This window comes from Rhizobium sp. BR 315 (genome assembly GCF_050577975.1).
In the GTDB taxonomy this organism is placed as follows: domain Bacteria; phylum Pseudomonadota; class Alphaproteobacteria; order Rhizobiales; family Rhizobiaceae; genus Rhizobium; species Rhizobium miluonense.
The window spans coordinates 57,672-114,886 of sequence record NZ_JARWKZ010000004.1; the positions used below are offsets into that span (position 1 = coordinate 57,672).

General features: G+C 59.3%; 56 protein-coding genes, 1 tRNA gene and 1 pseudogene (2 of these 58 cut by a window edge). 12 read left to right on the forward strand and 46 right to left on the reverse strand.

Annotation, left to right across the window (positions count from 1 at the left end):
- From glmU to pcsA, 12 genes are all read right to left on the reverse strand, one after another.
- A protein-coding gene (glmU, locus tag QD409_RS06320; RefSeq protein ID WP_430762116.1) for a bifunctional UDP-N-acetylglucosamine diphosphorylase/glucosamine-1-phosphate N-acetyltransferase GlmU crosses the window boundary here: on the reverse strand, positions 1-679 show its beginning. The gene continues 689 nt to the left of window position 1, outside the view; only the first 679 of its 1,368 coding nucleotides appear in the window; its start codon is at positions 677-679; the stop codon falls past the left edge of the window.
- 100 nt (positions 680-779) lie between these two features.
- Positions 780-1,526: a FadR/GntR family transcriptional regulator gene (locus tag QD409_RS06325; RefSeq protein WP_430762117.1), complete on the reverse strand. Its 747-nt coding sequence runs from the start codon at positions 1,524-1,526 to the stop codon at positions 780-782.
- A 16-nt stretch (positions 1,527-1,542) separates the two neighbouring features.
- Positions 1,543-2,511 (reverse strand): galactofuranose ABC transporter, permease protein YjfF, encoded by a 969-nt coding sequence (yjfF, locus tag QD409_RS06330; RefSeq protein ID WP_430762118.1) that lies wholly within the window; start codon positions 2,509-2,511, stop codon positions 1,543-1,545.
- Positions 2,508-3,536, reverse strand: a complete 1,029-nt coding sequence (locus QD409_RS06335; RefSeq protein WP_430762119.1) for an ABC transporter permease — start codon at positions 3,534-3,536, stop codon at positions 2,508-2,510. Before QD409_RS06335 ends, yjfF begins: the two co-directional genes overlap by 4 nt.
- A complete protein-coding gene (gene ytfR / locus QD409_RS06340; RefSeq protein ID WP_430762120.1) occupies positions 3,533-5,056 on the reverse strand; it encodes a galactofuranose ABC transporter, ATP-binding protein YtfR in 1,524 nt (507 codons plus the stop codon). The genes QD409_RS06335 and ytfR overlap by 4 nt, the downstream gene beginning before the upstream one ends.
- Before the next feature lie 129 nt (positions 5,057-5,185).
- Entirely contained in the window at positions 5,186-6,148 is a 963-nt protein-coding gene (gene ytfQ / locus QD409_RS06345; RefSeq protein ID WP_092855762.1) for a galactofuranose ABC transporter, galactofuranose-binding protein YtfQ, read from the reverse strand.
- 143 nt (positions 6,149-6,291) lie between these two features.
- Entirely contained in the window at positions 6,292-7,368 is a 1,077-nt protein-coding gene (locus tag QD409_RS06350; RefSeq protein WP_092855786.1) for a BMP family ABC transporter substrate-binding protein, read from the reverse strand.
- A 53-nt stretch (positions 7,369-7,421) separates the two neighbouring features.
- Positions 7,422-8,342: an ABC transporter permease gene (locus QD409_RS06355; protein ID WP_092855763.1), complete on the reverse strand. Its 921-nt coding sequence runs from the start codon at positions 8,340-8,342 to the stop codon at positions 7,422-7,424.
- Complete coding sequence (locus QD409_RS06360; RefSeq protein ID WP_092855764.1) at positions 8,339-9,439, reverse strand: ABC transporter permease; 1,101 nt, start codon at positions 9,437-9,439, stop codon at positions 8,339-8,341. The genes QD409_RS06355 and QD409_RS06360 overlap by 4 nt, the downstream gene beginning before the upstream one ends.
- Positions 9,429-11,003, reverse strand: a complete 1,575-nt coding sequence (locus QD409_RS06365) for an ABC transporter ATP-binding protein (protein WP_092855765.1) — start codon at positions 11,001-11,003, stop codon at positions 9,429-9,431. The genes QD409_RS06360 and QD409_RS06365 overlap by 11 nt, the downstream gene beginning before the upstream one ends.
- Positions 11,004-11,044: 41 nt before the next feature.
- A complete protein-coding gene (locus QD409_RS06370) occupies positions 11,045-12,028 on the reverse strand; it encodes a quinone oxidoreductase family protein (protein ID WP_092855766.1) in 984 nt (327 codons plus the stop codon).
- Positions 12,029-12,039: 11 nt separating this feature from the next.
- Positions 12,040-12,765, reverse strand: a complete 726-nt coding sequence (gene pcsA, locus QD409_RS06375; protein WP_092855767.1) for a phosphatidylcholine synthase — start codon at positions 12,763-12,765, stop codon at positions 12,040-12,042.
- Between the two features lie 213 nt (positions 12,766-12,978).
- On the opposite strand from pcsA, the gene QD409_RS06380 reads away from it, so the two are divergent.
- The gene (locus QD409_RS06380) at positions 12,979-14,181 is read left to right on the forward strand and encodes a UbiH/UbiF family hydroxylase (RefSeq protein WP_430762121.1); all 1,203 of its coding nucleotides are present in this window, start codon (positions 12,979-12,981) and stop codon (positions 14,179-14,181) included.
- Here the strand turns inward: QD409_RS06380 and QD409_RS06385 are convergent.
- Positions 14,146-14,364, reverse strand: a pseudogene (locus QD409_RS06385) (AEC family transporter); the annotation flags it as partial. The gene QD409_RS06380 and the pseudogene QD409_RS06385 sit on opposite strands and share 36 nt — an antisense overlap.
- Positions 14,365-14,411: 47 nt before the next feature.
- A complete protein-coding gene (locus tag QD409_RS06390; RefSeq protein ID WP_430762122.1) occupies positions 14,412-15,164 on the reverse strand; it encodes a cytochrome c biogenesis CcdA family protein in 753 nt (250 codons plus the stop codon).
- 271 nt (positions 15,165-15,435) lie between these two features.
- Here QD409_RS06390 and QD409_RS06395 point away from each other — a divergent pair, with 271 nt between their 5' ends.
- Together QD409_RS06395 and QD409_RS06400 are read left to right on the forward strand one after the other, a co-directional pair.
- Positions 15,436-15,729, forward strand: coding sequence for a PsiF family protein (locus tag QD409_RS06395; protein ID WP_430762123.1), 294 nt, complete (start codon positions 15,436-15,438; stop codon positions 15,727-15,729).
- A gap of 378 nt (positions 15,730-16,107) precedes the next feature.
- Positions 16,108-16,323: a hypothetical protein gene (locus tag QD409_RS06400; RefSeq protein WP_430762124.1), complete on the forward strand. Its 216-nt coding sequence runs from the start codon at positions 16,108-16,110 to the stop codon at positions 16,321-16,323.
- Positions 16,324-16,421: 98 nt separating this feature from the next.
- Here the strand turns inward: QD409_RS06400 and QD409_RS06405 are convergent, their stop codons facing one another.
- From QD409_RS06405 to QD409_RS06415, 3 genes are all read right to left on the reverse strand, one after another.
- Positions 16,422-16,661, reverse strand: a complete 240-nt coding sequence (locus QD409_RS06405) for a hypothetical protein (protein ID WP_430762125.1) — start codon at positions 16,659-16,661, stop codon at positions 16,422-16,424.
- Between the two features lie 601 nt (positions 16,662-17,262).
- The gene (locus tag QD409_RS06410; RefSeq protein ID WP_430762126.1) at positions 17,263-17,739 is read right to left on the reverse strand and encodes a hypothetical protein; all 477 of its coding nucleotides are present in this window, start codon (positions 17,737-17,739) and stop codon (positions 17,263-17,265) included.
- A gap of 430 nt (positions 17,740-18,169) precedes the next feature.
- A tRNA-Lys gene (locus tag QD409_RS06415) sits at positions 18,170-18,245 on the reverse strand.
- A gap of 371 nt (positions 18,246-18,616) precedes the next feature.
- Here QD409_RS06415 and QD409_RS06420 point away from each other — a divergent pair.
- From QD409_RS06420 to QD409_RS06430, 3 genes are all read left to right on the forward strand, one after another.
- Positions 18,617-18,868 carry a GlsB/YeaQ/YmgE family stress response membrane protein gene (locus QD409_RS06420; RefSeq protein WP_004118854.1) on the forward strand — a complete coding sequence of 84 codons (252 nt, stop codon included), beginning with the start codon at positions 18,617-18,619 and terminating at the stop codon, positions 18,866-18,868.
- A 165-nt stretch (positions 18,869-19,033) separates the two neighbouring features.
- Positions 19,034-19,240 carry a hypothetical protein gene (locus tag QD409_RS06425; protein WP_092845247.1) on the forward strand — a complete coding sequence of 69 codons (207 nt, stop codon included), beginning with the start codon at positions 19,034-19,036 and terminating at the stop codon, positions 19,238-19,240.
- 186 nt (positions 19,241-19,426) lie between these two features.
- On the forward strand, positions 19,427-20,041 hold the full coding sequence (locus QD409_RS06430; protein ID WP_430762127.1) for a GntR family transcriptional regulator: 615 nt from the start codon (positions 19,427-19,429) through the stop codon (positions 20,039-20,041).
- Between the two features lie 54 nt (positions 20,042-20,095).
- Here the strand turns inward: QD409_RS06430 and QD409_RS06435 are convergent, their stop codons facing one another.
- From QD409_RS06435 to cysG, 5 genes are all read right to left on the reverse strand, one after another.
- Complete coding sequence (locus QD409_RS06435; protein ID WP_430762128.1) at positions 20,096-20,908, reverse strand: ferredoxin--NADP reductase; 813 nt, start codon at positions 20,906-20,908, stop codon at positions 20,096-20,098.
- A gap of 231 nt (positions 20,909-21,139) precedes the next feature.
- Positions 21,140-21,652 carry a DUF934 domain-containing protein gene (locus QD409_RS06440; RefSeq protein WP_430762129.1) on the reverse strand — a complete coding sequence of 171 codons (513 nt, stop codon included), beginning with the start codon at positions 21,650-21,652 and terminating at the stop codon, positions 21,140-21,142.
- An 11-nt stretch (positions 21,653-21,663) separates the two neighbouring features.
- The gene (locus QD409_RS06445; RefSeq protein WP_430762130.1) at positions 21,664-23,343 is read right to left on the reverse strand and encodes a nitrite/sulfite reductase; all 1,680 of its coding nucleotides are present in this window, start codon (positions 23,341-23,343) and stop codon (positions 21,664-21,666) included.
- 17 nt (positions 23,344-23,360) lie between these two features.
- On the reverse strand, positions 23,361-23,675 hold the full coding sequence (locus QD409_RS06450; RefSeq protein ID WP_092845237.1) for a DUF2849 domain-containing protein: 315 nt from the start codon (positions 23,673-23,675) through the stop codon (positions 23,361-23,363).
- A 3-nt stretch (positions 23,676-23,678) separates the two neighbouring features.
- Positions 23,679-25,121, reverse strand: a complete 1,443-nt coding sequence (cysG, locus tag QD409_RS06455) for a siroheme synthase CysG (RefSeq protein WP_430762131.1) — start codon at positions 25,119-25,121, stop codon at positions 23,679-23,681.
- Between the two features lie 287 nt (positions 25,122-25,408).
- Between cysG and QD409_RS06460 the strand changes: the two genes are divergently transcribed.
- On the forward strand, positions 25,409-25,996 hold the full coding sequence (locus tag QD409_RS06460) for a deaminase (protein WP_430762132.1): 588 nt from the start codon (positions 25,409-25,411) through the stop codon (positions 25,994-25,996).
- Between the two features lie 23 nt (positions 25,997-26,019).
- Positions 26,020-26,868: a nucleoside triphosphate pyrophosphohydrolase gene (gene mazG / locus QD409_RS06465; RefSeq protein ID WP_430762133.1), complete on the forward strand. Its 849-nt coding sequence runs from the start codon at positions 26,020-26,022 to the stop codon at positions 26,866-26,868.
- 203 nt (positions 26,869-27,071) lie between these two features.
- Here the strand turns inward: mazG and hflX are convergent, their stop codons facing one another.
- The 8 genes from hflX to dusB form a co-directional block, all read right to left on the reverse strand.
- Entirely contained in the window at positions 27,072-28,406 is a 1,335-nt protein-coding gene (gene hflX / locus QD409_RS06470) for a GTPase HflX (RefSeq protein WP_430762134.1), read from the reverse strand.
- A gap of 78 nt (positions 28,407-28,484) precedes the next feature.
- Positions 28,485-28,727, reverse strand: a complete 243-nt coding sequence (gene hfq / locus QD409_RS06475; protein WP_003539403.1) for an RNA chaperone Hfq — start codon at positions 28,725-28,727, stop codon at positions 28,485-28,487.
- 109 nt (positions 28,728-28,836) lie between these two features.
- Positions 28,837-29,700: a D-amino-acid transaminase gene (locus tag QD409_RS06480; protein ID WP_430762135.1), complete on the reverse strand. Its 864-nt coding sequence runs from the start codon at positions 29,698-29,700 to the stop codon at positions 28,837-28,839.
- Between the two features lie 47 nt (positions 29,701-29,747).
- Positions 29,748-31,112 carry a sigma-54-dependent transcriptional regulator gene (locus QD409_RS06485; protein WP_430762136.1) on the reverse strand — a complete coding sequence of 455 codons (1,365 nt, stop codon included), beginning with the start codon at positions 31,110-31,112 and terminating at the stop codon, positions 29,748-29,750.
- A complete protein-coding gene (locus tag QD409_RS06490) occupies positions 31,102-33,375 on the reverse strand; it encodes a sensor histidine kinase NtrY-like (RefSeq protein WP_092845225.1) in 2,274 nt (757 codons plus the stop codon). The genes QD409_RS06485 and QD409_RS06490 overlap by 11 nt, the downstream gene beginning before the upstream one ends.
- Positions 33,376-33,659: 284 nt before the next feature.
- The gene (gene ntrC, locus QD409_RS06495) at positions 33,660-35,111 is read right to left on the reverse strand and encodes a nitrogen regulation protein NR(I) (protein ID WP_092845223.1); all 1,452 of its coding nucleotides are present in this window, start codon (positions 35,109-35,111) and stop codon (positions 33,660-33,662) included.
- Positions 35,108-36,265: a two-component system sensor histidine kinase NtrB gene (locus QD409_RS06500; RefSeq protein WP_092845221.1), complete on the reverse strand. Its 1,158-nt coding sequence runs from the start codon at positions 36,263-36,265 to the stop codon at positions 35,108-35,110. Before QD409_RS06500 ends, ntrC begins: the two co-directional genes overlap by 4 nt.
- A complete protein-coding gene (gene dusB, locus QD409_RS06505; RefSeq protein ID WP_430762137.1) occupies positions 36,262-37,290 on the reverse strand; it encodes a tRNA dihydrouridine synthase DusB in 1,029 nt (342 codons plus the stop codon). The genes QD409_RS06500 and dusB overlap by 4 nt, the downstream gene beginning before the upstream one ends.
- A 222-nt stretch (positions 37,291-37,512) precedes the next feature.
- On the opposite strand from dusB, the gene QD409_RS06510 reads away from it, so the two are divergent.
- Positions 37,513-38,733 (forward strand): bifunctional 2-C-methyl-D-erythritol 4-phosphate cytidylyltransferase/2-C-methyl-D-erythritol 2,4-cyclodiphosphate synthase, encoded by a 1,221-nt coding sequence (locus tag QD409_RS06510; protein ID WP_430762138.1) that lies wholly within the window; start codon positions 37,513-37,515, stop codon positions 38,731-38,733.
- Entirely contained in the window at positions 38,733-39,227 is a 495-nt protein-coding gene (locus QD409_RS06515; protein WP_430762139.1) for a CinA family protein, read from the forward strand. Before QD409_RS06510 ends, QD409_RS06515 begins: the two co-directional genes overlap by 1 nt.
- A gap of 12 nt (positions 39,228-39,239) precedes the next feature.
- Here the strand turns inward: QD409_RS06515 and QD409_RS06520 are convergent, their stop codons facing one another.
- The 15 genes from QD409_RS06520 to QD409_RS06590 all read right to left on the reverse strand — a co-directional run bounded on the left by QD409_RS06520 (position 39,240) and on the right by QD409_RS06590 (position 52,520).
- Positions 39,240-39,686 carry a type II toxin-antitoxin system RatA family toxin gene (locus QD409_RS06520; protein ID WP_092845217.1) on the reverse strand — a complete coding sequence of 149 codons (447 nt, stop codon included), beginning with the start codon at positions 39,684-39,686 and terminating at the stop codon, positions 39,240-39,242.
- Between the two features lie 9 nt (positions 39,687-39,695).
- Positions 39,696-40,274 carry an AAA family ATPase gene (locus QD409_RS06525; protein WP_430762316.1) on the reverse strand — a complete coding sequence of 193 codons (579 nt, stop codon included), beginning with the start codon at positions 40,272-40,274 and terminating at the stop codon, positions 39,696-39,698.
- A 24-nt stretch (positions 40,275-40,298) separates the two neighbouring features.
- Entirely contained in the window at positions 40,299-40,892 is a 594-nt protein-coding gene (locus QD409_RS06530) for an AAA family ATPase (protein ID WP_430762140.1), read from the reverse strand.
- Between the two features lie 158 nt (positions 40,893-41,050).
- Positions 41,051-42,022 (reverse strand): lipoyl synthase, encoded by a 972-nt coding sequence (gene lipA / locus QD409_RS06535; RefSeq protein WP_430762141.1) that lies wholly within the window; start codon positions 42,020-42,022, stop codon positions 41,051-41,053.
- A 35-nt stretch (positions 42,023-42,057) separates the two neighbouring features.
- Complete coding sequence (locus tag QD409_RS06540; RefSeq protein WP_430762142.1) at positions 42,058-42,306, reverse strand: GlsB/YeaQ/YmgE family stress response membrane protein; 249 nt, start codon at positions 42,304-42,306, stop codon at positions 42,058-42,060.
- A 69-nt stretch (positions 42,307-42,375) separates the two neighbouring features.
- Positions 42,376-42,630, reverse strand: coding sequence for a GlsB/YeaQ/YmgE family stress response membrane protein (locus QD409_RS06545; protein WP_430762143.1), 255 nt, complete (start codon positions 42,628-42,630; stop codon positions 42,376-42,378).
- Positions 42,631-42,685: 55 nt separating this feature from the next.
- Entirely contained in the window at positions 42,686-44,131 is a 1,446-nt protein-coding gene (lpdA, locus tag QD409_RS06550; RefSeq protein ID WP_430762144.1) for a dihydrolipoyl dehydrogenase, read from the reverse strand.
- A gap of 52 nt (positions 44,132-44,183) precedes the next feature.
- A complete protein-coding gene (locus tag QD409_RS06555; protein ID WP_092845205.1) occupies positions 44,184-44,825 on the reverse strand; it encodes an SGNH/GDSL hydrolase family protein in 642 nt (213 codons plus the stop codon).
- Positions 44,826-44,850: 25 nt separating this feature from the next.
- Entirely contained in the window at positions 44,851-46,215 is a 1,365-nt protein-coding gene (locus QD409_RS06560; RefSeq protein ID WP_430762145.1) for a pyruvate dehydrogenase complex dihydrolipoamide acetyltransferase, read from the reverse strand.
- Positions 46,216-46,230: 15 nt separating this feature from the next.
- Entirely contained in the window at positions 46,231-47,613 is a 1,383-nt protein-coding gene (locus QD409_RS06565; protein WP_430762146.1) for a pyruvate dehydrogenase complex E1 component subunit beta, read from the reverse strand.
- 16 nt (positions 47,614-47,629) lie between these two features.
- Positions 47,630-48,673: a pyruvate dehydrogenase (acetyl-transferring) E1 component subunit alpha gene (gene pdhA, locus QD409_RS06570; RefSeq protein WP_092845199.1), complete on the reverse strand. Its 1,044-nt coding sequence runs from the start codon at positions 48,671-48,673 to the stop codon at positions 47,630-47,632.
- Positions 48,674-48,828: 155 nt separating this feature from the next.
- Complete coding sequence (locus tag QD409_RS06575) at positions 48,829-49,140, reverse strand: FtsB family cell division protein (protein WP_092845197.1); 312 nt, start codon at positions 49,138-49,140, stop codon at positions 48,829-48,831.
- A gap of 232 nt (positions 49,141-49,372) precedes the next feature.
- A complete protein-coding gene (eno, locus tag QD409_RS06580; protein ID WP_430762147.1) occupies positions 49,373-50,647 on the reverse strand; it encodes a phosphopyruvate hydratase in 1,275 nt (424 codons plus the stop codon).
- A gap of 149 nt (positions 50,648-50,796) precedes the next feature.
- A complete protein-coding gene (gene kdsA, locus QD409_RS06585; protein WP_430762148.1) occupies positions 50,797-51,636 on the reverse strand; it encodes a 3-deoxy-8-phosphooctulonate synthase in 840 nt (279 codons plus the stop codon).
- Positions 51,633-52,520, reverse strand: coding sequence for a VOC family protein (locus tag QD409_RS06590; RefSeq protein ID WP_430762149.1), 888 nt, complete (start codon positions 52,518-52,520; stop codon positions 51,633-51,635). Before QD409_RS06590 ends, kdsA begins: the two co-directional genes overlap by 4 nt.
- Before the next feature lie 418 nt (positions 52,521-52,938).
- Here QD409_RS06590 and lexA point away from each other — a divergent pair, with 418 nt between their 5' ends.
- A complete protein-coding gene (gene lexA / locus QD409_RS06595) occupies positions 52,939-53,661 on the forward strand; it encodes a transcriptional repressor LexA (protein WP_092845306.1) in 723 nt (240 codons plus the stop codon).
- Here lexA and QD409_RS06600 read toward each other — a convergent pair.
- Entirely contained in the window at positions 53,642-56,104 is a 2,463-nt protein-coding gene (locus tag QD409_RS06600; protein WP_430762150.1) for a ComEC/Rec2 family competence protein, read from the reverse strand. The genes lexA and QD409_RS06600 overlap by 20 nt on opposite strands.
- A 281-nt stretch (positions 56,105-56,385) precedes the next feature.
- On the opposite strand from QD409_RS06600, the gene gltA reads away from it, so the two are divergent.
- A protein-coding gene (gltA, locus tag QD409_RS06605; RefSeq protein WP_092845187.1) for a citrate synthase crosses the window boundary here: on the forward strand, positions 56,386-57,215 show its 5' portion. It continues 460 nt past the right edge of the window; the window shows 830 of its 1,290 coding nt (coding positions 1-830); it begins with the start codon at positions 56,386-56,388; the stop codon falls past the right edge of the window.

A 57,215-nucleotide genomic window follows, 5' to 3' on the forward strand; every position in this document is an offset into this window, starting at 1 on the left:
CGGTCATTTCGACTTCCGGCGCGTCGACAGCCACGGCGCGGCCGCCTAGCGAACGGGCGATCTCGACCAGATCGGTGAGGTAATATTCGCCCTTGGCATTGGCGTTGCCGATACGGTCGAGCAGATCCAGCGCCTTGCGGCCGTTGATCGCCATCAGGCCGCTGTTGCACCAGGTTACCGCCAGTTCAGCATCCGTCGCATCCTTCGCTTCGCGGATGGCAATCAGTTCGCCGTCTTTGACCAGCAGTCGGCCATAGGCGTTCGGATTGTCAGTGTGAAAGCCGATGACCACGATGTCGTTGCCGTCGGCCAGCCCTTGCCGGGCAGCACGGAGCGGTGCGTCGGTGAGCAAGGGCACGTCGCCATAGGCAACGAGAATATCGTCATATCCCCGTGCAATCGCCTCGCGCGCCGCAAGGACGGCATGACCGGTGCCGAGACGCTCATTCTGCAGATAGGATTCCACCGCTATGCCGCCGATCGACGCTGCCGCACTAACCTCATCGGCATTGCGTCCCACCACCAGCGCAGCCACCGAAATATCGGTCTTGGCGATCGCCTCCATGACGTGAGCAATCATCGGCCGGCTCGCAATCGGATGCAGTACCTTCGACATCGACGATTTCATGCGGGTACTGTCGCCGGCGGCGAGGATGATGGCGAGGCAGCTACGTTCCATTTCAAGCTCCGAGATAAACGGTCAGGCGCCGCCCATGACTGGGCGCAATCCTCTCATAGCAACTACTCGAGCGGCGAACCAAGGCAAAATTGGGGGGATCTCAGGTATCGGCAAGAGCGGCAAAGGCTTCAAGCACATGCTCCCGCCCATCGACGATCACAAATTCCATGGCTTTGCGCGCAGCCAGACTATCGTGCGCTGCGATGGCGTCGACGATAGCCATATGCGTATCGGCGATATTGCTGAAGCCGTTGGTGGAAGGGGGCGCACTCATGCGGAACATGCCGACCAATGCTGCCTCGATAAGTCCGCCGAGCGACCGCATGAACGGATTCTGGGAGGCTTCCGTAATTGCCAGATGGAAATGCAGATCGGCGATGGCAAGACTGTCCGACGTGTGATTCGGGTCCGCCATGGCACTTGCAAGCCCGCGCAACAGATCGATGTCTTCACGGCTCGCCCGGTCCGCCACTAGGCCGGCGGCGAATGGCTCGAAGGCAATGCGTATATCGTAGAGATGGAGAAGGAACTCCTTGTCGATTCCGCTTTCGAAATGCCAGTTCAGCACTTCGTTATCGAACATGTTCCAATAAATCTTCTCGGTGACGCGCGTGCCGACGCGCGCACGCGGCACGACCATGCCCTTGGCCGCCAGGGTTTTCATGCTCTCGCGCAGAATCGTGCGGGATACTTTGAACCGCTGCAGAAGCTCGCTATCGCCTGGAAGAATGCTGCCGATCGGAAAAGCACCCGATACGATTGCCTTGCCGAGGTCGTCGACCACCTGCGCATGGCTCGTGCGCGACTTTCCCTCGGCCTTTCTCGTTTCAAGCAATCGGCTACGCAAGCACCCTGTCCTTCCCTCAGACGTATCGTCGATTGAAGCGGGAAAACAGCAGAAGACCCTTCTGCATCAGAATAAATGCAAACAGCAACAAGCCGATCAATATCTTCGTCCACCAGCTGGAAAGCGTTCCATCGAAGGTGATGTAGGTCTGAATCAAGCCCTGTATGAGAATTCCGATGAGTGTTCCTCCGACGAACCCCGCTCCTCCCGTCAGCAGTGTTCCGCCTATAACCACGGCAGCGATAGCGTCTAGCTCGACGCCGACCGTGGCAAGCGAATATCCCGCTGATGTATAAATGGAAAAAACGATTCCGGATAGACCGGCAAGAAAGCCGGATAGGGCGTAGATCTGGATCGTCGTGCGGCCGACGGGCACGCCCATGAGTTCGGCGGTCTGCACGCCGCCACCCAAGGCGTAGACATTGGCGCCGAAGCGGGTGCGGTGCGCCAGCACGATGCCACCGGCAAAGACGAGCAGCATGATGCCGCCGATCAATGTCAGCCGCCCGCCACCGGGCATCAGCCAATAGAGATCGTTGAGCTGCGAATAGAAATCATGCTCGATCGGGATGCTGTCGATCGACAGCACGAAGGCTACGCCGCGTGCCAGAAACATGCCAGCCAGCGTCACGATGAAGGGCGGCATGCTGAGATAGTGGATGATGGCACCCATGCCGGCACCGAAAATAGTCGTGAGAACAAGGACTAAGACGAAAGCGATCAACGGATGGATCGTCGTGTCCCGGAGGACGATCGCCAGGAATACGCCGGTAAAGGCAATGACGGAGCCGATGGACAGATCGATGCCACCCGAGATGATCACGAATGTCATGCCGACAGCTGCAATTCCCAGAAAGGCATTGTCGGTCAACAGATTGCCGACCACCCGCGTCGACAGCATGTTCGGATACTGCGTCACACAGCCGGCATAGGCCAGGATGAAGATGACGATCGTCGCAAGCAGCGGAAGATATTTCGAATTCACTTTGCCTGCTCCTTTTGCACCATCCGCCCCTCGCCTCGGCGGCGCCGGAAGAACGCACTCGCGGACTGCATGGCCGGCGACTGGATGACTAGAATGACGATGACGATGATTGCCTTGATCACCAGATTGAACTCCGGCGGAAAGCCGGAAAGCAGGATGCCGGTATTGACCGATTGAATAATCGTCGCGCCGATCAGCGCACCAACGATGCTGAACCGGCCACCGAGCAGCGAATTGCCACCGACCACGACAGCAAGGATCGCGTCCAGTTCGAGCCACAGGCCGGCATTGTTGGCATCCGCCCCCTTGATATCGGCCGAAACGATGATGCCGGCGAAGGAGGCGCAAAGCCCGCTTAATGCGTAAACCGCCACGAGCAGAACCGGGGTCCGGATGCCGGACAGCGTGCTTGCCCGCCGGTTGATGCCGATGGCTTCGACGAGCATTCCAAGCGCCGTGCGCCGGACGAGAAGGATCACAGCGAGCGCAACGATGAGCCAGATCACCACAGGCATGGGCAATGCCGCGAAGGAGCCGCTGCCAAGAAAGATAAGTCCGTCATTGTTGAAAGTGAGGATCGTTCCCTCGGTGATCAATTGCGCGATACCACGACCGGCAACCATCAGCACCAGCGTCGCGATGATCGGCTGGATGTCGAGCACGGCGACGAGAAAGCCATTCCACAGGCCGCAGGCCAGACCGACGCCGATCGTCAGAAACAGCGTATAGGCAAGCGAATAGCCGGCAACGATGGAGGATGCGGCTATGGCGCCGCAGATCGCGATGACCGCGCCAACTGAAAGATCGATGCCCTTGGTGGCGATGACCAGCGTCATGCCTATGGAAAGCAGCGCTACCGGCGCACCGCGGTTCAGCACGTCAATCAAGCTCCCATAGAGCCTTCCATTCTGAATTTCCAGATGAAAGAAATGCGGGAACATAATGAAATTCAACAGAAGAATAGCCGCGAGCGCAATCAGCTGCGGCATCAGGCGAAGCAAGGATGCCTTGATTTGCGAGCTCATGCGTCCTCCCGCGTCTTTTGAGTCGTGGCAATGGTCTCGACGATATTTCCGGCCGTTATCTCGCTGCCGGTCAACTCGCCAATGTGCTCTCGATCCCTAAGGACGATGACGCGTGAGCTGTAGGCAACAAGCTCCTCGAGTTCGGATGAAATTACCACGAGAGACATTCCCTGCCGGCAAAGGTCTTCGATCAATCGGATGATTTCCGCATGGGCGCCGACATCGATGCCGCGCGTCGGCTCGTCCAGGATCAGGAAGCTTGGATTGGTCGCCAGCCATCGCGCGAGGATCGCCTTCTGCTGGTTGCCGCCCGAAAGAAGCCTGATGGGCTTTTCCCGATCGGTCGTGCGGATGTCCAGCGCCTTGATGTAGCGATCGGCGATGGCGTTCTGCTCGCTGCGGGCCAAGGGCCTCGCCCAGCCCCGCCGCGCCTGGAGTGCCATGATGATGTTTTCCCGAATGGAAAGATCGCCGATGATGCCGTCGGTCTTGCGGTCTTCCGGGCAGAAGCCGAAACCACTCTTGATCGCAGCGCGCGGACTGGAAAGCGCAATCGTATTGCCGTCGATCTTTGCTTCGCCGCTGTCGGCACGCTCGACGCCGAAAAGCACCTCGGCCGTTTCCGTGCGTCCGGACCCGAGCAGACCGGCGATGCCGACCACCTCGCCGACATGTACCTCCATATCGAAAGGCTTGATCTTGCCGCGCTTGCCGAAATTGGTGAAGCGATATCGTACCGGGCCGCGCTCAGTCTCGGTCTGCTTCGCCGAGCTTTCGGTCTGCGCGAGTTCGCGGCCGAGCATCATGGCGATCAGGGTCTGCCGCGGAAGACCATCCGCATCGCGCGTGCCGACCAGGCGACCATTGCGCAGAACGGTGATGCGATCGCAGATTTCGTAAACCTGCTCGAGAAAATGCGTGATGAAGATGATTCCAAGGCCGCGCTGCTTCAATCGCCTGACGATGCCGAACAGCATTTCGACTTCATGCGTATCGAGGCTGGCAGTCGGTTCATCGAGAATCAGGACCTTGCCGGAAAGATCGACGGCGCGGGCAATCGCAATCACCTGTTGTATGGCAACGGAGAAGCGGTCGAGCTGGCGGCTGACATCAATATCCACTCCATACTGCGACAGCAGATCTCTCGCCATATTGTTCATCAACCGGCCGCTAACCATGCCGAACCACCGCGGTTGGCGGCCGAGAAAGAGGTTTTCCGCGACGCTCAGATTGGGCAGCAGGTTCACTTCCTGATAAACGGTGCCGATGCCGAGCTTCTGCGCCGCCAGCGTGTCATGCGGATCGATCTCGGCGCCATCGAGAACCAGGCTGCCAGCATCTCGACGGTAGGCGCCGGTCATGCATTTGATCAAGGTTGACTTTCCCGCCCCGTTTTCACCGAGCAGCGCGTGAACCTCGCCGCGCATCAATGTGAAATCGACTTGATCGAGAGCGGTCGACCCGGGAAAATATTTACAAAAGCCTGCTGCTGTCAGAAGTCGCTCGACGTCGTGAGCCATGAAGCGCTGATGTCCCTGCATTGAGCCAATGGGCGAAAACGATAGCCGGCGCATTCCATTGATGCGCCGGCATCTTGCACGAGAGATCGCACCGGCGGCGTTGCCGTTCCGGTGCGATCGGCTTTCGTCTCAGTAGCCGAGGTCCTTCTTCTGCTCGTAGACCTTCTGCGGATCGTCAGCCTGAGTATAGAGCTTCGATTCCGTCTGGATCCACTTCTGCGGCTCCTTCTTGGTCTTCAGATAGGCGTCGAGCGCGTCGAAGGCGGGGCCGGCCATGTTCGGGGTCAGTTCCACGGTTGCGTTCGCTTCGCCGGCAGCCATGGCCTTGAAGAGATCCGGAACCGAATCGATTGACACGGTCAGGATGTCCTTGCCCGGCTTCAGGCCGGCTTCCTTGATCGCCTGGATAGCACCGACGGCCATATCGTCGTTATGGGCATAGAGCGCACAGATATTCTTGCCGCCATTCTCAGCCTTCAGGAAGCTTTCCATGACTTCCTTGCCCTTGGCGCGCGTAAAATCGCCCGTCTGGCTGCGGACGATCTTCAGGTTGTCATGGCCCTTGACGGCCTCTTCGAAGCCCTTCTTGCGGGCGATGGCCGGCGAGGAACCGGTCGTTCCCTGCAGCTCGACGATATTGCACTTCTTGTCGCCGACCGTCTTGACGAGCCAGTCGCCGGCAACCTTACCCTCATGAACCAGGTCGGACGTGACGGCCGTCAGATAAAGATCCTTCGGCCCATTGACCGTGCGGTCGAGCAGGATGACAGGGATCTTGGCTTCCTTGGCTTCCTTCAGCACGGCGTCCCAGCCGGTTTCGACAACAGGCGCGAGCAGGATCGCATCGACACCCTGGGCAATGAACGAGCGAATCGCCTTGATCTGGTTTTCCTGCTTCTGCTGCGCATCTGCGAATTTAAGATCGATGCCGCGCTTTTTAGCTTCCTGCTTCGTCAGCGTCGTCTCGGCGGCGCGCCAGCCAGACTCCGAACCGATCTGCGAGAAGCCGACAACAAGTTGCTTTGCCGACGCGGACGTAAACATGCAGGCAGCAAGAATCGTGGCACTGATAAGTGCGGTCTTCAACTTCATGATTATCTCCCAAAGGCCATCTCCTCAGGCCCGCGGTTAAAAAATCATATAGTAATACTTTTGTAAATCGGCATTCGTTGATGCAGTGCAACAAAAAAGGGCGCCGAAGGCGCCCTTTCTCAACTTTGGCTATTTGGCTGCGATTACTTCGAAGCCGGCAGCTTGTCGTCGACGCCTTCGATGTAGAAGTTCATGCCGAGAAGCGTGCCGTCGTCGGCCTTTTGGCCTGCCTTCAGCCAGGGCGTGCCGTCCTGCTTGTTGATCGGGCCGGTGAAGGGCGCGATCTCGCCGGACTTGATCTTGGCTTCGGTTTCCTGAGCCATCTTCTTCACGTCGTCAGGCATGTTGGTATAGTCCGACATCTTCAGGATGCCGTCCTTCAGGCCGTCCCAGCTCTGCTCGGACTTCCACTTGCCGTCGAGCAGCGCGTGAACGCGCTTGGAGTAATAGTTGCCCCAGGTATCGACGATGGCGGTCAGCTGTGCCTTCGGGCCGGCGGCGATCATGTCGGACGCCTGACCGAAAGCATGGATCCCACGCTCCTGGGCAACCTGCATCGGCGCAGTCGTGTCGGTGTGCTGCGTCAGGATATCGACGCCCTGGTCGACCATGGCCTTGGCGGCGTCGGCTTCCTTGCCGGGATCGAACCAGGTATTGACCCAGACGACCTTGAGCTTGAAGCTCGGATCGACGGAGCGGGCGCCCTGCTCGAAGGAGTTGATGCCCATAACGACTTCCGGAATCGGGAAGGACGCGATGTAGGCAGCGCCATGGTTCTTCGACATCTTGGCGGCGATCTGACCCAGGATGTAACGGCCTTCATAGAAGCGCGAGTTGTAGGTCGCGAGGTTGGGGCCGCTCTTGAAGCCGGTCGCATGCTCGAACTTCACCTTCGGGAACTTGGCGGCAACCTTGACGGTCGCATCCATGAAGCCGAACGAGGTGGAGAAGATCAGCGAGCAGCCGGAACGGGCGAGACGCTCGATGGCACGCTCCGCATCCGGGCCTTCCGGTACGTTTTCGAGATAAGGCGTGTCGATCTTGTCGCCGAATTCCTTCTGGACTTGCTGGCGGCCAAGATCGTGCGCCTGCGAATAACCGCCGTCCGTATGAGAACCGACATAGACGAAGCAGACCTTGGTCGGCGCCGCTTCGGCGGCAGCAGCGAAACCAACGATGGCAGCAGCTGTCGTGGCGAGTGCAAGTGCTAGTTTCTTCATGGTTACCTCTGTTGGTTTGGCATGTTTTGCTGAAATCCGTCCGGTCGTTGCCATTAGCGCTCCGGAACGAAGGCCTTGCCGAGCGAAGCTGGCGTGTTGATCAGTGTCGCGCGGCGATTTTGAGAGATGATGACGAGAACCACAATAGTCGATGCGTAGGGCAGCATCGACAAAAACTGCGAGGGAATGCCGACGCCGAAGCCCTGTGCATGAAACTGCAGGATCGTCACCGCACCGAAGAGATAGCCGCCTGCCAGGACGCGCAGCGGCCGCCAGGACGCGAAGACGACCAATGCCAGCGTCACCCAGCCACGGCCGGCAGACATGTTCTCGACCCATTGCGGCGTGTAGACCAGCGACAGTTGCGCGCCGGCAAGCCCGGCGCAGGCACCACCGAACATGATGGCGAGATAGCGCGTGCGAATGACGTCGATACCGAGCGCATGGGCAGAACCATGGCTATCGCCAACAGCGCGGAGCTTCAGGCCGGCACGGCTGCGGAAGAGGAACCAGTTGACGCCGATCAGCAGCGCGATCGAGAGATAGAAGGTCAGGTCCTGCTTGAACAAGACCGGGCCGAGAAACGGGATATCCGACAGCAACGGGAAAACGATCTCTCCCAGTTGCACGCCGGGCACGCTGACGTAGCCCTCGCCGATCATGCCCGAGAGGCCAAGGCCGAGGATGGTCAGAGCCAGGCCCGTCGCCACCTGGTTCGTCACCAGTGTCAGCGTTAGGAAGCCGAACAATAGCGAAAACAGCGCGCCCGCCGCGATACCGACGAGGAGGCCGACATAGGGCGATCCGCTCAGCTGCGCACCGACGAAGGCGGCAACCGCACCGATGATCATCATGCCTTCGACGCCGAGATTGAGCACCCCGGACCGCTCCACCACCAGCTCGCCGAGACCAGCAATGACGAGCGGCGTCGACGCGGTGATGATCGTCAGGAGGATCGCTACAAAGACGCTCATGCAGCACCTCCCCGAACGCGCGACCAGACCAGGCGGATCTTATAATAGATCAGCGTATCGCAGGAGAGCACAAAAAACAGCAGGAGCCCCTGGAAGACGCTCGCCGCCTTGGCTGATATCCCAGGCGACAATTGCGCCGCTTCGCCGCCGAGATAGGTCAACGCCAGGACCAGGCCGGACAGGATGGCTCCGAGCGGGTTGAGACGCGCGAGGAAGGCAACGATGATGGCGGTAAAGCCGTAGCCCGGCGAGATCGCCGGCTGCAGATGGCCGATCGAGCCCGAAACCTCGGATATGCCGGCAAGGCCTGCGAGCGCGCCGGACAGGAGGAAGGCGAACCAGACCATTTTCCGCGAGGAGAATCCTGCAAATCGCCCTGCTCGTGCCGATTGTCCGAGCACAGTTATCTCAAAGCCCTTCAGCGTATATTTCATCAGGAACCAGGCGAGAATTGCCGCAACGACGGCAAAGACGATACCCCAATGCGCGCGTCCGGCGATATCTTCCCAACTTGTCGGCACGATCGTCGGCAGCACTGCCTCCGGCGGAAAATCTATGCTCTGCGGAAAGTTGTGGCCCTGCGGATCGCGCCATGGCCCACGCGACAGCCAATCCAGGAAGAGCTGGGCGATATAGACGAGCATCAGGCTCGTCAGGATTTCGTTGGTGTTGAAATGTGCCTTCAGCAATGCCGGAATGGCCGCATAGAGCGCACCGCCGATGGCACCGGCGATCAACATCAGCGGCAGGACTATCGGCGAATGCCAATCAGTGAAGATGATCGGGATGAAGGATCCGGCGACCGCCCCCATGGTGAACTGTCCTTCCGCACCGATATTCCAGTTGTTGGAGCGGTAGCAGACGCACAGGCCGACGGCGATCAGGATCAGTGGACCAGCCTTGATCGCCAGCTCGTGCAGCGACCATACCTCCAGCAGAGGCTGGACGAAGAAGGCATCGAGCGCCTCCACGGGGTCCTTGCCCATCACTGCGAACATGATCGTACCGGCGATCAGCGCCAATGCGAGGGCAAGCAACGGCGACACGATGCCGAACAGTTTCGAGACCTGCGGGCGCTTTTCGAGTTCAATGCGCATGCGCGGGCTCCGAATGCGTCTTGGAATCATGCAGACCGCCCATCAACAGGCCGATCTTTTCGCGGGTGAGTTCACCGGCAGGATAGGACGGCGACAGGCGCCCTTCCGAGATGACGGCGATATCGGTCGCGACTTCGAAAATCTCATCGAGATCCTGGCTGATGACGAGCACGGCGGAGCCGTCACGGGCGAGATCGACCAGGGCCTGACGGATGCGGCTGGCAGCACCTGCGTCCACGCCCCAGGTCGGCTGATTGACGACCAGCACGCTCGGCTGCCGATCCAGCTCCCGGCCGACAATGAACTTCTGCAGATTGCCGCCGGAAAGCGCGCCGGCGGCGGGATCCTCGCCGCTCTTGCGCACATCCATCGCTTCGCAGATCCGCTTGGCAGCCTGCTTGACAATGCCGTGCCTGATAATCTTGAGGAAGCCGCCGCTCAGAAACGTCTTGCGATCCGACTGATTGCGGGCAAGCACAAGATTGTCCGACAGCTTCAGCGCGGAAACGGCAGCATGGCCATGGCGCTCCTCCGGCACGAAACCGGCGCCCAGCAAACGACGTGCATTGATGCCCTTGGTCCCCACAGGCTTGCCGCGGACATGGACCAGATTGTCGGACGGCACGGCATATTCGCCGGAAATGACATCGAACAACTCGCCCTGCCCATTGCCGGCAACCCCTGCGATCGCGAGAACTTCACCGGCACGAACGCGCAGCGAAACATTCTTCAGCGACATGGCAAAGGGGGTGCGCGCCGGGGCGGAGAGGCCTGCGACTTCCAACTGGATGTCGCCCGTCTTTCCAAGTCCCTCATGTTTTACGCTGGCGACATCGCTGCCGACCATCATGCGGGCCAAAGAACCCGTCGTTTCCTGCCGAGGGTTACAGGCGCCGGTCACCTTTCCGTGGCGAAGCACCGTAGCGCGCGAACAGATGCGCTGCACTTCCTCGAGGCGGTGACTGATGTAAAGCACCGAACGTCCCTCGTCCCGCAACTGGAACAAGGTCTCGAACATCCGGTCGGCTTCCTGCGGCGTCAGCACGGAAGTCGGCTCGTCGAGAATGATCAGCTTGGGATTCTGCAGCAGCGCGCGGACGATTTCGATGCGTTGCCGTTCGCCGACGGACAAATCGGCGACATGCGCATTCGGATCGAGAGGCAAGCCATAAGCGTGCGATAGCCTGGCGGCTTCCTCCGATATTTTTGCAATCGGGATCTTGCTGTCGAGCGACAGCGCGATGTTTTCCGCAACCGTCAGCGCCTCGAACAGCGAAAAATGCTGGAAAACCATGCCGATGCCGAGCTTGCGCGCCGTGCCCGGAGAATCGATCCCGGCGGGCTTCCCCTGCCAGACGATTTCCCCATGCGTCGGCTCAAGCACGCCGAACAGCATCTTCACAAATGTGGACTTACCGGCGCCGTTCTCGCCAAGCAGCGCGTGAATTTCGCCCGGTTGGATTTCCAGATCGATTTCGTTGCAGGCAGCAAAACTGCCGAATAGCTTCGTTAGCTTGCGAACCGACAATAGTGCACCGGCTGCCGGTACATCGGATGACGACACGTTCCCCTCATTTCCTTCCCACCGTCCTGCCCTTTACGGATCTATGGGATCAGTAGTGTAGTTCCACTCGTTTTTCTGGCTTCCAAATCCGCGTGCGCGCGCCCCGCATCGCTTAACGGATAAGTCTGATGAATATTGATACGCACTTTATTGCTTTGCACAACAGCAAATAATGCCCCAGCGCTGGCTCTCAACTCTTCTGGTGTGCCGACATAGGCAAAAAGGCTTGGACGCGTCGCGAAAAGCGAACCTTTCTGGTTAAGGATGGCAAGGTTGAAATTCTCGATCGGGCCGGACGATTGACCGAAGGTCACCCACATGCCGCGCGACTTCAGGCAATCGAGCGAATGCGGGAAAGTGTCCTTGCCGACCGAATCGTAAACGACATCGACGCCCTTGCCTCCGGTAATTTCGCGGACACGATCGGCAAAACTCTCTTTGCTGTAGTCAATGACATGATCGTAGCCATGCGCCAGTGCCAGCTCGACCTTTTCAGCAGAACCGGCGGTGCCTATGACGGTGCCTGCTCCGAGCGCCTTGGCCCATTGGCCGGCAATCAGGCCGACGCCGCCGGCGGCCGCATGAAACAGCAGCGTCGTTCCGGGGCCGACCTTGAAGGTGCGGTTCAGCAGATATTCGGCCGTCATGCCCTTCAGCATCATCGATGCCGCGGTTTCGAGCGGGATATCGTCGGGCACCTTGACCAGATAGCGGGTCTCGATGTTGCGTTCGACGCTGTAGGCACCGTCGCTGCCGACATAGGCCACGCGATCTCCGACGGCGAAATCCGAAACGCCAGGCCCGACTTCGGTAATCGTTCCGGCGGCTTCCTTGCCGAGCGAGAGCGGAAACTGCGGCGCCTTGTAGAGACCGGAGCGGAAATAGACGTCAATGAAATTCAGGCCGATCGCTGCATGGCGGATCTGCACCTCGCCGGCGCCTGGAGACGGCAGATCCACCTCCTCCAGCTTCATGACTTCCGGACCGCCGTTTTCGTGGATTCGAATGACCTTGGTCTTCTTCATGGCTAGCAATCCTATTGGCGCCCAAGGGACGGGAAAAATTGTAGTACGGCGCCGATGCAATAAAGATAGATACCGCTGATGATGAAGAGGACAACCGCCCATTGCGGCATGACGAAATTCATCAGCAGCGAGTAGATGCCAAGCGCCGACCAGAACAGGAATATGCCGAGATTGAGCGGCCGCAACCGCTTGACGCGCACGGGATGCAAGAAGTTGATCGGCAGGAAAGTCAGGACAACCGAAATGCCGACGAGGATCATGGCGGTCGTGGCGCTGGCATCGATGACGAAGAGTGTGAATATCACCATGTTCCAGACCACCGGGAATCCGGAGAAGAAATACTCCTCCGTCTTCATGCCGGTATCGGCGTAATAGATGGCGCTGGAGACCACGATCATGCCTGCGGCGACGAACGACAAGGGTTCGCCGATCATGCCGCTTTCATAGAGCGCGAAGGCCGGCAGCAGTACATAGGTCACGTAGTCGATGATGTTATCGAGCGTGTCGCCGGACCAATTGGGAAGAACTTCCTTGACCCGAACCTTGCGGGCGATCGGCCCGTCGATGCCGTCGACCAGCAGCGCCAGGCCAAGCCACCAGAACATATCGACAAAACGATGCTCCGAGGCCGCGACGACACCGAGAAAGGCAAGGAAAGACCCGGATGCCGTCAATATATGAACGGAGAAGGCACGAATCTCCGCATAAGGCACCCGCTTGTACTTGAAGATTTTCATCCGCCCCACGACTCGTCAGTTTTTGGGCCTACCCAGGCAGGCGATTTTTCTTGCTAATATGCATCCTTTGGTCTCTACCGCCAGCGCAAAAGCGTTCATCGCAGCACGCTAGCGCGAGTTGCTGTCATTTTCACCCGCTGCGATGTTTCATCCCATGGATTTCAACAGGCTAAGAGCTTATTTTCAGAATGATAGGCAATTGAGGCATCGATAATGAAGCAGATTGAAGTGGCCGTCATCGGCGGTGGCTTGGCCGGCATGATCGCAGCATTCGCGCTGGCGCGCGGTGGACGATCCGTCGCCCTCGTTGCTGCGCCGCATAACAAAGCCGACAAGCGGACGACGGCGCTCATGGATCAATCGATCCGCTTTCTCGAGCGTCTGACGCTATGGGACAAGATCGCACCTTCGACAGCCGCCTTGACGACAATGCGCATCATCGACGGCACCTCGCGGCTTTTGCGGGCCCCGACTGTCTCATTCCGATCGTCTGAAATCGGCCTCGATGTATTCGGCTACAACATTCCAAATGCAGTCCTGCTCGACAATCTCAGCAAGGCCATCGAAACGGAAGGCAATATCAGCCGCGTTGAAGCCACCGCCTCGGAAGTCAGCTTTCGCGACGATGGCGTGACGATTATGCTCGACAACGGTCAGTCGATCGAAGCCGCCTTCGTCGTCGGCAGCGACGGCCGCAATTCGATGGTGCGGGAAATCTTGGGCATCAAGGTCAAGGGCTGGTCCTATCCGCAATCGGCCATGGTTTTGAACTTTGCGCACTCTTTGCCGCACCAGAACATATCGACAGAATTTCACACCGAAAGCGGCCCTTTCACGCAAGTGCCCCTGCCGGGCAACCGCTCCAGCCTCGTCTGGGTGCAGAAGCCAGCGGAAGCCGCGGCCAATGCCGAAAAATCGCTCGAAGAACTGGGCATGCTGGTCGAGGAGCGTATGCAATCGATGCTCGGCCGGGTGACGATCGAGGACAATGTCCAGGTGTGGCCGCTCTCCGGAATGACGGCCTATCGCTTCGGCAAAGGCCGGGCTGCGCTGATCGGCGAAGCAGCCCATGTCTTTCCGCCGATCGGCGCGCAGGGGCTCAATCTGAGCCTGCGTGATATATTGGCGCTGTCGGAAATCCTCTGCGCCCGCCCGGATCAGCCCATCGCGGCCTCGGCCGGCGACAGTTTCGACCGCAAGCGCCGCGTCGACGTCATCAGCCGGACAGCGAGCGTCGACCTCCTCAACCGGTCGCTTCTTTCCGATTTTCTGCCGGTGCAGATGTTGCGCGCCGCCGGGCTGCATGTGCTTTCCGCGCTCGCTCCCCTTCGGAACCTGGTTATGCGCGAAGGCATCGAGCCCGGCGGCGGCCTGGGCAACCTATCCTCGAGATTGCGGGAAAAGCTGCGCCGGTAAGGCACCCGATTTTATCAGATACAGCACCAGCGAAACCGTCACCACGGAGCAAACCGTGGTGATCAAAATCGTGGCAGAGGCGCACTCCTGCCAGACACCATATTGCTGACCGATGACAAAGACGTTCGTTGCCGTCGGCAAAGCTGCCAGCAGCATCGCCGCTTCGATCCAGATCGGATCGAATCCTGCCGAGGGAAATGAAGGCGAAATAAATCGCACCCGCCCCCGGCTTAACCGATTTTCATCAGGATAGGAAAGGTCTGCTGAAACCAGATCGCCATGTCGCTGACATAACCGAAGATGAAGGCGAGACCAGTGAGCACCAAAAGCCCACCCATGACCTTCTCGACCGTACCGAGATGGCGACGGAAACGGGAGAGAAAGCGCATGAACGCGCCGGAAAAGCCCGCGGCGATCCAGAACGGAATGGCAAGCCCGAGCGAATAGACGGCGAGCAGGCCAGCACCGGCACCGACCGTTTCGCGGGACGCCGCAACACCGAGAATCGCTCCAAGCACGGGGCCGATGCAGGGCGTCCAGCCGAAGGCGAAGGCAAGCCCCATGATATAGGCGCCGGTCAACGTCGCAGGCTTGCCGCCGCTCTGGAAGCGCGCCTCGCGAGCGAGAATGCCGATGCGGAAAACGCCAAGGAAGTTCAATCCCATGACAACGATGATGAGCCCACCAATCTTCGCCAGAATATCGAGATGCTGACGCAGCAGCATCCCGATCGAGGAAGCGCCGGCACCTAGCGCGACGAATACCGTGGCAAATCCCAACGTGAAGAACAGTGCCGAGATCAGCACATTGCTGCGTACACCAGGTCCTGCGGCCACAGCCGCGCCGCCGCCGCGAAACTGCTCCACGGAAATCCCGGCCATGTAACAGAGATAGGGCGGCACGAGCGGCAACACGCAGGGCGAGAGAAACGAAAGGGCGCCTGCAATCAAGGCACTCAGGATCGAAATATCGGCAAGCGACACGATGGACTCCGGCTATGTCATTTCGCCCTCTTCCTAGCGTTGCGACTGCCGGAAAGCCAATCACCTTTTCGAGTGGAGCAGATACGAAACGCCTCCAAAAAAGCAATTGAGCAGCGGCCAGGTCACTCCAACTTGGCGGACGCAGGGCGCGACCAACGGCCGCAGAACAGTCCAACGAACGAATTGCTTTTGCTAAAATATTGGTTCAAGCTGGCACTGTTCGTCCAACAACGTGCATTCGACCCAAGTAGTTAGCGGAGGAAATACCCCCATGCGATTCGTTACTATGCTCACGACTGCAGCCTTTGCCGCACTTTTCAGCGTAAGCGCCATGGCGCAAACAGCGACGCCCAGCACCACGACGACGAAACCCACTACAACAACGGCAGCTCCTGCAACGACCACGACGACAACGCCAAAGACGATGACTGCGCCGAAGGCGATGAAACCTGCTCAGACAGCCGTTTCCAAGGCATGCTCGGCACAGGCTGACGCCAAAGGTCTGCATGGAAAAGCACGCGCCAAGTTCCGCAGCGACTGCAAGAAGAATGGCGGAAAATCATAAGAACTGAAATTTCGCGTCCATCAAGGATCAACTTTGCCGCTGTCATGGCGGTAAAGTTGATCATCGCGGCGCCACTGGATTTTTAATTTAATATTCTGAACGAAAATACTCGCATATGACATTGAAATGTCATCACAACGGCGAGTCTATACATCTAGCTGATTACATCGGACATAACGCTCTTTGCCACAGTTGGTGGTATGGACATCATGGATGTTCGGCTGTGATCCAGCGCTCAATATTACGGTGCCTCCGAAGCCGTTGAAGAAAGAATTGCCGGCGGAGAGCAACGTTTCGTAACAAACGAGAAAAAACCAGGAAACCTGTCGAAATTACAGCTTGTTCCCGTTTGGTTGAATCGGTGAACGGAGCTGCGAATTGAAACCAGCCATAAACCCTCCCCCTTCGGAAGAGACCTCGCACACGCAATATATGGCGGCCTGCCTTTTCGCGCTTGAGCCTTCCATCGAAAGCTTGCTTGCCGCCGCACTGAAATCGGGCTGGAAACGCGAATATGTGCTTTTGGCGATCATGGCCGTTGCCGCGAAAGATAGCGAGGAAACGGGATTGTTGCCCGGGCCTTTGCATTCGTAAATTTCGACAGCATCAGGATCACAAGGAGGCAGCCTGCGCCAGAGACCAGCACAAGAGTGTGATCGCAGCCCGCGCGGGCAAACGCCGATCCTGGGCGGTTATTTGCGCTTCGGCTTGAGCTCTTTGGTTGCTGGATCGAGCTTTCCGTTCACCAGCCTGTTGCGCGGATCGGCGACAAGAGCGCCCTTCCCGTCCGGCTCTTGCGACTTGTTTGCCTTGTGCACTTCGCTGCGTTGTATTTTTGCGAGCGGCTGCTCGTTTTCTTTGTCTTCGCTTGGAGCGCTGGATCGATCGCTTGCCAATTTGCTTCTCCCGTTATTCGCAAGGAAAACTGCCACTCTGACTAGGTTTCCCGGCAGATAAGTTCTCAGGCTGCGGGTCGTTCGTTGCAAAGCAAAGAACCACAGACGGAAGCCGCCTCAGAAATAATGAGGCGCGCTGTAACTATCCGTCGGTTGGCAGCGTATATTCCTCAGAGCATGGACCGGTGTTCATATCACCGGGAGTTTTCATCCTGTCCCCGGCGCTCGCACGGTACCGGAGACGGCGGAACGGCACCTCCGCGCCGTTCCGCAGCGCCCGGCGACAGGGGGATCTTATCCCCTCCGCCGGGCGCACTCCTTCCACCACCTGAAGCGCGGATGCGCATACATGAACGGAGCCTGACGCGTGCCCGGCGTGCGGCGCGCCACAGTTTTAGCGTCACTCAGGATCACGATACGCAAGGTAATGTGGGACATCGCGAAGCTGAGCGTTTCAGTTTCGCTGGCTTGCAGGGAATTCGATCATGACCTCAATCGAAAGGAGGAAGCTTGCGCGGCTCGCCATTGCGGCAATCGTCGCGCTGTCGGCGATAGCGTAGCCGCTCGGTCTGCGAACGAGAGAGCAAATGTCCGACTACGAAATGCCTTTGGTGTCGAATGCGCTCGGTCAGAGGCTTTACGAGCAATCGGAACTATCGACCGAGAAGGAATAATCCTTGCCCTTGAACTGGTAGATATAATTGGCCAAGGACGCTTCGCCGGAAGAGAATTTCGGCAGTAGGAAATCACATAGATCAGAGAGTTGGGCCGATTTGAGGAGCGGAGCGTCGAACCAATCGTCGTCTACGTCCAAATCGTAGAAATAGCTATAAATACGATCCGTCAGATCTATTTTCTTCAGCGTGATTTGCGAATCGATTTTCTTGGGCAGACCCTTGTTGGCGAAGACAACCGGATAGCGATCGGTAAGATACGGAACAACAAGCCGCTCGGTCACGGGCGTCGTCATGGCGATCGCGAGCAGAGGCAGGATGCTCGGGGCCATCGCAAATTTCTTCCGGGCGATCGCACCGAACACAATCCCGAGGATGCCTAACAATCCGCAAACGGTTGCGTAGATTTCCCACGAAGACAGTTCAGCCAAGAATTCCATCATGCATCCATCATCTTTATCAACCGGCGCATCGGCGACAGGTATCTTACTACCAGACCGAAACATTTTGCCAGTCACGCCGGTACGGATGCAACCACCATTTCAGCGGTGAAGGTGTTTTCCGAGCGACAGCAAAAGTCTGAAACAATTGCGGAAATTCGCTCAAGGCGAACGACACCACTCCATGATCCCTATATACCCCTCTGGCCTGCCATGCGGCAATTATAAGATTGCTTTGTCACCTGATTGTTAGCGCGCTTATCTTATACGGACTGAGACTAAAGGAGCACGCCTTGGCCGGGAAGCTCGGATGCATTTCGACGTTACGGCCATACCGTGCGTTATCTTCAAAAAGCAACTTTGAAGCAACAAGGCGCCGTATCAGAATCTTGCAGATGTTGGGGAAAATCACTGCAATGGCAGTGTCCAATGGTGAGAGCGATGGGATTCGAACCCATGACCTACTGATTAAAAGTCAGTTGCTCTACCGACTGAGCTACGCTCTCCCTCTCCGCGGGCGTTTCCGCCCCGGCTGGAAGTGCGCGGAACATATGCAGACGCCCCATTGTGGTCAACCCATAAATTGAGGTTGCAGCTGCTCAAAGATGCTTTTCCTCATCTCAAGATGCTCAAGACAGCGGCCTTTCCTCCGAAATTCCCGGGATACCAGGCTCAAGCCGAAAATTCTAATCTGTTAGAAAAGCTGTGCGGGCGCCAACTCAGTTTCACCCGGCCGGAACAACCGTAACAATTTCCCTCAATAATCGGGATTGCAATGAAAGGATTCGCTCGCGCGCCTCGCAATGATTTGAGGTGCGAATCGTTTTTAGTGTATATTAACCCATATGAACAACCCGCCGAGTCTCAGGAGGACCTTATGGAAGTCGGTTGGATTGCAGCAATTATCATTGGTGGCCTTGCTGGCTGGTTCGCTGAAATGATCATGAAGAGCAATACCGGCATCTTCATGAACATTGTTCTCGGTATTGTTGGAGCAATCGTTGCGAGTTGGCTGTTCAGGCAAGTCGGCCTTACGCTGCCTTTCAACAGCGCTTTGATCAATTACTTGATCACGGGTTTTGTCGGCGCGTGCATTCTAATTTTCGTCGGTCGATTGATCAGGAGATAGCGGCCTATCCGGGCGAAGCTGTCCACATCAGGGACGAGGAGAAGGGAAGACGGAATGTCTTCCCTTTTTTGTTGTATTGTTTACCGCAACGCACGCCAAAGACCTTTCCGACTTCATCTCCGACCCTATCTAGAAAGATATGGAACCGAAGAGGAGGTTGGAAGCATGATGGAAAACACCAATCGGATGCCAACGCGCAAAGTCGTTCGCGGTCGCCCCTACAGCATCGCCGAATTTGCACGAAAATATCGCCTCGACGACGAGGAAGCGAAACGACTGTTCTATAAATTCGGCCCGTCGGCCACGGAGCTGGACCTGTTGATGGCCGCCAAGCGCAAGCCGCCGTACCAGTCTTCGAGCATCGAGCTTTAAGCCCGCGACTGCCTGTCCAAGCAAGGGAAACGGCAGGTGGAGGCTGCCTTCACCGTCGCTCCACGCGGGCTCGCCGAGCCGAGGCAATCTTCTGCGTCAAGCGTTTGTTGTGATATATCACAAGCGGTTGCCTTCGGCGGCGCGAGGTGACACTGTGCGCCATATCAGCCGGGCCGGACATCTTGCATGCAGAATTCGCTTAGCCATCTCGCCTATCTGGCGCTCGAACATCAGATCGTGACGCTTACCCTCGAGCCTGGCGCACTCGTTACCGAAAAGCAGCTGATCGAGATGGCGGGTCAAGGGCGTACTCCCGTGCGCGAGGCGATCCAGAAGCTTGCGTGGCAAGGATTGATCCATGTGCGGCCGCGCGTGGGTCTGCAGATTGCGGAGATTCGCCCCGACGATCATCGGCATGTCATGCAGGTCAGGCGGGAACTGGAACCGATTGCGGCAGCGCTCGCTGCCGTTCATGCCGACGAGCAGCAACGTGACCAGCTGCAGCAATGCGCACGCCTGATGGCCGGCTGCGCCGTGACAGGCGACCTGCCCGGATTTTTTGCTGCCGACAAGACATTCGACGAGATCCTGGAAGACGCCTGCCCCAACAATTTCATCACCTCGGCTCTCGGACCGGTGCAAACGCATGCGCGCCGGCTGTGGTATTCGACGGGAGCGGCTGATCGTATGGATCGCGCGATAGCGATGCACGTTCAGGCTATCGCAGCCATTTGCGGCGGTGATGCAAACAATGCGCGCGCTGCCATGGCGGCGCTGATCGACCACCTGAGCGGGTTATGAAAAAGGCGGCCTCGTTGCCGAGACCGCCTTGTCTTTTCACAGATGCCGATCCGTCTAGCCGACAAAAGCGCGTTCGATAACGAATTCGGCTGGCTTGCTGTTCGCACCCTCGGTGAGGCCAGCCTTCTCAAGCAGGTCCTTGGTATCCTTCAGCATCGCAGACGAACCGCAGATCATGCCGCGGTCGACGGCGATATCAAGTGCGGGTACGCCAAGATCGCTGAAGAGCTTGCCATTCTCGATAAGATCGGTAATGCGGCCCTTGAAGGGAAAATCCTCGCGGGTGACGGTCGCATAATGGCGCAGCTTGTCCCCGACGACTTCGCTTAAGAGTTCGTCATTACGGATTTCCTCGACCAGGTCAAAGCCATATTTCAGCTCTGCAACATCCCGCGTCGTATGCGTGAGGATGACTTCCTCGAACTTTTCATAGGTCTCGGGATCGCGGATCAGACTCGCGAAAGGCGCGATGCCGGTACCGGTCGAGAACATATAGAGGCGCCTGCCCGGCGTCAGCGCATCGAGAACCAGCGTGCCCGTCGGCTTCTTGCGCATCAGCACTTCGTCGCCCGGCTTGATGTTCTGCAGGTGCGATGTCAGCGGGCCGTCCGGCACCTTGATCGAAAAGAACTCGAGCTCGTCGGCCCAGGCCGGGCTTGCGATCGAATAGGCACGATAGAGCGGCTTACCATCAACCATCAGACCGATCATCGCGAACTCGCCGGAGCGGAAGCGGAAGCCTTGCGGCCTGGTCATCGTAAAGCGAAAGAGCCGGTCGGTATAATGCGTGACGCTCAGCACCTTCTCGGCGAAAACGCCAGCGGGTACTGCGGAAGCAAATTCATCTGTCTTGGCGGGGGCGTTCATTCTGTCTCTGATCCCGTATTCGTCTTACACGTCATTCCTGGCAGGCTCATTGCGCGAGGCTAATATTATAATATAGACCGAATTGAAAGGCATTCCATTCCATCCGGCAGCGCCGGACTGAAATATGCGTATTCCGGTCAAGATTTCAGCTCGCCGACATTACCTGTATTTTGAGCCTGGAATGCGGCAATTCGACATTGTCAAATTGCCGCAATGGCAAGCCTGTGGCCCCTAGGCCGACTTTGCCGGCAACCGCCGCCAGCTATAGGTCTGCCCGCCTTCGGCATGGCGTGCGGTCGGCTGATAATAGCGCTGAATGCCCGGCAGGCGATTTTCCGACAGCCTCTTCAACGCTGTCTCGTTGGTCACGGCGAAACTATCGATGCCGACGCGCAGCATCAACGGCACCTGATCGATCAGCACATCGCCGACAGCACGCAGCTCCTTGGCATAGCCGAGACGCTGCCGCAACAGCGAGGCATGGCTGAAGGCGCGGCCGTCGCTGAATGCCGGAAAGGCAACGGCGACGATGTCGAGACGATCGAGATAGGGCTGCAGCCGCGTCACGTCGTCCGCCGGCTTGATGACGACGCCGAGGCCGACATCGTTGCTTTCTTCCGCCTTTGCGATCAGGGCATCGAGGCCGAGAAGAAGCTTCTGCGTCTCAGTCGCCTTGACCTCGTCGGTCTCGATGACCCAGGGATCGTTCTCGACGAAGCCGGTTTCACGCCAGATCTTGGTCATATTCAATCTCCTTAGGCCGCTTCGGCTGCCGACGAGGACGCGCCATAGAGCGCAGTCTTGAACGGCTGCGGTCCAACGCGACGATAGGCAACGAGGAAGGTTTCGGAAGGATCCAGGCGGAGGCCGAGATAGGTATCGACAATTGTCTCGATGGCATCGGTCACCTTGTCGGGCTCGAAGCCGCGGCCGATGATCTCGCCGATGGAGGTGTTCTCGTCGCCGGAGCCGCCGAGCGTGATCTGGTAGAGTTCCGCGCCCTTCTTTTCCACGCCCAGCAGGCCGATATGACCGACATGGTGATGGCCGCAGGCATTGATGCAGCCGGAAATCTTGATCTTCAGCTCGCCGATCTCGGCCTGGCGTTCGGCCGAGCCGAAACGCCTGGAAATCTCTTGCGCGACCGGGATGGAGCGTGCATTGGCAAGCGCGCAATAGTCGAGACCGGGGCAGGCGATGATATCGGTGATCAAGCCGGCATTCGCCGTTTGCAAGCCGGCGGCCACGAGGCCGCGATAGACGGCTTCGAGATCGGCCAGTGCGACATGCGGCAGGATGAGGTTCTGCTCGTGGCTGACGCGAATCTCATCGAAAGCGTATTCCTCGGCAATATCAGCCACCGCTTCCATCTGCGCATCCGAGGCGTCGCCGGGTATGCCGCCGATCGGCTTGAGGGAGATCGTGACCATGCCGTAATCGGGGTTCTTGTGCGGCTGCACGTTCTGATGCACCCAGCGCGCAAAATCCGGATCAGCCTTCTTCCAGCGCGCCAGGCTTTCCCAGCCTTCGGCGCGCTCCGGCAGTGCCGGTAATGCGAAATAGGTCGATATCGCCTGAACGTCGGCTTCCGGCAGCTTCAGTTCGGTGTCCCTCAGCTTGTCGAACTCAGCCTCGACCTGACGCGTCAGTTCTTCGGTGCCCGTTTCATGCACGAGGATCTTGATGCGCGCCTTGTACTTGTTATCGCGGCGGCCATGCAGATTGTAAACGCGCATGATCGCCGTCGTGTAGGACAGGAGATCCTGTTCCGGCAGGAAATCGCGGATCAGCTTGGCAACCAGCGGCGTACGGCCCTGCCCGCCGCCGACGTAAACGGCAAAGCCGATCTCGCCCTTGTCGTTCTTCTTCAGATGCAGGCCGATGTCATGCACCTGGATCGCGGCGCGGTCGCGCTCGGCGCCAGTGACGGCAATCTTGAACTTGCGTGGCAGGAAGGAGAATTCCGGGTGAACGGACGACCACTGCCGCAGGATCTCGGCATAGGGCCTTGGATCGGCGACTTCGTCGGCCGCAGCACCGGCGAAATGGTCTGCCGTCACGTTGCGAATGCAGTTGCCCGAGGTCTGGATGGCATGCATCTCGACGGAGGCCAGATCGGACAGCGCATCGGGCATCTCGGACAGCTTCGGCCAGTTGAACTGCAGGTTCTGGCGCGTGGTGAAATGACCATAGCCGCGATCATAGGTGCGTGCGACGTGCGCGAGCATACGCATCTGGCGCGAACTCAGCGTGCCATAGGGAATGGCGATGCGCAGCATGTAGGCATGCAGCTGCAGATAGACACCGTTCATCAGGCGCAGCGGCTTGAAGGCATCTTCCGAAAGTTCACCCGAGAGGCGCCGCTCCACCTGATCGCGGAACTGGGCAACCCGTTCCGCGACAAAGGCGTGGTCGAATTCGTCGTAACGATACATGATTTCCTCAGAGCTTCTCAGGCTGCAATGAATTCGGGATCGGCCGCGGCGTAGCCCGCCGCATATTCCATGGTGGGTCCTTCGGCGCGGATGCGCTCGCGCAGGCGCAACGGCCAAAGCTTGCCGCCGGTTTCCTGAACGTCGATCAGATTGACGTCGACGACCTTGTTATCAGCATAGGCCTTCTTGCCGATCGCTTCCAGCGCAGCTTCCGCTTCTGCATGGCGAGCAACCAAAGCTTCCTGCAGCGATATCGTCCACTCGCCATTTGCGTTCAGCCAAACGGCGACGCCATCGGTGAGGCGGTTTGCGGTCAAAACCTTGTCGACCATCCATCAGCTCCTTGCATAGTCTTGAGCAACGGTCTTACGGCTGACCAGCGGCTCGGATTGTTCAAAATTCGCACCGGCGACGGCATCGCCGATAATGACCATGACCGGCCCGCTCAACTCATCACGGTGCTCAAGATCAGGCAGATCCCTCAATATTCCGTGCATCAGGCGGCGATCGCGGCGGCTCGCGTTCTCGATGATGGCAACGGTCGTCTCAGGCGGCAGACCGGCTTGCATCAGGCGACCGGCGACAGAAGCGGCAACGGTGCGCCCCATATAGACGGCGATCGTCGCACCGGATACGGCGAGGCTTGCCCAATCCGGCAGCACATCGCCGGTCAGATCATGCCCCGTCGTGAAGACCAGCGAAGAAGCGACGCCGCGCAGCGTCAGCGACAGTTCAAAATCGGCAGCAGCAGCGAAGGCCGAGGTAATGCCGGGAACAATCTCATAAGCGATTCCGGCGGCGCGCAGGGCTGCCATTTCCTCGCCCGCGCGACCGTAAACCAGTGGGTCGCCGGACTTCAGCCGCACCACGCGCTTGCCATCGCGGCCGAGCTGAACAAGCAGATCGTTGATCTCTTCCTGCGACTTGCTGTGGCATCCCTTGCGCTTGCCGACGGACAGGCGCTCGGCATCGCGGCGGCTCATATCGACGATCGCCTGCGGCACCAGAGCGTCATAGACGATGACATCGGCTTCCATCATCACGCGCTGCGCCCGCAGCGTCAAAAGATCTTCCGCGCCGGGGCCCGCGCCCACCAGCCATACCCTGCCCTCGACTTTGCGCGACGACCGCAACAGCTCATCGGCCGCCTGCTCCGCCTGCGGGAGATGGCCAGCATTGACGGCATCGGCAACGGGTCCGGAGAAGAACCGCCGCCAGAAGACGCGGCGAGCGACGCCACGCGCGACGAGGCGTTCGACCGGCTTACGGTAACGCGTCGCCAATTCCGCCAACTTCCCGAGCGAGGGAGATAGCATCTGGTCGATCTGCGCCCGGATCATCTGCGCCAGCACCGGCCCCGCACCTTCGGTGCCGATAGCGACGGCGACGGGCGCGCGATTGACGAGAGCCGGCGTATAGAAATCGCAATAATCGGGCTGATCGACGGCGTTTGCAGGAATTCTCTCGGCGCGGGCGGCGTCGACGATCGCACGATCAGCCTCGGCATCGCCGGTAGCGGCAAAGACAAGGGTCGCACCCTTGACCTGATCCGCGGAAAACTCGGCGCGCACGGTCGCGACGCGATTGGCGATGAGGACGGCGTGATAGTCAGCTTCCGGCGCCTGCACATAGGCAACGATCTTGGCCTGCGTGTTCATCAGCAGCCGCACCTTGGCAAAGGCTTCATCGCCATTGCCAAAGACGGCCGCTACCCTTCCTTCTACGCGGAAGAAGGCGGGAAACACCGAAAGTTGTTCAGTCCTGGGAGGCATCGTCATTCCAATTCGAGGTCTGCCGAATATCGCCCTAGAGGCCAAGGGATTGAAGAAACAGAAATTCTAATGCCCGCGCATGAGCGTATTCTTTTGCTCGACATGAGGGGGATTTGAGCAAAACTCACCAGACGAGCAAATTGCGATAAATATAGGAAATCTATAGACTTTTATCATTGACCGATGCCCATATCGGTTTTATTGCCTGTGACAAACACCGCCCGCCCACCATTTGCACATTCCGCCGGACCGGTAATGCCGCTAGATTGGACGAAAATTTTTGGAGCATTTCCTTGTCGGACACTACCATCGCAGCCCGCCTTCTCAACGTTGTAGAACACGACATCCTGCCGCTGACGCGCAGGGGCGTGGCGGCAGGCAATAAGGTTTTCGGAGCTGCTATCCTGCGCAAATCCGACCTCTCGCTTGTGATCGCCGAAACGAACAACGAGCTGGAGAACCCGCTCTGGCATGGCGAAGTGCATGCGCTAAAGCGCTTCTACGAACTGGGCGAGAAGCCGGCGAGCAAAGACCTGATCTTCCTGTCGACCCACGAACCCTGCACCATGTGCATGTCGGCCATCACCTGGGCTGGTTTCGACAATTTCTACTATTTCTTCAGCCACGAAGATTCCCGAGATGCCTTCGCAATTCCCCACGATCTCAAAATCCTGAAGGAAGTCTTCGGCTTGGAGCCGGGCGGCTATAACAGGCAGAATGCGTTCTGGAACAGCTTTGCCATCTCCGATCTTGTGGAGACGGAAGCCGATGCGCGCAAAGGCTTGTTGAAGCGACAGACCGCACGCATCAAGGCAGCCTATGCCGGATTGTCCGACAGCTACCAGGCGTCGAAGAGCGACAACGACATCCCCCTGAATTGAGTTCAGCAAGACCCGAGGCAACGATGGAAGCATCGCGAGACATAAACAGCCTGATCGAAATCATGACGGCGCTGCGAAATCCCGAGAGCGGCTGCCCTTGGGACATCGTCCAGACCTTCGAGACCATCAAGCCCTACACGATCGAAGAGGCCTATGAGGTCGCGGACGCGATCGAACGCAAGGATAACGACGATCTTTGCGACGAGCTCGGCGATCTCCTGCTGCAGGTCGTCTTCCATGCGCGGATCGCCGAGGAGGCCGGCGCCTTTTCATTCGGCGATGTCGTGCATGCCATCACCCGCAAGATGATCCGCCGCCATCCGCATGTCTTTGCGGTCTCCGACGCCAAGACCGAGGATGCGGTGACGCTGCAATGGGATCGGATCAAGGCTGAGGAGAAGCGCGAGCGGGCCGAGCGCCGCGCCAGGAGCGGCGTCACCGAAGATTTCAAGGTTGGTTTCCTGGGTTCGGTGCAGCGGACCTTCCCTGCCCTGACGGAAGCTTTGAAACTCCAGGAGCGCGCCGCCAAAGTCGGCTTCGATTGGTCTGCGCCGGAGCCTATTCTCGACAAGATCGAAGAAGAAATCGGTGAATTGCGGGCAGCGCTGGCGAGCGGTGATAAAGCGAAAGTCAGCGACGAACTCGGCGATCTGATCTTCGCCGTCGTCAATATCGGCCGGCATGTGAACAGCGACCCGGAACAGGCCCTGCGCGGCACGAACACGAAGTTCCGCCGCCGCTTCCATCACATCGAAACGACGCTTGAAGCTGAAGGCGAGACGCTGGAAGGCGCCTCGCTGGAGCAGATGGAAGAGATCTGGCAGGCGGCAAAAGCCATCGAGCGGCAGCTTGCAGGCGTGAAAACGGCGTAAAGCGCGGCGTGTCCCGTTCCTCGCGCTTCAACTCTTTGGTCTCTAGAGCAACTTCAGGAAAAGTGCGCAGCAGTTTTCCGTCCGGAATTGCGTAAAAACAATAAGTTAGAGCAGCTCTCAGATTCCGTGAAGAACTGAACCGCTCTAGCATGTCATTGCCGCAAAACGGCTGCGCACTTTAGCGCGACATGCCTCGAAACCACCTATTCCCAGTCTTCGCGCTGCGGCTTAGGGCCGTTGCCCACGCGCCGTTCCAGTTCCTCAGCCTCGGTCTCCGTCAGACGAACATCGAGCGTCACGGTGCCGTCCTCATTGTCCTCGCGGTTATCGACGATGGCGTGATTGTAGAGCCATGGCAGCAGCGCCAGCTTTTCCACCGGTAGCGTGATCGTCGTTTCCGTCAGCACGCCGGAAAGGCGCAGGCTGATTTCGTCCATCAGACGATCAACGCCCTCGCCGCTTTTCGCCGAAACGGCAATGACGTTTTCTGACGTCGATGCCTTCTGCACGATGGCATCATGCGCTTCCGGCTCCAGGCGGTCGATCTTATTCCAGACCTCAAGGATGCGCTCGGCGCCTTCGGCTTCGCCGATGCCGAGATCGCCGAGAATACGCATCACATCGGCGCTCTGGACCTGATTGTCGTCATCCGAAAGATCTCGCACATGCAGGATCAAATCGGCTTCCAATACTTCTTCGAGTGTCGCGCGGAACGCTGCCACAAGGTGCGTCGGAAGGTCAGAAATGAAGCCGACGGTATCGGAGAGGATGACGGTGCGGCCGTGCGGCAGCTTCATGCGGCGCAGCGTCGGGTCGAGCGTCGCAAACAGCATGTCCTCGGCCAGAACGCCGGCGCCGGTGATGCGGTTGAACAGCGTCGATTTGCCGGCATTGGTATAGCCTACAAGCGCGACAATCGGGTGCGGCACCTTCCGGCGCTTAGCGCGATGGAGCTGGCGGGTCCGAACCACCTGCTCCAGCTCGCGCTCCAGCCGGATGATCCGCTCCTGCAGCATGCGCCGGTCGGCTTCGATCTGCGTTTCACCCGGGCCACCCATGAAGCCGGCACCGCCGCGCTGGCGTTCAAGGTGAGTCCAACTGCGAACCAGCCGGCCCTTCTGATAGTTCAGATGCGCAAGCTCGACCTGCAGCGTGCCTTCCTTGGTGGAGGCGCGGCGACCGAAGATTTCGAGAATGAGGCCGGTGCGGTCGATGACCTTGGCGTTCCATGCCTTTTCAAGATTGCGCTGCTGTACCGGCGTCAGCGGATGATCGACGATGACGAGCCCGGCATTGAATTCATCGAGCAGTGCGAGGATTTCCTCGATCTTACCGGTGCCGAGCAGAGTTGCCGGCCGTGGATCGTTGATCGGGACGATGGAGCCATGGACGACATCGAGGTCGATGGCGAGCGCAAGGCCCTTCGCCTCTTCCAGCCGGCTTTCGGGCGGGCGCGAGACGGAAATGGCGCTATCGGCCTGAGCGGCGCGTGCAGACCGCGCCTGTTTCAGCACAGGCACCACCACGACAGCGCGCATGTCATCCCGGTGCTTTACGGACTCCGGGATGAGGGAATCATTTTTGGTATCGCGTGTCGTGATAATAGCAAGTCCCAGTTAGGATGCGGCTTCTTCGCTCTCGAACATCTGCATCGGCTGACCCGGCATGATCGTCGAGATCGCGTGCTTGTAAACGAGCTGCGAATGGCCATCGCGGCGGAGCAGAACGCAGAAATTGTCGAACGAGGTTACGACACCTGTGAGCTTCACGCCGTTAATCAAGAAAATTGTCAGTGAAATCTTTTGCTTGCGAACAGTATTGAGAAACAAGTCCTGCAAGTTCTGAGAACGTTCCGCCATCGCGCCGCTTCTTTCTTTTTTGCCGACCTAAGTCGGTGAAATATCATGATATACAGAGACCCCGGGACCGGAGATGCCCTCATTCTCTCCTACCCAGCGCATGTTGGTATCAAATCGCAGTCTTTTCCGCAACGTCGAAAAAGGCTTCGCGAATTTTCTGTGACATGCTGCCCGGATGGCCGTTGGCAATGGTTTCGCCGTCGATGGAAACGACCGGAAAACATATGCTTGTCGCGGCCGTGATGAACACTTCGCGCGCCTCCATCATCTCCTCGACCGAGAAGAATCGCTCGACAATCGTCACGCCGAGCTTGGCTGCGACGTCCATCAGGGTCGTTCGGGTGATGCCGCGCAGGATGCCATGTTCGGCCGGACGGGTGACGAGATTTCCGTCGTGATCGACGATCCAGACGTTGGTGGCAGCGCCTTCCTTCACCATCCCGTGGTGGTCGATATAGATCGCTTCCTGCGCTCCGGCTTCCTTGGCCTGCTGGCGAGCCATGGCATTCGGAAGCAGGCCGACGGACTTGATATCGACCCGGTCCCAGCGATTGTCGCGGACGGTGATCGCCTTGATGCCGCTGGCGTTCTTCTTGGCGATGACAGACTGATCGGTGCTCTTGGCGGTAACGACGATCGACGATGGCGTGCCCGCCGGCGGGAAGACATGATCGCGCCGGGCGACACCGCGCGTCACCTGCAGGTAGAACAGGCCGTTGCGAACACGATTGCGTCGCAGCGTCTCGCGAATCACAAGGATTAGCGCCGAGCGCGTCATAGGCCAGGCGATACGCAGTTCGCTCAGCGAGCGGTTGAGGCGATCGAGATGGCGCGTCAGGTCGACGATCACGCCATGACGAACCTCGCAAACCTCATAGACGCCATCGGCGAACTGATAGCCGCGATCCTCGATATGCACCGCGGCATCGCTGTGGTTCACGTAGCGACCATTCACATAAGCTATTCTCGGCATGGAAGCCCCTGATCAGAATTCTATAATTTGAAGTGCCGGATTGCCGCTCAGACGCCCAGTGACTTCAGCTTGCGATGCAGCGCCGAACGCTCCATGCCGACAAATTCCGCCGTGCGCGAGATATTGCCGCCGAAGCGATTGATCTGGGCGATGAGATAATCGCGCTCGAACATTTCGCGTGCTTCGCGCAGCGGCAAGGTCATGATGTGATAGTCATTCTTGGCTGATACCTTCGGCAGCATGTCGCCGAGATCGGTCGGCAGCATTTCGGCCGTGATCGGCGTATCCGCGCCGTCCGAACGCGCCAGGATCATCAGGCGCTCGATATTGTTGCGCAGCTGGCGGATGTTGCCCGGCCAGTCATGCGCCTGCAGCACCGCCATCGCGTCATCGCCGATCCGGCGTGGGCGGATGCCGGCCTGTTCGGAAATCTGCCGCATGAGCTGATCGACGAGGAAGGGAATGTCCTCGCGCCGCTCGGCAAGCGCCGGAACACGAACCGGAACGACGGCGAGGCGATGATAGAGATCTTCGCGGAACAGGCCTTCGGCGATGTGGCTTTCGAGATTATAGGCCGTGGACGAGATGATGCGCACATCCACCTTCACCCGCTTCGAACCGCCGACACGCTCGAACTGCTGGTCGACCAGCACGCGCAGGATCTTGTTCTGCGTCTCGCGCGGCATTTCGCCGACCTCGTCGAGATAGAGAATGCCGCGATGGGCCTCTTCGAGAGCGCCGATCTTGCGCGCCTGTCCCGGCGAGCCCTCGGTGCCGAACAGCGCGATTTCCATGCGTTCGGGCGTGATCGTCGCCGCATTCAGCGCCACGAACGGACCATTGGCTCGGGTCGACTTCTTGTGCATCATCCGGGCCACGAGTTCCTTGCCGGAACCGGACGGGCCGAAGATCATGACGCGGCTGTTGGTCGGCGAGACCTTGTCGATCGTTTGGCGCATCTGCGAAACGGCAACCGAGGTGCCGATCAGCTCCACGGCATCGCCGGTGCGGCGCTTCAGCTCGGAGACCTCGCGCTTTAGCTTGGAATTCTCCAGCGCGCGCTCGGCAATCAGGATCAGACGATCCGCCTTGAACGGCTTCTCGATGAAGTCGAAAGCGCCGCGCTTGATGGCGGAAACGGCCGTCTCGATATTGCCGTGACCGGAAATCATGACCACGGGCAGCTCCGGATGGCGTGCCTTGATTTCGTCGAGCAATGCGAGGCCGTCGAGCTTGCTTCCCTGCATCCAGATATCGAGGAAGATCAGACGCGGCGCTCGATCAGAAATTGCGGCCAGCGCACTGTCGCTATCATGCGCCGTGCGGGTTTCGTGCCCCTCATCCGAGAGAATTCCCGAAACGATTTCGCGAATGTCTTCCTCGTCGTCGACTACGAGAATATCAGATGCCATAGACGCTTTCCTTATCACTTGCTGGCTGGGCGACGGCGGCTTGCTCACGGCGCGGCAAATGCACGCGGATCATGGCCCCCCTACCCTGGTCGAATTCTGCGGGAGCGTCGTGAAGTTCGAGCTGTCCGCCATGGTCTTCAATGATCTTCTTGACGATGGCGAGGCCAAGGCCGGTGCCCTTCTCGCGCATCGTCGTGTAAGGTTCGAGAATGCTGTGCCGGTTCTCCACCGGCAGACCGCGGCCGTTGTCGATGACATCGACGGTGAAGCGATCGCGTTCCGGATCCAGCGATGCTCGCACGAGGATTTTCGGCTGCTCGCGCGCCTGATCGCTTGGCACGCCTTCGATCGCTTCGACGGCGTTCTTGATGAGATTGCCGAAAGCCTGGCCCAGCATTCGCGCATCGAACATGCCTTCCAGCCGCTCATCGCCCAGGTCTCGTTCAAACTTGACGTGGTTGTTGCCCATTTCACGCAGGAACACCGAGTCGCGCAGAATATCCCGCAGGTCGCTCGGCTCCATGGTCGGCTTCGGCATGCGGGCAAAGGAGGAGAATTCGTCGACCATGCGGCCGATATCGCCCACCTGCCGGATGATGGTGTCCGTGCACTGGTCAAAGACCGGACGGTCGGCCTCGGCGATGTTCTTGCCGAAACGGCGGCGGATACGCTCGGCGGATAGCTGGATCGGCGTCAGCGGGTTCTTGATTTCATGCGCGATGCGGCGCGCGACGTCGGCCCAGGCGGTCGAGCGCTGCGCGATGACCAGGTCAGTGATGTCGTCGAGGGTGATAACGTAGGATTCATTGGCATCGCGCGCTTCCTCACGCGTCACCTGGACGCTGAGCGTACGCACTGTTCCACCGCGAACCAGGCTGATCTGCTTGCGGAAATCGTTGCGATGGCGCGTCGTGGCTTCCGTCACGACTTGCTCGACTTCGGGCGCGATCTCAACCAGATTCTTGCCGATCAGCTCGTCGCTTTTCAGCGACAGCAGATCTTCGGCCGAAGTGTTGACGATGGTGATGCGCCGATCATGTTCGACGCCGATCACGGCCGCCGTCACGCCCGACAGCACGGCCTCGATGAAGCGGCGGCGGTCGTCGACCTCATCTTTCGCTTCCAGAATTTCATCCCGCTGCGTGCGGATTTCCGAGATCATCTTGTTGAAGGTGCGCGACAGGCTGCCGACGTCGCCGTCAGCCGAGCGCACCGGCACGAGCACATTCATATTGCCTGAGGCGACGTTGTCGGCCGCGCTGATGAGGAGGCGGATCGGCCGCACGATACGGTCGGCGATGGCGATGGCGGTCCAGATCGCAGCCAGCAGCACGATGAGTGCAAAGCCGATGTAGAGAACGGCAAAGGCGATCTGGAGCGACATTCGCCCTTCTTCCATCGCCTTGTATTCGACGGTGTTGTCCTCGACCATCCGCATGGCGTTCATGACCCGCGGGTCGACGGCACGCACGGTGTAGAGGAACGAGCCAGGGATTTCATCGAGCTTGATGACCGCGCCGACGAGGTTGGTCACACCGGGCGGGATGAGCGTCGGCTGACCATTGGCCGACGAGTCGAGCGCGTCCTTCGGAATAGCCGGCAGTGGCCGCTCGGTCTTGATTTCGGCCTGGACGATGGCGCTGCCGTCGCGGCGTACAAGGAAGGCACCAAGCAACCCGCGGCCCCGGGCCTGGCGGGTCATCAAATCGGCAAAGCCCGTGCGATCCAGACTGTAAAGCGAACGATTGCGCTCCAGATCGTTCGCCATCGAAACTGTCTGGCCCTGCAGATAGCTCGCATTTTCCATCAGATAGGCTTGCGCGACATTCTGCGAGGAGCTGATGATCTGCTGGGTGCGCACGCCGAACCAGCGGTCTAGGCCCACATTCAGCGTCAGGCTCGCGACGATGGCGACCAGAATTGCCGGCGTGATCGCCACGATCGAAAAGAGGGCGACGATGCGGATATGCAAACGTGCTGCCGCGCGGCCTCGGCTGCGCGCCTTCATCAGCCGCGCGACCTCGCGCACGATCAGCGCGATCAGCCCGAACACGAACAAGCCGTTGATGACGACCGAGGTAAAGACCACCGAGGATGTAGGGCCTACAGGCGTCAGCCCGAGTAGCATCAGCAGCGTGGCAATCGCGCACAGCAACGCGCCGCCGGCCAAGACGAGGCCAGGGAGGGCGAAGGAAGCACGACGGTCAGTCACCTTGACAGCCGCTTCGTCGCTCGCCGCCGGCGACACCGCGTCCTTGGTCATTCCAATCATCTCCACGCTCGAACGACAATCGGCGCCCCGTTCAATCCGCGCAGCCGCGATTTTGACGCCAGCTGTGGCGGCAACGCGAGGCGGAAACTCTCGTTCGATCTCGTTTGAAAGCGAAACAATTACTTCAAATCATCATTGCAATAGGCTGAAAAATCAGACGAATTCCATTTAAAATGGAAAAGCGTCAGACGAATCGCCATCGCAAAACGACGAATCTGCTGCGTGACCTTTAAGCAACGCATTGTGGCGAAAATGCAACGCTTCGGATTGCCTTGTCAAGCCGTGCGCGAGCTTCTGTAAACCGAAACTCCCAGTTCTCTTATCTTTTTGCGCAGCGTATTGCGGTTCAGACCCAGAAGATCGGCAGCCTTGATCTGGTTGCCGCGCGTGGCGGTCAATGCGGCAAGGATCAGCGGATATTCCATTTCCGTCAGAACGCGGTCGTAGAGACCGGGTGGCGGGAGATTCTCGCCGAATCCGGCAAAATAGGTCCGCATATTCTCTTCCACCGCCTGGGCGATAGTCATCGTACCGGTGCGAACCGGCCCCTTTTCGATCGGGCTGTCGGGCACGTCGGCGCGCAGTTCCGCATCGATGATCTCCTTGGTGATGATATCCTGCGGATAGAGCGCCATCAGCCGGCGGATAAGGTTTTCCAGCTCGCGGACGTTGCCGGGCCAGGGATAGGCTTTCATCAATTCGAGCGCTTCCTGATCGAAGCGCTTGGAACCCAAGCCTTCCTTTTCGGCTTGCTGCACGAAATGGCGCACGAGATCGGGAATATCCTCGGCGCGGTCGCGCAGCGGCGGCAGGCGCAACGGCACGACGTTGAGGCGGTAGTACAAGTCCTCGCGGAACAGGCCCTGATTGATCGCCTGTTTCAGATCCTTGTTGGTGGCCGCGACGATACGAACGTCGGTGCGGATCGGCGTGCGACCGCCGACCGTCGTATACTCGCCCTGCTGCAGCACGCGCAGCAGGCGCGTCTGCGCATCCATCGGCATATCGCCGATTTCATCGAGAAACAGAGTGCCGCCTTCGGCCTGCTCGAAGCGACCGGTGGAGCGCGCCTGTGCGCCGGTGAAGGCCCCCTTTTCATGGCCGAAGAGCTCGGATTCGATCAGGTCGCGCGGGATCGCAGCCATGTTGATAGCCACGAAAGGACCATTGCGGCGCTTGCCGTAGTCGTGAAGGGCGCGTGCCACGAGTTCCTTGCCCGTACCGGATTCACCGGTGATCATCAGCGTGAGATCGGTCTGCATCAGGCGCGCGAGCACGCGGTAGATTTCCTGCATTGCGGCGGAACGACCGACAAGCGGCATGCCGTCCTGTATGTCGTCGTCGATCTTCGTCGGCTTGCGCTTCGGCTCGGACAATGCCCGGCCGACGATCGCGATCAGTTCCGTCAGGTCGAACGGTTTCGGCAAATAGTCATAGGCGCCCTTCTCGGATGCCTTGATCGCCGTCATGAAGGTATTCTGCGCGCTCATGACCAGGACAGGCAGATCCGGTCTCGCCTTCTTGATGCGGGGCAGCAGATCGAATGCATTTTCGTCGGGCATGACGACGTCGGTTACGACAAGGTCGCCTTCGCCGGCGGAAACCCAACGCCAGAGCGTGGCGGCATTGGAGGTGATGCGCACATCATAACCTGCACGGCTTAAAGCCTGATTGAGCACGGTACGAATGGCCGCATCGTCATCGGCGACAAGGATCGTGGCTGTCATCGAGTAGTCCCTGTAGAGTTCGGAAAGGGGGCGTCTTCAAGCGTGATGCCTTTGGAAGCCGGCATCAAAACGCGGAAAGTGGTGCGATGGTTCTGGCTGTCGCATTCGACGATGCCGCCATGATCGCCGATGATCTTGGCGACCAGCGCCAGGCCGAGGCCAGTACCGTTCGTCTTCGTCGTGATGAACGGATCGAAGAGATGCGGCACGAGATCGGCCGGTACGCCGGGACCATTGTCGATCACGCAGAATTCCAGCGGCAGCGAGATCTTCTCGCGCGTGCCGGCGACCGAAAGGCGAATGCCTGGACGGTAGGCCGTCGTCAGCATGATCTCGCCATCCTGCCGGTCGCCAACCGCTTCGGCGGCATTCTTCACCAGATTGAGGAAGACCTGTACGAGCTGGTCTCTGTTGGCAAAAACTGCCGGCAGCGACGGGTCGTAATTCTCCGACAGTTTGATGTTGCGGGCAAAACCGGCCTTGGCGACTGCCTTCACATGATCGAGGACGGAATGGATATTGACGGGCACGCGATCGACAGGCCGCTCATCGGAGAAGACCTCCATGCGATCGACCAGTGACACGATACGGTCGGTCTCGTCGCAGATGAGGCGCGTCAGCGCGCGATCGTCATCCTCGACGGACTGTTCGAGCAACTGTGCGGCGCCGCGAATGCCCGACAGTGGATTCTTGATCTCGTGCGCCAGCATGGAGGCAAGGCCGGTGACCGAGCGGGCGGCAGCGCGATGGGTCAGTTGCCGGTCGATCTTGTCCGCCATCGAGCGTTCCTGGAACACCACCACTACGGAGCCGGGCTCGCTGGAAACCGGCGCTACGTAGAGATCCACCAGCTTATCCTGTCCGAGACGCGGCGAGCTGAGGTCGACACGATATTCGTTGACGGGTCCGCGGCGCTCGCGCACCTGGTCGATCAGCGCCAGCAATGGGCTCCCGAACGGTATGAAGGTCGAAATCTTGTAGCGCGACAGATGCGAGGCGCTGGCGCCGAAGAAGGCTTCGGCCTCCCAGTTGGCAAAGGCAATGAGACCCGCCTCGTCGACCATGACGACGGGGTTCTGGATCGCGTTGAGAACGGCCATCGCCACGGAATTGGCCGCGTTGTCACCGGCCCCGGAGCTGAGTTTCGAAGTCATGCAGCCTCCTGGACGCATTGAGCGAGATCGGCGCCTGCCTGCAGTGCGGCATGGAACAATGCGGCCACCTCGCCACTGTCTTTCGACGTCATGATTTTCGCCTTGTCCGCACCTGTCGTCGCCGGCGCATAGCGATCGAGATACCAGGCCAGATGCTTGCGCGCATGGCGGATGCCAACCGCCTCGCCGTAAAACTCCAGCATCATCCGGTAGTGTTCGAGCGCGACCTCGACAATCTCCTGTCGGTCCGGCTCGCGATGACCAGCCAGAACGCCCGCATGCCACGGACGGCCCTGACAACCGCGGCCGATCATGACGGCATCAGCACCGGAGCGCCGCAGGATTTCCGCGGCATCTTCCACCGTCTCGACATCGCCATTGGCGACCAGCGGGATGGAAACGACATCGCGCACCGCGCGGATCGCATCCCAATCCGCCCTGCCCTCATAGAACTGCATGCGTGTGCGGCCATGAATGGTGACGAGCTGGATACCAGCCTCTTCGGCACGGCGTGCGATATCAGGCGCATTGATGGAGTTCTCATCCCAGCCAAGCCGCATCTTCAAGGTCACGGGAATGTTCACCGCGCCAACCGTCGCTTCGATCAATGCCAGCGCATGATCCGGGTCGCGCATCAGCGCCGAGCCGGAATAGCCACCGATGACCTTTTTGGCTGGGCATCCCATGTTGATATCGATGATATCGGCACCATTATCAGCGGCGATCTTTGCTGCCTCGGCCATCCAATGCGCTTCGCGGCCGGCAAGCTGCACCATATGCGGCCTCAATCCCGCACTCTTCAGACGCGCCCAGGATTCAGCCGTATCCTGCACCAGCTCGCGGCTTGCGACCATTTCCGTGACGACCAGGCCGGCACCGTAACGCAAAGCGAGCTGCCGGAACGGCAGATCGGTCACACCCGACATCGGCGCCAGGATGACGCGATTTCGGATTGATACGGAACCGATGGAAAATGGGGCTGCAAGCTTGGAGGAAAACAAATGATTATCTTTCGGGCACACCATACATCTGCACTATTTTTAGACACGGTTTAAATGTTTGCCAAGGGGTTTCGGAAAATCCCGATATTTTTGGGGCAAATGCTGGAAAATACTCAATTGAGGCGATAGACCCTGCTGAAGCAGGATCCCGCCTTGGCGATCTATCTAGGATGCGCTTATTCAAAGGAAAGCTCCGCTCTTTTCAAAGCCATGCAAGAGACCGAGCCTTTCATCTTTCGGGGGTTTATGACGCAAATGCATTCAACGCAACCGCTGTCGGTGGGAATAGTGATCGTTGCCGCCGGGCGCGGCGAACGGGCAGGTTCTCCCGAAGAAGGCCCCAAGCAATATCGTCCGATCGGCGGCAGAGCGGTTATTGCGCATACGCTTGAAAGATTCGTGACATGGCCGCAGGCGTCGAAGATCGTCGTCGTCATCCACCGTCACGATGAAAACCTGCTTCGGGCGGCGTTGGAGCAAGTTGCGGATCTGCCTGAGATCGAGATCGCCTTCGGCGGCACGACCCGCCAGCAATCCGTGCTTGCCGGGCTAAGGCAACTGAAGAACAGCGGCGTGACGCATGTCATGATCCATGACGCGGTACGTCCCTTCTTCGACCATGATCTGCTGGATCGCGTCGCCGCAGCCCTTGCCGCGGGAGCGCCTGCCGTGCTGCCCGCCATGCCGGTCACCGACACGCTGAAGCGCGGGGACGCAAGCGGGCTGGTGATCGCGACGGTTCCCCGCACCGGGCTTCACGCTGCGCAGACGCCGCAATCCTTCCTATTCAGTGATATCCTTGCTGCGCATGAGAAAGCAGCAGCCGAGGGCAAAAGCGATTTCACAGACGATGCGGCGATTGCGGAATGGTGTAACCTGCAGGTGACATTGGTGACCGGTAGTGCCGACAATGTGAAACTGACGATCAAGAGGGATATTGCCATGGCCGATGAAAAGCTCAGCGCCGGTCTGCTGCCCGACGTGCGCACCGGCAACGGCTATGACGTGCACCAGCTGGAGCCCGGCGACGGCGTGACCCTTTGCGGCGTCTTCATTCCGCATGATCAGAGGCTGAAGGGGCATTCAGACGCCGATGTTGCCTTGCACGCCCTCACGGATGCGCTGCTCGCCACATGCGGCGCCGGCGATATCGGCGACCATTTTCCGCCGTCTGATCCGCAATGGAAGGGCGCCCCCTCCCGCATCTTCATCGAGCATGCGGCAAAGATCGTGCGCGAGCGCGGCGGCACCATCATGAATGCGGACGTCTCTCTGATTGCCGAAGCGCCAAAGGTCGGGCCGCATCGCGACGTCATGCGCGCCAAGCTCTCGGAGTTTCTCGGCATCAGCCTCGATCGCTGTTCGGTCAAGGCAACGACCAACGAGAAAATCGGCTTCGTCGGGCGCCGCGAAGGCATCGCGGCTATCGCCACGGCGACCGTCGTCTATCGCGGAGGCAAGGCATAATGCATTTCCCGAATGAGATTCTCGCGCTCGCACAGAAGATCGTCACGGACTTCACGGCAAAGGGCTGGATGGTCGCTACAGCCGAATCCTGTACCGGCGGGCTCATCGCCGGCGCGCTGACGGAAATTCCAGGCTCGTCCGCCGTCGTCGATCGCGGCTTCGTGACCTATACGAACACCGCCAAGATGGAGATGCTCGGCGTGCAGGAGCAGACACTAGCGCAGTTCGGCGCAGTGTCGAAGGAAACGGCGCTGCAAATGGTGCACGGCGCCCTGTTCCGCTCCCGGGCCGATTTTGCAGTGGCCGTGACCGGTGTCGCCGGCCCCGGTGGCAGCTCTGCAGAAAAGCCCGTGGGGCTCGTCCATCTTGCCGCTAGGGCGCGCAACGGTGCCCTCATCCATCACGAAATGCGTTATGGCGATGTCGGGCGCGATCAGGTTCGGATCGCCACCTTGAAGACGGCATTGGAGATGTTCGTCGCTCTCAGTCAATGACCGGGAGCAGCTTTACGCATATATTTTGCTCGCGCGCGTCTCGAAGGCATCCGTGAACATGCGGAAGGCCCGGTCGAACATCGAACCCATCAGGGCGCCGAGAATGCGGCTTTTGAACTCGTAGTCGATGAAGAAATCGATGACGCTGCCGCCATTCTCCGACGGCGTGAAGCGCCAGCGATTGTCGAGATACTTGAAGGGGCCGTCGATATATTTCACATCGATGGCGCGTTCCGCCTTGTTCAACAGTACTTGCGTTGTGAAGGTCTCGCGGATCGCCTTGTAGCCGACAGTCATATCGGCAATCAGCAGGATCTTGCCGTCGCGCTCCTTGCGGCTACGGACAACGAGCGCTTCGCAGAGCGGCAGGAACTCCGGATAGCGCTCCACGTCGGCGACGAGGTCGAACATCTGATCGGGTGAATGCGGAACGGGGCGATGAGTTTCGAAGTGAGGCATGAGCCGCAATTAAGCAGGACGGCCGAGAAGATCAAGAAGCTGACGCATTTCGCCGCGGGATTTCAGCTGCAAAACAGGGACATCCGGGCCGTGCTGTGCAAGTCCGCCAAGAACGCGTGGCGTGAATTTCTCCTCGAACGTCCAGATGAAGCGCAGGAATTCCCAATCGACCTTCTCGATGCAGCCGGGTGCCATTTCCGGGCGCGTGCGGCCCATCCATTTGATCCAGCGGGAGACCACGCCCCAGATGCACAGGAGGCGCGGCATTCGCACCCAGATGACGAAATCCGTGCGCGGCAGGCGCACATCGAATGTCGAGGGATTGGTGCCATCCATGATCCACCGCTCGCCTTGCACCTTGGCGACAATGATGGCGCGCTGCTCATCCCTGTCGCGCTGAACCCAGCCCGGCAGCCACAGAATATCGCGATCGATCGAGACATAGGCCAAGCCGAAGCGCGCGGCGATCTTTTGCGATAGGGTCGACTTGCCGCCGCCGGAACAGCCCATGACGAGAATGCGGTTCGCCTTGCGGATATGATCGACCGCTTCGACGAGATCGTACACCTCGCTATGCAATGCAGGCATCGTCACTTGATCCATGACAGCCTCTCAGGTCTTGCTTCGGAGACGCGACAGCAATTCCTCGCCATCGCGATAGGACCTCAGTGTCACCATCGGCACGTTGTGGCCGTGTTGTACCAGCATCTGCTGAAGCTCCGGCGCTGAGTTGCGCTCGAACGTCCAGGTGTAATGCAGGAATTTCCAGTCCAGCCGTTCGGGGCATCCGGGAGCCATTTCTGGCCGCGACCGGCCCCTATAACGCAGCCAGCGGGAAATGACGCCCCTCAATGCAACATGCCGTGGAGACCTTCGCCATATGACGATATCGGCACGTGGCAGCCGCAACGGCAGGGTTCCCGGGCTGTTGCCGTCCATGATCCAACGCGACCCGGCAACCGCCTGCTCGATCAACGCAACGGACTGCGGACGTGGTCGCAGCTTCCAGCCCGGTAACCAGAAGATATCCCGATCCATCGACACATAGGCAAGGCCGCGCAGGGATGCGATCGCCTGCGCCAACGTACTCTTGCCGGTGCCGGAACAACCGATGACAAGGACACGATCCGCCGCCTCGAGGATGCGTGCGGCCCGATCTATATCGACGGCATGGGAAAGCGCCTGCGGCGCGACGATCTGCTCCACGGTCCAGCTCCATAGTCGAATCTAAAGTGCCGACACCGGTCACAAACGGCGGCGTGTTCCCTAAGCCGCCCACATGACGAACAGATGACGGCGCGAACAAAAACCGCGGCACAATCGCCGCGGTTCGTTCAAAAAGGCAAGACTGGATGTTGTCGGGCTCACTCGGCAGCGAGCAACAGTTTCTTGGCGCGAGCAGCCCGCAGCCGCTCGAAATCGTCACCGGCATGATGCGAAGAGCGCGTAAGCGGGCTGGAAGCGACCATCAGGAAGCCTTTGGTGTAGGCCACCGTTTCATAGGACTTGAATTCCTCCGGCGTGACGAAGCTCATCACCTGGTGATGCTTGCGCGTCGGTTGCAGGTACTGACCGATGGTCAGGAAGTCGACATCGGCCGTGCGCAAATCGTCCATCAGCTGCAGGACTTCGTTACGCTCTTCTCCGAGCCCTACCATGATCCCCGACTTGGTGAACATGGTCGGATCCAGTTCCTTGACCCGTTGCAACAGGCGGACCGAATGGAAATAGCGCGCACCGGGGCGAACCGTCAGATAGTTGCCCGGCACGGTTTCCATATTGTGGTTGAAGACATCAGGCTTGGCGGCAACGACGCGCTCCAATGCACCCGGCTTCTTCAGGAAGTCAGGCGTCAGGATCTCGATCGTGGTTGCCGGCGAAGCGGCGCGGATCGCCCAGATCACCTTTTCGAAATGCTCGGCGCCACCGTCTTCCAGATCGTCACGGTCGACCGAGGTGATGACGACGTGGCTGAGGCCCATCTCCTTGACGGCCTTGGCGACGTTTTCCGGCTCCGCCATATCGAGAGCATTCGGTTTGCCGGTCGCCACGTTGCAGAAGGCGCAGGCACGCGTGCAGATTTCGCCCATGATCATGAAGGTGGCGTGCTTCTTGTCCCAGCACTCGCCGATGTTCGGGCAGCCGGCCTCTTCGCAGACCGTGACGAGCTTGTGCTCCTTCACGATCGAGCGCGTCTCGGCATAGCCCTTCGACGTCGGCGCCTTCACGCGGATCCAGTCCGGCTTGCGCAGGACTTCGGTATCGGGCCGATGCGCCTTCTCCGGGTGTCTTATGCGCTTGGCTTCCGGGTTGATCGTGTCGAGAATGGTGACCATGAAACGTCTACTTTCCGCCGCTCAAATGCGGCCCTTCATCGCCGTGCGACTTTGGCGAGGAATATCAGAATGCATGCACCAATGAAACCGGTGATGAAAAAGCTGAGACGGCCGCCAGGTACGCCGACATGCAGAGCCACCAAAAGCCCCGCAGCGACGACCGAGCCGGCGATACCGAGGATGATGTTGAGAATGATCCCATAGCGCGCATCCATCAGCTTGCCTGCGAGCCAGCCCGCGAGACCGCCGATGATGATCAGACCCAGCCAACCCACGCTTTCCATCAAACCCTCGTTTCAAGCGCCTTGAGGATAATCCCGCCGAGCGCCGCGTTGCGTCTTACCGATGATGCGCTAGACGATCAATCTCGCCAGCAGCACCACAACGATCGCGCCGACGGTGGCATGGATGATCTCCACCACCAGCGCATTTTCTATGCCGAGCGAAATCCCGAAATACTGGAACAGGAAGCCACCCACGAAAGCGCCGATCACGCCGCTCACCAGGCAACTGATGAGGCCGCCGCCACCGACAATCAGGCTTGCGAGAAAACCCGCCACCAGACCGATAAGAAGAAAGACGACCCAACCTTGCGCAGCGATAGACATGTTGATTTCCTTTCCTGTTTTCCACCCCTCCGATAAAGGGCGTGGCAGGAAATTATCAAGCGTTCAGCACGCGACCATAGGCGTCCAGCACCGCTTCCTTCATCGTTTCCGAAACGGTCGGATGCGGGAAGATCGTGTGCATCAGCTCTTCTTCCGTCGTCTCCAGGTTCATCGCGACGACGAAGCCCTGGATGAGTTCTGTCACTTCGGCGCCAACCATGTGCGCGCCCAGAAGCTCGCCGGTCTTCTTGTCGAAGATGACCTTGCAGAGACCTTGGTCTTCGCCAAGCGCAATCGCCTTGCCGTTGGCAACGAAGGAGAAGCGGCCGACGCGGATATCGCGGCCGAGTTCCTTGGCCTTGGCTTCGGTCAGGCCGACTGAGGCAACCTGCGGGTGGCAATAGGTACAGCCCGGAACCTTGCTCTTGTCCGTCGGGTGAACATTCGGCAGGCCGGCGATCTTCTCGATGCAGACAACGCCCTCATGCTCGGCCTTATGGGCCAGCATCGGCGGGCCGGCGACGTCGCCGATCGCGTAGATGCCCGAAACGTTGGTCTTACCGTAACCATCGATAACCACGCAGCCGCGGTCTGTCTTCACGCCAAGCGCCTCGAGGCCGAGGTTTTCGATGTTGCCCTGCACGCCGACGGCCGAAATCATGCGGTCGGCAACGATCTGCTGAACCTTGCCGTCTTCGGTTTCGACATGGGCGGTGATGCTGTTGGCAGCCTTGTCGACCTTCGTGACCTTCGCATTGGTGAAGATCTTCAGGCCACGCTTTTCAAGCTGCTTGCGGGCGATGCCGGAGATTTCGGCGTCTTCGACCGGCATGACCGTCGGCATGACTTCGACGACAGTAACGTCGACGCCCATCGAGCGATAGAAGCTTGCGAATTCGATGCCGATGGCACCCGAGCCCATGACGAGCAGCGATTTCGGCAGGAAGTCCGGCTTCAGCGCTTCGAAGTAGGTCCAGATCAGCTTGCCATCCGGCTCGATGCCCGGCAGCGCACGCGGGCGGGCGCCGGTGGCGACGATGATGTGCTTGGCGGTATAGGTGCCCTCGCCCTTGACGTTCTTCGGCACCGGATGCTGCGGCTCGACCACCGGCTTGGTCGACTTGCTGACGACGATCTCGCCGGGCTTCGTGATCTTGGCTTCGCCCCAGATGACATCGACCTTGTTCTTCTTCATCAGAAAGCCGACGCCGTTGTTCAAACGGGCGGAAACGCCGCGCGAGCGGGCAACGACCGCCTTCACATCCGCGCTCACCTTGCCTTCGAGAACGAGGCCGTAATCTTTCAGATGGTTGGAATGATCGAGAATTTCAGCCGAACGGAGCAGCGCCTTTGTGGGTATGCAGCCCCAGTTGAGGCAGATGCCGCCCAGGTGCTCGCGCTCGACGATCGCCGTCTTCAGGCCAAGCTGGGCGGCGCGCACGGCGGCGACATAACCGCCCGGACCGGAGCCGATGATAATGACGTCGTAATTCTCAGCCATGTGTTTCCTGCCTTATTGGTGGCGGCGGATCGAAGCCGGCGCCTTGACTGTATCAGAGACCGAGCATCATCCGCACGATCGGCTCGAGGCCGCGACCGAGCGCCCGGGTATTTTCAGCATCGAGATGTACGCCATCGAGCGGCGTGGTGACGGCGACCGTATTGGCATCGAAGAAGCCGCAGCCCAGCTCGTCAGCCAGATCGCTATAGAGCGTCGGCAGCTTGCTCGATTCCTTGACTGCGCCGAGATAGCTGGCCGCAAAAGCAGCATTGGCGGTCTCGGAGATTGTCGGCGGGGCGACGATGAGGATATCGGGCACCTCGTAGTCGAACCCCCAAGCATGATTGCGCACGAGCTGGACCAAGCGGCTGATGCCCTGCAGAGCGGCGAAAGCCGAGCCGGCGACGACCGGCTTCATATCGTTGGTGCCGAGCAGGATAATCACGAGATCGAGCGGGTTGTGGCTCTGCAAGATCGTCGGCAGAATCCTCGCACCGTTGCGATCGCAATCGGCGAGATGATCGTCGAACGCCGTCGTGCGGCCGTTCAATCCTTCCGGGATCACGCGAACCTGGTTGCCGAGCGCCTTTTGCAGCACGCTCGGCCACCGATCCTCATAGGCATGACGGCCGACCGTTTCGGCACTGTAGCCCCATGTCAGCGAGTCGCCGTAACACAGAACAGTCTTGGTCATTCATGCCTCCGTATCGCAGCAAGGCTCAGACGAGCATCCCCATCGGATTTTCGATGTAGCCCTTGAAGGCTGCCAGGAGCTCGGCGCCAAGCGCACCGTCGACGGCACGATGGTCGGTCGACAGCGTGACGGTCATCACGGTGGCAATCGCCATTTCGCCCTTCTTGACGATGACGCGCTGTTCGCCCGCGCCGACGGCCAGGATGGTCGCATGCGGCGGGTTGACGACGGCAGCGAAGTTCTTGACGCCCATCATGCCCATGTTCGACACGGCCGTGGTGCCACCCTGATACTCCTCAGGCTTCAGCTTGCGCTCCTTGGCGCGCTTGCCGTAATCCTTCATCTCGTTGGAGATGGTGGAGAGCGTCTTCTGGTCGGCGCTGCGGATGATCGGCGTGATCAGGCCGCCCGGAATGGAAACGGCAACGCCGACATCGGCATGCTTGTGCTTGACCATGTTGCTGTCGGTCCAGGATACGTTGGCATCCGGAACGTCACGCAGTGCCAGCGCCAGGGCCTTGATGACCATGTCGTTGACCGAGAGCTTATAGGCCGGCACACCGTCCTTCGACTTCGGAGCGGAATCGTTGAGCTGCGTGCGGAGCGCCAGAAGCGCATCGAGTTCGCAATCGACCGAGACGTAGAAGTGCGGGATCGTCTGCTTGGATTCCTGCAGGCGCTTGGCGATCGTCTTGCGCATACCGTCATGCGGCACCAGCTCGTAGGAACCGGGCTCGAACAGCTTGAGGATGGCATCGTCCGACATGCCCTTCGGTGCTGCCGGAGCAGCAGCGGCAGCCGGCTGTGCAGCCGGTGCTGCTGAGGGAGCAGCCTTTGCAGTGCCGCCGGAAATCGCAGCCTCGATATCCTTCTTGATGACGCGACCATGCGGGCCGGAGCCGGCGAGTGCCGCAACATCAATGCCGGCGTCCTTTGCAAGACGGCGGGCGAGCGGGGACGCGAAGGTGCGATGACCGTCGTTTGCAGCCGGAGCGGATGCAGCGGAAGCCGGAGCGGATGCGGCGGCCGGAGCCGCAACGCTTGCCGGAGCAGGTGCCGCAGCGGGAGCGGCCGCCGGGGCTGCTTCCGCCTTCGGAGCAGGAGCCGGAGCGGCGCCAGCACCGGAAGCCGCAACCGCGACATCTTCGCCATCGGCAGCGAGCACGGCGATCAGGGCATTGACCTTCACGCCTTCGGTGCCTGCAGGAACGACGATCTTGGCGACGGTGCCTTCATCGACGGCCTCGACTTCCATCGTTGCCTTGTCAGTCTCGATCTCGGCGATCACGTCGCCGGACTTGATCTTGTCGCCTTCCTTGACCAGCCACTTGGCGAGGTTACCCTCTTCCATGGTCGGCGAGAGGGCAGGCATGGTGATGTTGATAGGCATCGATGAGCCCTCCCCTTACTTGTAGCAAACGGCCTTTACCGCATCGACCACTTCGGCGACGCTCGGGAGCGCCAGCTTTTCGAGGTTGGCGGCATATGGCATGGGTACGTCCTTGCCGGCGATCGTCAGGATCGGCGCATCGAGATAGTCGAAGGCCTGCTGCATGACGCGGGTGGCGATTTCCGTGCCGACGGAAGACTGCGGATAGCCTTCCTCGACGGTGACAAGGCGGCCAGTCTTCTTGACCGACTCGATGACCGTCGGAAGATCCATCGGACGGATGGTGCGCAGGTCGATGAGTTCGACATCGATGCCCTGGGCTTCCAGCTCGGCAACCGCCTTCGTCGCATAGGTCATGCCGATGCCGAAGGAGACGACCGTGACGTCCTTGCCCGGACGATGGATGCGGGCCTTGCCGATCGGCACCGTGAAATCATCGAGCTTCGGCACGTCGAAGTGCTGACCGTAGAGAATTTCGTTCTCAAGGAAGATGACCGGGTTCGGATCGCGGATAGCCGACTTCAGCAAGCCCTTGGCATCGGCTGCCGTGTAGGGCATGACAACCTTGAGGCCGGGGATCTGGCTATACCAGGCGGCGTAATCCTGGCTGTGCTGAGCGCCGACGCGGGCTGCTGCGCCGTTCGGGCCGCGGAAGACGATCGGAGCGCCCATCTGGCCGCCGGACATATAGAGCGTCTTGGCAGCGGAGTTGATGATTTGGTCAATCGCCTGCATGGCGAAGTTGAACGTCATGAACTCGACGATCGGGCGAAGGCCGGCCATAGCGGCACCGACGCCGATACCGGCAAAGCCGTGCTCGGTGATCGGGGTATCGATGACGCGGCGCGCGCCGAATTCCTGCAGCAGGCCCTGGGTCACCTTGTAGGCGCCCTGATATTCGGCCACTTCCTCACCCATGACGAAAACGTCGGGATTGGCGCGCATTTCTTCGGCCATCGCGTCGCGCAGTGCTTCACGCACCGTCATAGACACCATTTCAGTGCCGGCCGGAATTTCCGGATCGGCGGCTGCGGCAACCTTCGGCTGAGCCGGAACCGGTGCCGCTGCAGGCGCCGGAGCGGCGGCGGCAGCTTCGGTCTTTACCGGCTGGGCGGCAGGTGCTGCCTTGGCAGACGAAATAGCGTCGGCAGATTCACCGTCCTGCAAGAGGATGGCGATCTTGGTGTTGACCTTGACGCCTTCGGTGCCGGCGTCGATCAGCAGCTTGCCGATCGTGCCTTCGTCGACAGCTTCCACTTCCATGGTGGCCTTGTCGGTTTCGATTTCGGCAATGACGTCACCGGAAACGACCTTGTCGCCTTCCTTCTTAAGCCATTTCGAAAGGGTACCCTCTTCCATCGTCGGAGAAAGGGCGGGCATGAGAATGTCGATGGGCATAGTGTCCCTCCCCGATTTAGAGCAGAATGTCGGTGTAGAGCTCGGATGCATCCGGCTCAGGATCGTTCTGGGCGAAATCGGCGCTGTCGGCAACGATCTCGCGGACATCCTTGTCGATATCCTTCAGATCGTCTTCGCTTGCCCAGCCCTTTTCGAGCAGGCGAGCGCGAACCTGCTCGATCGGGTCATGTTCGGAGCGCATCTTCTGCACTTCATCCTTGGAACGATACTTCGCCGGGTCGGACATGGAGTGACCGCGATAACGATAGGTCATCATTTCGAGGATGATCGGACCATTGCCGGAGCGGCAATGCGCAACGGCTTCGTCAGCCGCGGCCCTGACCGCACGAACGTCCATGCCGTCGACCTGGATGCCCGGAATGCCGAAGGAAGCGCCGCGCTTGGAGAAATCGGCCTGAGCGGTAGCGCGGGCGGTCGAGGTGCCCATGGCGTATCGGTTGTTTTCGATCACGAAAATCACCGGCAGCTTCCACAGCTGCGCCATGTTGAAGCTTTCGTAGACCTGGCCCTGGTTGGCAGCGCCGTCGCCGAAATAGGCGACACTGACATTGTCATTGCCGCGATACCAGTTGGCAAAGCCGAGACCGGTGCCGAGCGAGACCTGCGCGCCGACGATGCCGTGGCCGCCATAGAAGTTCTTTTCCTTGGAGAACATGTGCATGGAGCCGCCCTTCCCTCGGGAATAGCCGCCCTTACGTCCGGTCAGCTCGGCCATGACGCCGCGCGCGCTCATGCCGGTTGCGAGCATATGGCCGTGGTCGCGATAGCCGGTAATGATCTGGTCGCCATCCTTCAGCGCCATCTGCATGCCGACGACGACAGCTTCCTGGCCGATGTAAAGGTGACAGAAGCCGCCGATGAAGCCCATGCCGTAAAGCTGGCCGGCTTTCTCCTCGAAGCGGCGGATCAAGAGCATCTCACGATAAGCCTTGAGCTCCGCATCACGATCGAAATCTGCGATCGGACCGCCATTGGTTTCTTTGGCAGGTCTTGATGCTGTCTTACGGCTGGAAACGGACGCGTTCTTTCGCGGCGCCATTCAACCCTCCCTGTGTGAGTAGCCTCGTTTGTGGTGAAGCTAACATAGGCAAGATTGTTCGCCACAGCAATGCTATAATTGCATGGCTCATATTCTCTGCAAACTATTGATATAAATCGCAAAAACACAATTAACCGGAATTCGGTTAATTGTGGCTATTTATTGAAAATGACGATTTCGTTCGCCTTGGAGTAGGTCAATTGGTAGCGCGCATGCTGGTCGAGCATATCCTTATCCAGGGAGCCGTCACTGAGCAGAGCGACCTCCTTTTCAAGATGCTCGCGCCTGGCAACCAGATCCGCCAATTCCTTGCCACGGTCGATGCGGCGCTGTTCGAAAACCTCCGTCGCCTTCAGGCCGTAGTCGCCGTGAACGCAATGATAACCGAAGTAACTCACAAAAGCGATCGTGATGGCGGGAAGAACGAAACGACCGAACTTTCTCTTCTTATGATACTTTGTCCACATACTCGCTCGAAACGCTCTGCCGTTAGGCGATCCCATCACGACCCACGCTGCAAGCATTGCAGCCAGAGACAAGATCACATCAAATCAAACACCTAGAGCTAATTTAACCGGCAGAGATTAACCGTCCGTTGACTCTAACTGCGCCGGTCAACAAAAAACCGCGCCCAAAGGCGCGGTTCGATTTCAACGGATAACGCGGCCGAGGATCCAATGGGATCCAGCGGATCTGGCATCAGCCGCGCAAGATGGAGCGGCCGGCATACTTTGCCTGCGGGCCAAGCGCTTCTTCGATGCGGATGAGCTGGTTGTACTTGGCAAGACGGTCGGAGCGCGACAGCGAGCCGGTCTTGATCTGGCCGCAGTTGGTGGCAACGGCGAGATCGGCGATCGTGGAGTCTTCCGTTTCGCCCGAGCGGTGCGACATGACGGCCGTGTAGTTGGCCTTATGCGCGGTTTCGACGGCGTCGAGGGTCTCGGTGAGCGAGCCGATCTGGTTGACCTTGACGAGGATCGAATTGGCAACGCCCATGCGGATACCGTCGCGCAGGCGGGCGGAGTTGGTGACGAACAGGTCGTCGCCGACGAGCTGGGTCTTCTTGCCGATCAGGTCGGTCAGCGTCTTCCAGCCTTCCCAGTCGTCTTCAGCCATGCCGTCTTCGATCGAAACGATCGGGTACTTGGCGGCGAGTTCTGCAAGGTACTCGGCCATTGCTCCGGATTCCAACGTGCGGCCTTCACCTTCGAGCACGTACTTGCCGTCCTTGAAGAATTCGGTCGAGGCGCAATCGAGGCCGAGAGCGATTTCATCGCCCGGCTTGTAGCCAGCCTTTTCGATCGACTTCATGATGAAGTCGAGGGCTGCCGGGGCGCTGGAAAGACCCGGAGCAAATCCGCCTTCGTCACCGACGTTGGTGTTGTGGCCCTGCGACGCCAGTTCCTTCTTCAGAACGTGGAAGATTTCCGAACCCATGCGAACGGCGTCGCGGATGGATTCAGCGCCAACCGGCAGGATCATGAATTCCTGGAAGTCGATCGGGTTGTCGGCGTGAGCGCCGCCGTTGATGATGTTCATCATCGGAACCGGCAGCAGGCGGGCGTGAGCGCCGCCGACGTAACGATAGAGCGGCAGGTTGGCGCTCTGGGCAGCAGCCTTGGCAACAGCGAGCGAGACGCCGAGGATGGCGTTGGCGCCGAGGCGCGACTTGTTCGGCGTGCCGTCGAGCTCGATCATGATGTTGTCGAGCTGGATCTGGTTTTCAGCATCCATGCCGCCGATCGCGTCGAAGATTTCCGAGTTGACGGCTTCGACAGCCTTTTCGACGCCCTTGCCGTGATAGCGCTTGCCGCCATCGCGCAGCTCGACAGCTTCATGCGCGCCGGTCGAGGCGCCCGACGGAACCGCCGCGCGGCCCATGCTGCCATCTTCAAGGTAGACATCGACTTCGACAGTCGGATTGCCACGGCTGTCGAGAATCTCGCGGGCGATAATGTCGGTGATTGCGGTCATGATAGCTTCCTGCTCGCTGGTTTATAAATCGATTTAAATCGTTTTAATCGAAGGTGTGGAAATTACAATGTCGATCCACACCGTTGATTTGGCACCCTTACAGGCCGCGTAGCGCAAATTCATGTCAGCCTGTTGAACACCCGTATTTCTCAAGCCTTGGCGATGGCGTCAAAGGCCAGCAACTTCTCCAGAAGCCGCGGCATATCCTTCAAATAGACCATGTTCGGACCGTCCGAGGGCGCGTTGTCCGGGTCCTCATGGGTTTCGACGAAGACGCCCGCAACGCCAACGGCAACGGCGGCACGCGCCAGCGTCTCGACGAATCGGCGATCCCCCCCGGTCGAGTCACCCTGCCCGCCGGGCTGCTGCACCGAATGGGTCGCATCGAAGATCACCGGTGCGCCCATCGATGCCATGATCGGCAGCGAGCGCATGTCGGAGACGAGTGTGTTGTAGCCAAAAGAGGCGCCACGCTCGCAGAGAAGAATGTTCGGATTGCCGCTGTCGTTTAGCTTGGCAAGCACATTCTTCATGTCCCAGGGCGCGAGGAACTGCCCCTTCTTGACGTTGACGACGCGGCCGGTCTTGGCGGCGGCCACCAGAAGATCGGTCTGGCGCGAGAGGAAAGCGGGGATCTGCAGGATATCGACCGTCTTGGCGACGACAGCGCACTGCTCTTCCGTGTGGATGTCGGTCAAAACAGGAAAGCCGTACTCCTTTTTCAGATCGGCAAAGACTTCCATGGATGTTTCAAGGCCAATGCCGCGCTTGCCAGAGAGCGACGTGCGGTTCGCCTTGTCATAGGACGACTTGTAAACAAGGCCGATGCCGAGATTCTCGCAGAGTTCCTTCAGGACGCCGGCAACCATGAACGCATGCTCGCGGCTTTCCATCTGGCAGGGACCGGCAATCAGGGAGAGCTTGGCGGTGTTGGAAAACAGAACCTTAGAAGCTCCTTCGCCGACGATCACTTCGGAATTCGTGCTCATGCTATCTCCTCGAAGGCGAACAACGCCCCCTGTTCGGGCGCCAGCCGTGCCAAAATACGATTGTTCTTACGCGTATATGTGACGCCGTTAGCAGCGAAATGCGACGATGTCACGGAAAGATCGCGCGTTTTGAAAAGGATTGCTCGCGCCCGCAAGCCCGGATCATGATCGCCGACCCGCAAATCGTAAAATGCTTCTATCCCTTGCGGCGTCAGAAGCTCGATATCGGCGTTGGCCGCCTTGATCGTCAGCCCGAAGGAGTGCTCAAAAATTCGGGGGTTGCCGACGACGTGCTCGAAGAAGCTGCGGAACGCGGCCGGCTTCGTTGCCGACATCGCTACCCGTGCAATGCCGGTCACGCCGTTCTCATGGCGCTCGAGCGCGCCGCGATCCGCCGGCAGCGGATTGATGCGCTGACAGCAGAAGGCCAGAAAATCCGGCGCTCGCAGATCGGCGGCAAAGGCCAGGCGAAAACCGGCCGTGGTTTGCGTTCCATCCGGCATCCTCATGGGCCGGGAGAAATCCAGCATCCGCCCCGCCGAGATCGTGGCAGCCCTGAAACGTTTGTCATCCACAGCAGCATCATCGGTACCGAAAACCACTGCCGAGAAACCATCCTCGCTGACACGGAAGCGATAGGCCTGATCGCGCGCGACGAAGACATTGCCATCGGCAATGCTCGTCTCGCATTGCTCTTGCGACGCCACACCCAGAGGTTCGAGATAGGTCTTGTCGGCAAAGAAGACGCAGGCATTCTCGGTGCCGAAAGGATGACGCGCGTCCGGAGCCACGGTAAAGCCGAGCTTACCGAGACGTTCACGCGCCAGAGCGATGTTGACGGTCGGCAGCACGAGATGATCCAGCGGGTGCGGCGATGAAATCATGGTTTCTCCTGTTTCCCTGCAGGTGCAGATTTGCGCCTATCCGTCGCCTAATTCAAGATGGAAGCAACGAGCACAAAGCAGGCGGCGTGAACGAAACGCAATCTCGGAAACGTGATTACTGATTCTCTTCCATAGCGGGCTTATCCGACGAAGTGTCGTACGCGTAGAGGCATCAGACGCACCCGCTGAACCAGGAAAGTCTTCGTGGCGGTACGGACGGCATTTCCTATATTTATCCGCAGGTTAGCGCAGACGTGACGTGCAAGTGTCTTCAGGCGATACATTCGACAGTGATAATTATTTAATTGCCCGAACAAGGCTTTACCGAAATTTAAGCACTTGCGGAACACATATGGAACATATAGTGTCCGTTCTGGATTTGTTTCACGACTTTTTCTTGATCTGGGGTTCCAAGACGATGTTGACGCGCAAGCAGCAGGAACTGCTTCTCTTCATTCACGAACGCATGAAGGAGTCCGGTGTTCCACCATCTTTCGACGAGATGAAGGATGCGCTGGATCTTGCATCGAAGTCCGGAATTCACCGGCTGATCACGGCGCTCGAGGAGCGCGGCTTCATCCGCCGACTGCCGAATCGCGCCAGGGCGCTTGAAGTCATCAAGCTGCCGGATGCCTATAATTCGAGTTTGCAGCAGCGACGCGGCTTTTCGCCGAGCGTCATCGAAGGCAGCCTTGGCAAGCCCCAGCCCGTTGCCCCGCCGGCTCCACCGAAAGTGGCAAATGACGATCACAATAGTGCGGTATCCGTGCCGGTCATGGGCCGCATCGCGGCAGGCGTTCCGATCTCGGCCATTCAGAACAATACGCATGATATAACCGTTCCCGCCGACATGCTTGGTGCAGGCGATCACTATGCTTTGGAAGTACGGGGCGATTCGATGATCGATGCCGGCATTTTCGATGGCGATACGGTCATTATCCGCAATTCGACGACTGCCAATCCGGGCGATATCGTCGTCGCTCTCGTCGACGATGAAGAGGCAACGCTGAAGCGCTTCCGTCGCAAAGGCGCCTCGATCGCTCTCGAAGCCGCCAATCCGGCCTACGAGACCCGTATCTTCGGGCCTGACCGGGTCAAGGTTCAGGGAAAGCTGGTCGGCCTTATTCGCCGTTATCACTAGCCGGTGATGGCCGCGATCCGATGGGAGCACCGAACGTTCCGGTGCGCCAATCGTAGGTCCGATGCCGGGTCCATGGGCGCTGAGGATTTTCGAATGCTGTGGAGACGATAGGGATGTCGCCGCGCAGGTCCATTTCGACTGATCCGCTTCGCCGCAACGTCGCGCCGGTAAAGAGCATCGCGCCTGAGCGGCAGCGGTCGAGACGCAGGCGTATCGCTGTCACGACGATATTGGCCGTATCGCAGGCCGGTGGCAGATAGGCTGCGTTTTCGATGGTGACCAGAATGGTCCCATTCTCAAGCATTGCAACGCACCATGCGCCTTTCTGGCAGGCGAAGCTCCCCTGCATCGTCTGATCGAGGGCCTCTCCCATTGCCTTGCGTACCGCCTTCTGTTCGTCCGCGCTTAATCGGCGACGGCGCTGCTTCTTGCTGATCTGAGGAAGCCGGCTATCGGCAGGAAGGATCGTTGGAGGCTGGTGCTCAGCTGCAACCAGTGCCTTCTGCCATTGCTCGAAAATAAAGGTCTGTGGTCTTTCACGATTAGTCGCCAATATCCCGTCCTGCCTGAGAGCAACCAAGGCACCGTCCTCGGAGATCATCAGATCAGGCTTCTGCACGCCGGAGCCGAATGCCGCCGCGCCAATCGTCGCAAGCAGCAAGACGAAGCCCAGATGGCGCAGCCTGGTTCGCAGCACACTCATGATCAGAAAGCCGGCGATGAACGTCGGCATCAGCCATGCCGGCTGGCGTCCGAACGTGATATCGCCGCCCCAGCCGGCAACTGTCTTGGCAACAAGGATGACGAGCTCCAGTCCCTCGCCGGTGACTTTCCAGAATGGCCCGTCGAGGCCGAAAGGCATGAGCAGCATGGCGACCATGCCGAATGGCATGACGATAAAGGAGACAATAGGCATGGCGGCAAGATTGGCGGCAAGGCCGTATGTCGCCAGTCGGTGAAAATACTCTATCGAGAAGATCGCGGTCGAAGCGCCACCGATGAACGAGGTCGATAATATGCCGCCGAAGAAACGCGAAACGAACAGCAGCGGACTCAGGAACTTCGACCGTGAAAGGATGCTTTCACGATGCCGCCTTCGTTTCCAGAGCGTGTAGCCCGACACCAGCGCCAGCGTTGCGGCATAGGACATCTGAAAGCTCGGCCCGAGCACCTGCGATGGTGAGAGAACGAGAATGACAATCGCAGAGAGCGCCACATTGCGGAGACTGATCGACGGCCGGTCGAGCAGGACCGCAACCAGCATGATCGCCATCATGATGAAAGCCCGCTCGGCCGACACGCCGAAGCCGGAAATTAGGTAATAGGCGGTCACTGTAACCAGCGCGCCGAAGGCAGCGATCTTCTTGGTTGGCCACGCCTGCACCAGACCTGGGAACAGGCTGAACAGGTATCGCAGGCCGACATAGAAGATGCCGGCCGAAAGCGCCATGTTCAGGCCGGAAATGGCGATGATGTGGGTCAGCCCGGCAACTCGCAGCGCCTCGGTCGTATCATCCGAAATCGCTCGTCTCTCATCGGTGACAAGTGCCGCCGCAAAGGCGCCGACATCACCAGGCAAGGTCCGTCTGATCCTGTCGCCTATGCTGTTGCGAAGGCCGGCAAGCCAGATATCCGCCTTATCCAGCAGCGAGTTTTCCGCAGCATCACCGCTCGGAGACAATAATGTCAGGGCGCCGTAGGCAAAGCCATTCGCACCGATGCCGTTAAAGTAGGAGCTGAATGCGAAATCGTTGAGGCGAGGCAGCGCAGGGCCTGCAGGCGGCGTCAGACGCGCCCTGCCCTGAATACGATCGCCGAGATTGAACGGTTCCGCCTGCTTGCGCACAAAGATCGTTACGCGTTCCGGCGGCCTGTGAACAGACGGCTTCTCCGTCGCCTCGACTTTGACGACGTATCTCCATCGACCGTTGTCGTAGGTTTCGCGTCTTTCGACCCGGCCGGTCACGGTCGTCGTCACCGCCGAATCGAGCATGATGGTCGATGCCCGCCAGCTCTCCAGCTGCGCCAAGGCCATGCCGAGACTTATCAGCATGCCGGCGAACAGCAGATGCCGAACCAGCTGGCCGGATTCCCGCCTGAAAAGAAAGCCACCCGTCAGCAGCAGAAACCCGACCAGGATAGTCTGCGGAGGCGGATCGCTGGCGAGCGTGAACCAGAAGATCGCACCCAGGCCCATATAGATCGGGGCGAACAGGATGGCGCGGCCGTGCGCCGCCTCCTCTTCGATAAGGCGTCCAATAACGACTCGTATATGATTGAGCGCCAGGTAGAGCCGCCCTGACAGGGGAGCATGGTCCTGTGTCCGCTCCCGTTGCTCAGCTTTGGCACGAAAGACGACTGTGGCGATGGCGCGGCGATGCCGCGATGGCAGAACAAGATCCTGGCCATCCTCCTGCTGCTCCGGTGCCTCCAAATTAGGCATTCGCCGCCTGCCCCACGCAAAACTACAGCTTTCGCGCGATTTTTGCCGTCACCGTTCGGTGAATTCAACCAAAATCATCGCGATCGTGGCCAAACGGAGCTGATTGCCCTTGGCAGAATGACCTATGGCCCTAGTGCAGTGCCCAAAAGTTGATACTGCAATGCACAATTCGGCATTGGGATAACTTGGCATTAGGCTCTGGATCATATAGCTAGTCGGTAGTCGCTTAACCTTTTGGCGCTTTTTATGGCGTCAATCCCGCCAAATCTTGGAGGATCAGCATGACGGAACAAAGCGCGAAACTAACTTGGGGCGAAAAGACGGTGGACTTGCCGGTCAAAACCGGAACCATCGGCCCGAGTGTCATTGATATTGGTGCCCTTTATAAGAACACCTCCACTTTCACATATGATCCTGGCTTCACCTCGACGGCGTCGTGCGAGTCCAGCATCACCTATATCGATGGCGACGAAGGCGTTCTCCTGCATCGCGGCTATCCGATCGACCAGCTGGCCGAACACGGCGATTTCCTCGAGGTCTGCTACCTGCTCCTTTACGGCGAACTGCCGACGGCAGCTCAGAAAAAGGACTTCGACTATCGGGTCGTGCACCACACCATGGTGCATGAGCAGATGTCGCGTTTCTTCACCGGTTTCCGCCGCGATGCGCATCCGATGGCGGTCATGTGCGGCTGCGTTGGCGCTCTGTCGGCCTTCTACCATGACTCGACCGATATCACCGATCCGCATCAGCGCATGGTCGCAAGCCTGCGCATGATCGCCAAGATGCCGACGCTCGCCGCCATGGCCTACAAGTACCATATCGGCCAGCCCTTCGTTTATCCGAAGAACGATCTCGACTACGCATCGAACTTCCTGCGCATGTGCTTTGCCGTTCCTTGCGAAGAATACGTGGTCAATCCGGTGCTCGCACGCGCCATGGACCGCATCTTCATCCTGCATGCCGACCACGAGCAAAATGCATCGACCTCGACGGTTCGCTTGGCCGGCTCGTCGGGTGCCAATCCGTTCGCCTGTATCGCAGCGGGCATTGCCTGCCTCTGGGGCCCGGCTCACGGCGGCGCCAACGAAGCTGCGCTCAACATGCTCAG

Bases quoted from the DNA above. Each gene is read 5' to 3' on its own strand.
- ytfQ (WP_092855762.1), bottom strand. From the start codon at position 6,148: ATGAAGTTGAAGACCGCACTTATCAGTGCCACGATTCTTGCTGCCTGC.
- QD409_RS06450 (WP_092845237.1), bottom strand. From the start codon at position 23,675: ATGGTCGACAAGGTTTTGACCGCAAACCGCCTCACCGATGGCGTCGCC.
- QD409_RS06600 (WP_430762150.1), bottom strand. From the start codon at position 56,104: ATGCCTAATTTGGAGGCACCGGAGCAGCAGGAGGATGGCCAGGATCTT.
- QD409_RS06410 (WP_430762126.1), bottom strand. From the start codon at position 17,739: ATGGAATTCTTGGCTGAACTGTCTTCGTGGGAAATCTACGCAACCGTT.
- lipA (WP_430762141.1), bottom strand. From the start codon at position 42,022: ATGGTCACCATTCTCGACACGATCAACCCGGAAGCCAAGCGCATAAGA.
- QD409_RS06540 (WP_430762142.1), bottom strand. From the start codon at position 42,306: ATGGAAAGCGTGGGTTGGCTGGGTCTGATCATCATCGGCGGTCTCGCG.
- QD409_RS06360 (WP_092855764.1), bottom strand. From the start codon at position 9,439: ATGCGCATTGAACTCGAAAAGCGCCCGCAGGTCTCGAAACTGTTCGGC.
- pdhA (WP_092845199.1), bottom strand. From the start codon at position 48,673: ATGGCGCCGCGAAAGAACGCGTCCGTTTCCAGCCGTAAGACAGCATCA.
- QD409_RS06510 (WP_430762138.1), top strand. From the start codon at position 37,513: ATGACGCAAATGCATTCAACGCAACCGCTGTCGGTGGGAATAGTGATC.
- QD409_RS06555 (WP_092845205.1), bottom strand. From the start codon at position 44,825: ATGACCAAGACTGTTCTGTGTTACGGCGACTCGCTGACATGGGGCTAC.
- QD409_RS06355 (WP_092855763.1), bottom strand. From the start codon at position 8,342: ATGAGCGTCTTTGTAGCGATCCTCCTGACGATCATCACCGCGTCGACG.
- QD409_RS06485 (WP_430762136.1), bottom strand. From the start codon at position 31,112: ATGGCATCTGATATTCTCGTAGTCGACGACGAGGAAGACATTCGCGAA.
- QD409_RS06525 (WP_430762316.1), bottom strand. From the start codon at position 40,274: ATGCCTGCATTGCATAGCGAGGTGTACGATCTCGTCGAAGCGGTCGAT.
- QD409_RS06515 (WP_430762139.1), top strand. From the start codon at position 38,733: ATGCATTTCCCGAATGAGATTCTCGCGCTCGCACAGAAGATCGTCACG.
- QD409_RS06370 (WP_092855766.1), bottom strand. From the start codon at position 12,028: ATGAAGAAGACCAAGGTCATTCGAATCCACGAAAACGGCGGTCCGGAA.
- QD409_RS06590 (WP_430762149.1), bottom strand. From the start codon at position 52,520: ATGATTTCATCGCCGCACCCGCTGGATCATCTCGTGCTGCCGACCGTC.
- QD409_RS06425 (WP_092845247.1), top strand. From the start codon at position 19,034: ATGATGGAAAACACCAATCGGATGCCAACGCGCAAAGTCGTTCGCGGT.
- QD409_RS06380 (WP_430762121.1), top strand. From the start codon at position 12,979: ATGAAGCAGATTGAAGTGGCCGTCATCGGCGGTGGCTTGGCCGGCATG.
- lpdA (WP_430762144.1), bottom strand. From the start codon at position 44,131: ATGGCTGAGAATTACGACGTCATTATCATCGGCTCCGGTCCGGGCGGT.
- QD409_RS06565 (WP_430762146.1), bottom strand. From the start codon at position 47,613: ATGCCCATCGACATTCTCATGCCCGCCCTTTCTCCGACGATGGAAGAG.
- QD409_RS06545 (WP_430762143.1), bottom strand. From the start codon at position 42,630: ATGTCTATCGCTGCGCAAGGTTGGGTCGTCTTTCTTCTTATCGGTCTG.
- lexA (WP_092845306.1), top strand. From the start codon at position 52,939: ATGTTGACGCGCAAGCAGCAGGAACTGCTTCTCTTCATTCACGAACGC.
- ytfR (WP_430762120.1), bottom strand. From the start codon at position 5,056: ATGGCTCACGACGTCGAGCGACTTCTGACAGCAGCAGGCTTTTGTAAA.
- QD409_RS06520 (WP_092845217.1), bottom strand. From the start codon at position 39,686: ATGCCTCACTTCGAAACTCATCGCCCCGTTCCGCATTCACCCGATCAG.
- QD409_RS06480 (WP_430762135.1), bottom strand. From the start codon at position 29,700: ATGCCGAGAATAGCTTATGTGAATGGTCGCTACGTGAACCACAGCGAT.
- kdsA (WP_430762148.1), bottom strand. From the start codon at position 51,636: ATGAGCACGAATTCCGAAGTGATCGTCGGCGAAGGAGCTTCTAAGGTT.
- QD409_RS06350 (WP_092855786.1), bottom strand. From the start codon at position 7,368: ATGAAGAAACTAGCACTTGCACTCGCCACGACAGCTGCTGCCATCGTT.
- QD409_RS06445 (WP_430762130.1), bottom strand. From the start codon at position 23,343: ATGTATCGTTACGACGAATTCGACCACGCCTTTGTCGCGGAACGGGTT.
- dusB (WP_430762137.1), bottom strand. From the start codon at position 37,290: ATGGTGTGCCCGAAAGATAATCATTTGTTTTCCTCCAAGCTTGCAGCC.
- QD409_RS06440 (WP_430762129.1), bottom strand. From the start codon at position 21,652: ATGACCAAGATCTGGCGTGAAACCGGCTTCGTCGAGAACGATCCCTGG.
- QD409_RS06490 (WP_092845225.1), bottom strand. From the start codon at position 33,375: ATGACCAAGGACGCGGTGTCGCCGGCGGCGAGCGACGAAGCGGCTGTC.
- ntrC (WP_092845223.1), bottom strand. From the start codon at position 35,111: ATGACAGCCACGATCCTTGTCGCCGATGACGATGCGGCCATTCGTACC.
- QD409_RS06335 (WP_430762119.1), bottom strand. From the start codon at position 3,536: ATGAGCTCGCAAATCAAGGCATCCTTGCTTCGCCTGATGCCGCAGCTG.
- QD409_RS06575 (WP_092845197.1), bottom strand. From the start codon at position 49,140: ATGTGGACAAAGTATCATAAGAAGAGAAAGTTCGGTCGTTTCGTTCTT.
- hfq (WP_003539403.1), bottom strand. From the start codon at position 28,727: ATGGCGGAACGTTCTCAGAACTTGCAGGACTTGTTTCTCAATACTGTT.
- QD409_RS06420 (WP_004118854.1), top strand. From the start codon at position 18,617: ATGGAAGTCGGTTGGATTGCAGCAATTATCATTGGTGGCCTTGCTGGC.
- eno (WP_430762147.1), bottom strand. From the start codon at position 50,647: ATGACCGCAATCACCGACATTATCGCCCGCGAGATTCTCGACAGCCGT.
- cysG (WP_430762131.1), bottom strand. From the start codon at position 25,121: ATGACGATGCCTCCCAGGACTGAACAACTTTCGGTGTTTCCCGCCTTC.
- QD409_RS06500 (WP_092845221.1), bottom strand. From the start codon at position 36,265: ATGACTTCGAAACTCAGCTCCGGGGCCGGTGACAACGCGGCCAATTCC.
- pcsA (WP_092855767.1), bottom strand. From the start codon at position 12,765: ATGAAAATCTTCAAGTACAAGCGGGTGCCTTATGCGGAGATTCGTGCC.
- mazG (WP_430762133.1), top strand. From the start codon at position 26,020: ATGGAAGCATCGCGAGACATAAACAGCCTGATCGAAATCATGACGGCG.
- hflX (WP_430762134.1), bottom strand. From the start codon at position 28,406: ATGCGCGCTGTCGTGGTGGTGCCTGTGCTGAAACAGGCGCGGTCTGCA.
- QD409_RS06560 (WP_430762145.1), bottom strand. From the start codon at position 46,215: ATGCCTATCAACATCACCATGCCTGCCCTCTCGCCGACCATGGAAGAG.
- QD409_RS06430 (WP_430762127.1), top strand. From the start codon at position 19,427: ATGCAGAATTCGCTTAGCCATCTCGCCTATCTGGCGCTCGAACATCAG.
- QD409_RS06395 (WP_430762123.1), top strand. From the start codon at position 15,436: ATGCGATTCGTTACTATGCTCACGACTGCAGCCTTTGCCGCACTTTTC.
- QD409_RS06435 (WP_430762128.1), bottom strand. From the start codon at position 20,908: ATGAACGCCCCCGCCAAGACAGATGAATTTGCTTCCGCAGTACCCGCT.